General features: G+C 65.2%; 52 protein-coding genes and 2 pseudogenes (2 of these 54 only partly in view). 35 read left to right on the forward strand and 19 right to left on the reverse strand.

The features are described 5' to 3' along the window. The 3 genes from GTK09_RS14600 to GTK09_RS14610 form a co-directional block, all read left to right on the forward strand. Positions 1–378: the end of a dipeptide ABC transporter ATP-binding protein gene (locus GTK09_RS14600; protein WP_163463903.1), read on the forward strand. 1,290 nt of this gene lie to the left of the window's left edge; 378 of the gene's 1,668 nt are visible here — the last part of the coding sequence; its start codon lies beyond the left edge, outside the window; the stop codon is at positions 376–378. A gap of 88 nt (positions 379–466) precedes the next feature. After that, positions 467–1,867 (forward strand): M20 family metallopeptidase, encoded by a 1,401-nt coding sequence (locus tag GTK09_RS14605; RefSeq protein ID WP_163463904.1) that lies wholly within the window; start codon positions 467–469, stop codon positions 1,865–1,867. A gap of 47 nt (positions 1,868–1,914) precedes the next feature. Next, positions 1,915–3,405: an amidase gene (locus GTK09_RS14610; RefSeq protein WP_163463905.1), complete on the forward strand. Its 1,491-nt coding sequence runs from the start codon at positions 1,915–1,917 to the stop codon at positions 3,403–3,405. Between the two features lie 23 nt (positions 3,406–3,428). Here the strand turns inward: GTK09_RS14610 and GTK09_RS14615 are convergent, their stop codons facing one another. Continuing rightward, a complete protein-coding gene (locus GTK09_RS14615; protein WP_163463967.1) occupies positions 3,429–4,448 on the reverse strand; it encodes a 1-aminocyclopropane-1-carboxylate deaminase in 1,020 nt (339 codons plus the stop codon). A 132-nt stretch (positions 4,449–4,580) separates the two neighbouring features. Here GTK09_RS14615 and GTK09_RS14620 point away from each other — a divergent pair, with 132 nt between their 5' ends. Further along, a complete protein-coding gene (locus GTK09_RS14620; protein WP_203561044.1) occupies positions 4,581–5,057 on the forward strand; it encodes an Lrp/AsnC family transcriptional regulator in 477 nt (158 codons plus the stop codon). Positions 5,058–5,094: 37 nt separating this feature from the next. Here the strand turns inward: GTK09_RS14620 and GTK09_RS27480 are convergent. Further along, positions 5,095–5,274 (reverse strand): annotated as a pseudogene (locus GTK09_RS27480) (IS66 family transposase); the annotation flags it as partial. Positions 5,275–5,632: 358 nt separating this feature from the next. Here GTK09_RS27480 and GTK09_RS14625 point away from each other — a divergent pair. The 3 genes from GTK09_RS14625 to GTK09_RS14630 all read left to right on the forward strand — a co-directional run bounded on the left by GTK09_RS14625 (position 5,633) and on the right by GTK09_RS14630 (position 6,265). After that, positions 5,633–5,815 carry a hypothetical protein gene (locus GTK09_RS14625; RefSeq protein WP_163463907.1) on the forward strand — a complete coding sequence of 61 codons (183 nt, stop codon included), beginning with the start codon at positions 5,633–5,635 and terminating at the stop codon, positions 5,813–5,815. Positions 5,816–5,918: 103 nt separating this feature from the next. After that, positions 5,919–6,086, forward strand: coding sequence for a hypothetical protein (locus GTK09_RS27200; RefSeq protein ID WP_203561045.1), 168 nt, complete (start codon positions 5,919–5,921; stop codon positions 6,084–6,086). Then, positions 6,083–6,265, forward strand: a complete 183-nt coding sequence (locus GTK09_RS14630) for a hypothetical protein (RefSeq protein ID WP_163463908.1) — start codon at positions 6,083–6,085, stop codon at positions 6,263–6,265. Before GTK09_RS27200 ends, GTK09_RS14630 begins: the two co-directional genes overlap by 4 nt. Before the next feature lie 61 nt (positions 6,266–6,326). Here GTK09_RS14630 and GTK09_RS14635 read toward each other — a convergent pair whose 3' ends face one another. The 8 genes from GTK09_RS14635 to GTK09_RS14670 form a co-directional block, all read right to left on the reverse strand. Further along, positions 6,327–6,539, reverse strand: coding sequence for a cold-shock protein (locus tag GTK09_RS14635; RefSeq protein WP_163463909.1), 213 nt, complete (start codon positions 6,537–6,539; stop codon positions 6,327–6,329). Positions 6,540–6,639: 100 nt separating this feature from the next. Beyond that, positions 6,640–7,323, reverse strand: coding sequence for a DUF309 domain-containing protein (locus tag GTK09_RS14640; protein ID WP_246217918.1), 684 nt, complete (start codon positions 7,321–7,323; stop codon positions 6,640–6,642). After that, positions 7,320–10,670: a DEAD/DEAH box helicase gene (locus GTK09_RS14645; RefSeq protein ID WP_163463910.1), complete on the reverse strand. Its 3,351-nt coding sequence runs from the start codon at positions 10,668–10,670 to the stop codon at positions 7,320–7,322. The genes GTK09_RS14640 and GTK09_RS14645 overlap by 4 nt, the downstream gene beginning before the upstream one ends. 108 nt (positions 10,671–10,778) lie before the next feature. Then, positions 10,779–11,300, reverse strand: a complete 522-nt coding sequence (locus GTK09_RS14650; RefSeq protein ID WP_163463911.1) for a ferritin-like domain-containing protein — start codon at positions 11,298–11,300, stop codon at positions 10,779–10,781. A 561-nt stretch (positions 11,301–11,861) separates the two neighbouring features. Further along, a complete protein-coding gene (locus tag GTK09_RS14655) occupies positions 11,862–12,854 on the reverse strand; it encodes a 5-oxoprolinase subunit C family protein (RefSeq protein WP_163463912.1) in 993 nt (330 codons plus the stop codon). After that, positions 12,847–13,716 carry a 5-oxoprolinase subunit B family protein gene (locus tag GTK09_RS14660; protein ID WP_163463913.1) on the reverse strand — a complete coding sequence of 290 codons (870 nt, stop codon included), beginning with the start codon at positions 13,714–13,716 and terminating at the stop codon, positions 12,847–12,849. Before GTK09_RS14660 ends, GTK09_RS14655 begins: the two co-directional genes overlap by 8 nt. Next, the gene (locus GTK09_RS14665; RefSeq protein WP_163463914.1) at positions 13,713–15,119 is read right to left on the reverse strand and encodes an acetyl-CoA carboxylase biotin carboxylase subunit; all 1,407 of its coding nucleotides are present in this window, start codon (positions 15,117–15,119) and stop codon (positions 13,713–13,715) included. Before GTK09_RS14665 ends, GTK09_RS14660 begins: the two co-directional genes overlap by 4 nt. Positions 15,120–15,122: 3 nt before the next feature. Then, entirely contained in the window at positions 15,123–15,365 is a 243-nt protein-coding gene (locus GTK09_RS14670) for an acetyl-CoA carboxylase (protein ID WP_163463915.1), read from the reverse strand. A 224-nt stretch (positions 15,366–15,589) separates the two neighbouring features. Here GTK09_RS14670 and GTK09_RS14675 point away from each other — a divergent pair, with 224 nt between their 5' ends. The 9 genes from GTK09_RS14675 (at position 15,590) to GTK09_RS14715 (ending at position 25,468) form a co-directional block, all read left to right on the forward strand. After that, positions 15,590–16,507 carry a LysR family transcriptional regulator gene (locus GTK09_RS14675; RefSeq protein WP_163463916.1) on the forward strand — a complete coding sequence of 306 codons (918 nt, stop codon included), beginning with the start codon at positions 15,590–15,592 and terminating at the stop codon, positions 16,505–16,507. A gap of 127 nt (positions 16,508–16,634) precedes the next feature. Beyond that, positions 16,635–17,357, forward strand: a complete 723-nt coding sequence (gene pxpA, locus GTK09_RS14680; protein WP_163463917.1) for a 5-oxoprolinase subunit PxpA — start codon at positions 16,635–16,637, stop codon at positions 17,355–17,357. 662 nt (positions 17,358–18,019) lie between these two features. Beyond that, positions 18,020–19,588 carry an ABC transporter substrate-binding protein gene (locus tag GTK09_RS14685; RefSeq protein ID WP_163463918.1) on the forward strand — a complete coding sequence of 523 codons (1,569 nt, stop codon included), beginning with the start codon at positions 18,020–18,022 and terminating at the stop codon, positions 19,586–19,588. 44 nt (positions 19,589–19,632) lie between these two features. Beyond that, the gene (locus GTK09_RS14690) at positions 19,633–20,634 is read left to right on the forward strand and encodes an ABC transporter ATP-binding protein (protein ID WP_163463969.1); all 1,002 of its coding nucleotides are present in this window, start codon (positions 19,633–19,635) and stop codon (positions 20,632–20,634) included. Beyond that, on the forward strand, positions 20,631–21,464 hold the full coding sequence (locus tag GTK09_RS14695; RefSeq protein ID WP_163463919.1) for an ATP-binding cassette domain-containing protein: 834 nt from the start codon (positions 20,631–20,633) through the stop codon (positions 21,462–21,464). The genes GTK09_RS14690 and GTK09_RS14695 overlap by 4 nt, the downstream gene beginning before the upstream one ends. A gap of 8 nt (positions 21,465–21,472) precedes the next feature. Then, entirely contained in the window at positions 21,473–22,219 is a 747-nt protein-coding gene (locus tag GTK09_RS14700; protein WP_163463920.1) for a glycerophosphodiester phosphodiesterase, read from the forward strand. Continuing rightward, positions 22,216–23,643, forward strand: coding sequence for an alkaline phosphatase family protein (locus GTK09_RS14705; RefSeq protein ID WP_163463921.1), 1,428 nt, complete (start codon positions 22,216–22,218; stop codon positions 23,641–23,643). The genes GTK09_RS14700 and GTK09_RS14705 overlap by 4 nt, the downstream gene beginning before the upstream one ends. Beyond that, positions 23,640–24,578: an ABC transporter permease gene (locus GTK09_RS14710; protein WP_163463922.1), complete on the forward strand. Its 939-nt coding sequence runs from the start codon at positions 23,640–23,642 to the stop codon at positions 24,576–24,578. The genes GTK09_RS14705 and GTK09_RS14710 overlap by 4 nt, the downstream gene beginning before the upstream one ends. After that, positions 24,575–25,468 carry an ABC transporter permease gene (locus GTK09_RS14715; RefSeq protein ID WP_163463923.1) on the forward strand — a complete coding sequence of 298 codons (894 nt, stop codon included), beginning with the start codon at positions 24,575–24,577 and terminating at the stop codon, positions 25,466–25,468. Before GTK09_RS14710 ends, GTK09_RS14715 begins: the two co-directional genes overlap by 4 nt. A gap of 34 nt (positions 25,469–25,502) precedes the next feature. On the opposite strand, the gene GTK09_RS14720 is transcribed toward GTK09_RS14715, so the two are convergent. Next, positions 25,503–26,792, reverse strand: a complete 1,290-nt coding sequence (locus GTK09_RS14720) for a PQQ-dependent sugar dehydrogenase (RefSeq protein WP_163463924.1) — start codon at positions 26,790–26,792, stop codon at positions 25,503–25,505. 474 nt (positions 26,793–27,266) lie between these two features. Continuing rightward, positions 27,267–27,899, reverse strand: a complete 633-nt coding sequence (locus GTK09_RS14725; protein WP_203561046.1) for a TetR/AcrR family transcriptional regulator — start codon at positions 27,897–27,899, stop codon at positions 27,267–27,269. A gap of 91 nt (positions 27,900–27,990) precedes the next feature. On the opposite strand from GTK09_RS14725, the gene GTK09_RS14730 reads away from it, so the two are divergent. The 8 genes and pseudogenes from GTK09_RS14730 to GTK09_RS28250 all read left to right on the forward strand — a co-directional run. Further along, a complete protein-coding gene (locus tag GTK09_RS14730) occupies positions 27,991–28,998 on the forward strand; it encodes an NAD(P)-dependent oxidoreductase (protein ID WP_163463925.1) in 1,008 nt (335 codons plus the stop codon). 113 nt (positions 28,999–29,111) lie between these two features. After that, positions 29,112–30,131 carry an alpha/beta fold hydrolase gene (locus GTK09_RS14735; RefSeq protein WP_203561047.1) on the forward strand — a complete coding sequence of 340 codons (1,020 nt, stop codon included), beginning with the start codon at positions 29,112–29,114 and terminating at the stop codon, positions 30,129–30,131. 315 nt (positions 30,132–30,446) lie between these two features. Beyond that, on the forward strand, positions 30,447–31,691 hold the full coding sequence (locus GTK09_RS14740) for an efflux RND transporter periplasmic adaptor subunit (protein ID WP_312869885.1): 1,245 nt from the start codon (positions 30,447–30,449) through the stop codon (positions 31,689–31,691). Then, positions 31,688–34,774, forward strand: coding sequence for an efflux RND transporter permease subunit (locus GTK09_RS14745; RefSeq protein WP_163463927.1), 3,087 nt, complete (start codon positions 31,688–31,690; stop codon positions 34,772–34,774). Before GTK09_RS14740 ends, GTK09_RS14745 begins: the two co-directional genes overlap by 4 nt. Positions 34,775–34,823: 49 nt before the next feature. Further along, complete coding sequence (locus tag GTK09_RS14750) at positions 34,824–35,549, forward strand: response regulator (protein WP_163463928.1); 726 nt, start codon at positions 34,824–34,826, stop codon at positions 35,547–35,549. Positions 35,550–35,716: 167 nt separating this feature from the next. Beyond that, the gene (locus GTK09_RS14755; protein WP_163463929.1) at positions 35,717–36,877 is read left to right on the forward strand and encodes an ATP-binding protein; all 1,161 of its coding nucleotides are present in this window, start codon (positions 35,717–35,719) and stop codon (positions 36,875–36,877) included. Positions 36,878–37,191: 314 nt separating this feature from the next. Continuing rightward, the gene (locus GTK09_RS14760) at positions 37,192–38,031 is read left to right on the forward strand and encodes a MipA/OmpV family protein (RefSeq protein ID WP_163463930.1); all 840 of its coding nucleotides are present in this window, start codon (positions 37,192–37,194) and stop codon (positions 38,029–38,031) included. A 282-nt stretch (positions 38,032–38,313) separates the two neighbouring features. Next, a pseudogene (locus GTK09_RS28250) lies at positions 38,314–38,513 on the forward strand (IS481 family transposase); the annotation flags it as partial. Positions 38,514–39,127: 614 nt separating this feature from the next. Here GTK09_RS28250 and GTK09_RS14770 read toward each other — a convergent pair. Continuing rightward, the gene (locus tag GTK09_RS14770) at positions 39,128–40,270 is read right to left on the reverse strand and encodes an amidohydrolase family protein (RefSeq protein ID WP_163463931.1); all 1,143 of its coding nucleotides are present in this window, start codon (positions 40,268–40,270) and stop codon (positions 39,128–39,130) included. 531 nt (positions 40,271–40,801) lie between these two features. Here GTK09_RS14770 and GTK09_RS14775 point away from each other — a divergent pair. The 8 genes from GTK09_RS14775 to GTK09_RS14810 all read left to right on the forward strand — a co-directional run bounded on the left by GTK09_RS14775 (position 40,802) and on the right by GTK09_RS14810 (position 52,866). After that, on the forward strand, positions 40,802–43,408 hold the full coding sequence (locus GTK09_RS14775) for a glycosyltransferase family 39 protein (protein ID WP_163463932.1): 2,607 nt from the start codon (positions 40,802–40,804) through the stop codon (positions 43,406–43,408). Between the two features lie 507 nt (positions 43,409–43,915). Then, entirely contained in the window at positions 43,916–44,005 is a 90-nt protein-coding gene (kdpF, locus tag GTK09_RS14780; protein WP_163463933.1) for a K(+)-transporting ATPase subunit F, read from the forward strand. Between the two features lie 248 nt (positions 44,006–44,253). Continuing rightward, entirely contained in the window at positions 44,254–46,326 is a 2,073-nt protein-coding gene (kdpB, locus tag GTK09_RS14785; protein ID WP_163463934.1) for a potassium-transporting ATPase subunit KdpB, read from the forward strand. A gap of 126 nt (positions 46,327–46,452) precedes the next feature. Continuing rightward, on the forward strand, positions 46,453–48,135 hold the full coding sequence (kdpA, locus tag GTK09_RS14790; protein WP_163463935.1) for a potassium-transporting ATPase subunit KdpA: 1,683 nt from the start codon (positions 46,453–46,455) through the stop codon (positions 48,133–48,135). A gap of 16 nt (positions 48,136–48,151) precedes the next feature. Continuing rightward, positions 48,152–48,721, forward strand: a complete 570-nt coding sequence (locus GTK09_RS14795) for a potassium-transporting ATPase subunit C (protein WP_163463936.1) — start codon at positions 48,152–48,154, stop codon at positions 48,719–48,721. Between the two features lie 226 nt (positions 48,722–48,947). After that, complete coding sequence (locus GTK09_RS14800) at positions 48,948–51,701, forward strand: DUF4118 domain-containing protein (RefSeq protein ID WP_163463937.1); 2,754 nt, start codon at positions 48,948–48,950, stop codon at positions 51,699–51,701. Further along, a complete protein-coding gene (locus tag GTK09_RS14805) occupies positions 51,664–52,356 on the forward strand; it encodes a response regulator transcription factor (RefSeq protein WP_163463938.1) in 693 nt (230 codons plus the stop codon). Before GTK09_RS14800 ends, GTK09_RS14805 begins: the two co-directional genes overlap by 38 nt. A 57-nt stretch (positions 52,357–52,413) precedes the next feature. Next, positions 52,414–52,866, forward strand: a complete 453-nt coding sequence (locus tag GTK09_RS14810; RefSeq protein WP_203561048.1) for a PTS sugar transporter subunit IIA — start codon at positions 52,414–52,416, stop codon at positions 52,864–52,866. A gap of 88 nt (positions 52,867–52,954) precedes the next feature. Here the strand turns inward: GTK09_RS14810 and GTK09_RS14815 are convergent, their stop codons facing one another. The 3 genes from GTK09_RS14815 to GTK09_RS14825 all read right to left on the reverse strand — a co-directional run bounded on the left by GTK09_RS14815 (position 52,955) and on the right by GTK09_RS14825 (position 53,873). Beyond that, positions 52,955–53,119 carry an SWF/SNF helicase family protein gene (locus tag GTK09_RS14815; RefSeq protein WP_163463939.1) on the reverse strand — a complete coding sequence of 55 codons (165 nt, stop codon included), beginning with the start codon at positions 53,117–53,119 and terminating at the stop codon, positions 52,955–52,957. Beyond that, complete coding sequence (locus tag GTK09_RS14820; RefSeq protein ID WP_163463940.1) at positions 53,116–53,259, reverse strand: hypothetical protein; 144 nt, start codon at positions 53,257–53,259, stop codon at positions 53,116–53,118. Before GTK09_RS14820 ends, GTK09_RS14815 begins: the two co-directional genes overlap by 4 nt. Positions 53,260–53,441: 182 nt before the next feature. After that, positions 53,442–53,873 (reverse strand): DUF1127 domain-containing protein, encoded by a 432-nt coding sequence (locus tag GTK09_RS14825; RefSeq protein ID WP_163463941.1) that lies wholly within the window; start codon positions 53,871–53,873, stop codon positions 53,442–53,444. 398 nt (positions 53,874–54,271) lie between these two features. On the opposite strand from GTK09_RS14825, the gene GTK09_RS14830 reads away from it, so the two are divergent. Both GTK09_RS14830 and GTK09_RS14835 read left to right on the forward strand, forming a co-directional pair. After that, entirely contained in the window at positions 54,272–54,772 is a 501-nt protein-coding gene (locus tag GTK09_RS14830; RefSeq protein WP_163463942.1) for a cupin domain-containing protein, read from the forward strand. 142 nt (positions 54,773–54,914) lie between these two features. Next, positions 54,915–55,340, forward strand: a complete 426-nt coding sequence (locus GTK09_RS14835; protein ID WP_163463943.1) for a DoxX family protein — start codon at positions 54,915–54,917, stop codon at positions 55,338–55,340. A gap of 121 nt (positions 55,341–55,461) precedes the next feature. Here the strand turns inward: GTK09_RS14835 and GTK09_RS14840 are convergent, their stop codons facing one another. Both GTK09_RS14840 and GTK09_RS14845 read right to left on the reverse strand, forming a co-directional pair. After that, complete coding sequence (locus GTK09_RS14840) at positions 55,462–56,247, reverse strand: SDR family oxidoreductase (protein ID WP_163463944.1); 786 nt, start codon at positions 56,245–56,247, stop codon at positions 55,462–55,464. Further along, on the reverse strand, positions 56,247–56,570 hold the full coding sequence (locus GTK09_RS14845; protein ID WP_163463945.1) for a nuclear transport factor 2 family protein: 324 nt from the start codon (positions 56,568–56,570) through the stop codon (positions 56,247–56,249). Before GTK09_RS14845 ends, GTK09_RS14840 begins: the two co-directional genes overlap by 1 nt. Positions 56,571–56,617: 47 nt before the next feature. Between GTK09_RS14845 and GTK09_RS14850 the strand changes: the two genes are divergently transcribed. Next, positions 56,618–57,010, forward strand: coding sequence for a winged helix-turn-helix transcriptional regulator (locus GTK09_RS14850; protein WP_163463946.1), 393 nt, complete (start codon positions 56,618–56,620; stop codon positions 57,008–57,010). A gap of 186 nt (positions 57,011–57,196) precedes the next feature. Here GTK09_RS14850 and GTK09_RS14855 read toward each other — a convergent pair whose 3' ends face one another. Beyond that, positions 57,197–57,375, reverse strand: the end of a protein-coding gene (locus GTK09_RS14855; RefSeq protein WP_163463947.1) for a response regulator. 547 nt of this gene lie beyond the right edge of the window; 179 of the gene's 726 nt are visible here — the last part of the coding sequence; its start codon lies beyond the right edge, outside the window — the gene reads right to left on this strand; it ends in the stop codon at positions 57,197–57,199.

Consider the following 57,375-nt stretch of genomic DNA (forward strand, 5'->3'; position numbering starts at 1 on the left):
GTGCAGTTCTCCGGCGGCCAGCGCCAGCGCATCTGCATCGCCCGGGCCCTGGCGGTGGAACCCAAGATCCTGATCGCCGACGAAGCCGTCTCGGCCCTCGACGTCTCGGTGCAGAAGGAGGTTCTCAACCTCCTGAACGACATCAAGAAGCGCCTTGGCCTGACGCTTCTCTTCATCACTCACGATCTGCGGGTCGCAGGCGAGGTCTGCGACAACGTCCTCGTCATGGAGAAGGGCGAGATCGTCGAGCGCGGCTCGGTTGCCGAGGTCTTCGGAAATCCGCGCCATACCTATACGCGCGCGCTTCTGGACGCGATGCCCGGCAAGGGCTGGGACGTTCCGGATCTCTCCGCGATCGCAACGAGACCCACGGCATGAACAGCGCCGTGTCACGATGCCAGGCGATCCGAAAGACGGTATGCCGCTCGAAGGGCGACGCCGTCGCCGAAACGAAAGAGCAGATTTCATGAGCCGAACAGCGGCCCTTGCCGAGGCCGAAGCCTATATCGCCGATGGTGGCTTCACCGCCGATCTCGCGACCCTGGTTCGCCGGCAGTCCGTCAGCCAGGATCCGGCCTATTCGGACCAGTTGTGGGCCTATCTGCGGGACGACATGGAGCCACGTCTTCGCGCACTCGGCTTTGAAGCGCGGCTACACGACAATCCGAAATCCGGCGGCGGCCCCATCCTCACCGCGAGCCGGATCGAGGACCGCGACAAGCCAACCGTGCTCATCTACGGCCATGGCGACGTGTGCATGCCGCAGGCGAGTGGTTGGCGCGAGGGCCTTTCCCCCTTCGATCTCGTCACGAAGGGCGAACGCCTCTACGGACGGGGAACGGCCGACAACAAGGGCCAGCATCTGGTCAATCTGAAAGCGCTGGAATTCGTCCTCAGGACCCGGGGCTCGCTGGGCTTCAACGTCAAGATCCTTCTCGAGACCTCCGAAGAGACAGGCTCACGCGGCCTGAAAGCGTTTGCCGAGCAGAATGCCGACCTTCTGTCCGCCGATGTGCTCATCGCCTCGGACGGTCCGCGCCTTGCCGCCGATACGCCGACGATGTTCATGGGCTCGCGCGGCGGCCTCAGCTTCGAGCTCGTCGCCGAGTTTCGCAAGGGCGACGACCACTCGGGCAATTTCGGCGGGCTTCTCGCCGATCCCGCCATCGTGCTCGCCCATGCGCTGGCGACGATCACCGATGCCCGCGGCCAGATCCGCGTTCCCGAATGGCGGCCGACCTCGTTGACGCCGGATGTGCGGGCGGCGCTTCGCGATCTGCCGGTCGGCACAACGGGTCCCGAGATCGACACCGACTGGGGCGAGGAAGACCTGACACCGGCAGAACGGGTTTTCGGTTGGAACTCCTTTGCGGTCCTCGCGATGAAATCCGGCATTCCCGAATCGCCGCAGAACGCCATCGCCGGCAAGGCCGTTGCTCGCTGTCAGCTGCGCTACGTCGTCGGCACCGACCGGGCGGATATTCTTCCGGCCCTTCGCCGGCATCTTGATCACCATGGCTTCGAGCGGATCGAGATCCGACCCGGCCGCGACGACGAGTTCGTCGCCACGCGCTTCGGTCTCGACCACCCGTGGGTTTCCTTCGTCGCCCGATCGATCGAAACGACGACCGGCAAGCGGCCACACATGCTGCCCAATCTCGGCGGCTCGATCCCCAACGACGTCTTTGTCGAGACCCTGTCACTTCCGACGGTCTGGCTGCCCCACTCCTATGCCGGCTGCTCCCAGCACGCCCCGAACGAGCACATGCTTCTGCCGGTCGCGCGGGAGGGCCTCGACATGATGATCGGTCTGTTTTTCGACATCGGCGACGGCGAGAGCGTTCCCCGCAGGGCCGCCGGTCGCTGAGGCGCTCGTCACGAACGGTTCGAAATCGAACGTTGAAAGGCCATGCCATGAACCCCTGCGATCTGACCGCCATGGACGCGCGTCAGGCGATCGCGCGCAAAGACCTTTCGCCGGTCGAATATGCGAATGCGCTCATCCAGCGGACCGAGCAGGTCAACCACGCGGTGAACGCGGTCGTTGCCCATGACTTCGACCAACTGCTGGACGAGTCCCGAAAGGCCGAAGCGCTCGTCACGAAAGGCGGCGACCTCGGCCCGCTGCATGGCCTCGTCTTCGCCGTCAAGGATATGATCGACGTCGCCGGCTTGCCGACGACCTTCGGCTCGCCGCTGTTTGCAAAGAACATGGCGGCGAACGACGATCCGATGGTCGCGGCGATGCGCGCGGCCGGCGCCATGCCGCTCGGCAAGACCAACGTTCCCGAATGGAGCGCCGGCGGCAATACCCGCAACGCCGTCCACGGCGTCACGGCCAACCCATACGACCTGTCGAAGACCTGCGCGGGCTCGTCCGGCGGCTCGGCTGTCGCGCTCGCCTGCGGCATGGCACCGCTCGCGACCGGTTCGGATACCGGCGGCAGCCTGCGAAACCCAGCCGCCTTCTGTTCCGTCGTCGGCTTTCGCCCCTCGCCCGGCGTCGTGCCGGGAGAAAAGCGCGGCATCGCCGCACTGCCGCTGCCGACCCCGGGCCCGATGGCCCGCACCGCAGCCGATGCCGGGCTGATGCTCTCCATTCTCGCCCGCCCGGACCGGCGCGATCCCTACACGGCGGTGATCGCCGGCAGAACTCTCTGGGATCCCTCCGGCTTTGCGAAACTGAAGCGGATGGATCTGGCAAAGCTCAGGATTGCCGTTACCGAGGATTTCGGCTTTGCTCCGACCGAAAGCATCGTGCGATCGACGTTTCGCCGGGCCATTGAGACGCTGTCTCCCGCGTTTCGCCAGATCGATGAAACGACGCCGGACTGCAGCGGTGCCGATCGCATCTTCTCCGTCCTCAGAGCGCTGATGTTCCTCGGCAATCACCATAAGATGGTGATCGAGACCCCGGATCAGGTGGGCCCGAACGTCACCGCCAATGTCGCGGAGGGTCTCGCCCTCGACCCGTTGACGATCAGTGACGCCCTCACCCGGCACGGCGCCTATTACCGGGCGTGGCAGGCATTCTTCGAGACGACCGACTACATCCTCTGCCCGGCCGTCACGGTGAGCCCGCGCCCCTGGACCGAACTCTACCCGGCAGAAATCGACGGTCGGGCGACGTCGAGCTATTATCACTGGCTGGCCATGGCCTACGCCTCGACGCTGGCGGGCCATCCCTCGATCACCATTCCCTGCGGCCGGGACGACAAGGGCATGCCCTTCGGGCTGCAGATCATCGGCCGGCGTCACGACGATCATGGCGTCCTGTCGCTCGCGAGCGAACTCGAAGCCGTCATCGGCGGAACCAGCACGTTGCAGAACCCGCGGCCAAATCTCGCGGCCCTTCAGAGCGCCCCTCCGCTCAAGGAAGCGGAAGGCTTCTGGAATTTCGGCTGAGCGGATCCGAGCGTCGCCGCGGCTCAGCCGTCCTTGTAGTAGTAGCTGTAACCGTTGAGGGCCGGCGCGCCGCCGAGATGGGCGTAGAGGACCTTGGAGCCTTCCGGGAAGAACCCCTTCTTGGCAAGGTCGATCATGCCCTGCATGGATTTTCCCTCATAGACCGGATCGGTCATCATCGCTTCGGTGCGGGCCGCCAGCCGGATCGCATCGTTGGTCGCTTCGCTCGGTACGCCATAGGCCGGATAGGCATAATCGGGATTGATGACGATCTCTGAATCCTCGATCTTGCGTCCCAGCTCGACGAGTTCGGCGGTGTTGTCGACGATCTCACGAACCTGCGCACGGGTCTGATCGGGCGTTCCCGAGGCGTCGATGCCGATCACCCGGTCCGCGCGACCATCGGCGGCAAACCCGACGACCATGCCGCCGAAGGTCGAGCCGGTCACGACGCAGACGACGATATAGTCGAACTTGAAGCCGAGTTCGACTTCCTGGCTGCGCACCTCTTCGGCAAAGCCGACATAGCCGAGCCCGCCATATTTGTGGACGGACGCGCCCGCCGGAATGCCGTAGGGCTTGCCGCCGGCGTCACGAACCGACTGCATCGCATTTTCCCAGCTCTCGCGGATGCCGATGTCGAACTCGTCCTCGACGAGCCGGGAATCGGCGCCCATCAGCCGGGTCAGAAGAATATTGCCGACGCGGTCATAGACCGCATCGTAATGCGGCACCCACTTCTCCTGGACCACCACGCATTTCAGCCCGAGTTTCGCCGCCGTCGCTGCGACCATACGGGTGTGGTTCGACTGGACGCCGCCGATGGAGACCAGCGTGTCGGCGCCGGAAGCCAGGATGTCCGGAACGATATATTCGAGCTTCCTCAGCTTGTTGCCGCCGAAAGCCAAGCCGGAATTGCAGTCGTCACGCTTGGCGTAGACGTCGATCTTGCCGCCAATTGCGGCACTCAGACGCGGCAGATGCTCGATCGCCGTCGTGCCGAAGGTGAGAGGATAGCGCTCGAATTTTCCCAGCATGCCGATACTCCGTTTTGCGATACCGGAACACTAGCATCTCGCACTTGAAACGTGCTTTCGTTTTTCAAGCATAAATGCGCAGTTTGGTGATATTTCTGGCTCGATATGCCGTCTAAATCTCCAGGAAGAACGACTTGTTTGAAAGAATCTCTCACCATGGGAATTGACCGGATCGACCGCAATATCCTGCGCCATCTGCAAAGCGACGGGCGGCTCTCGAACGCCGAGATGGCGACGCTTGTGAATGTCAGCCCCGCAACCTGCCACCGGCGCACCCAGCGCTTGTTCGACGAGGGATGGGTCAAGTCGGTCCGAGCGCAAATCGACCCGGATCGTGTCGGCCTCGGCGCCGTGGTGATGGTCGGCGTGGTTCTCGACCGCTCGACCCCCGAGAGCTTTTCGGCCTTTGAGGAGGCCATCACCAAGCTCCCGGTCGTCCTCGACTGCCATTTGGTCGCCGGCGATTTCGACTATCTCTTGAAAATCCGAGTCCGCGACATGGCGGACTTCAATCGACTTCATGGTGAAACGCTGATCGCCTTGCCGGGCGTGCGACAGACGCGGACGTTCTTCGTCATGAAGGTCGTCAAGGATTCCGATCCTTTGGCGTTTTGAAAAGAGTTTCCGCCGCTGCATGCGAGGATGACGCAGCCTGCAGGGTGTCGCCAAAGCCTTTCAGATGATCGGCAGGACGCATCGCCCTGCGATCCGGCGCATGGACCATAGGCGGCCGCGGGGGCGGGTCGCCGCCGCCGAAGGGGCGACCGTCGCGAGCATAGGCGCAGATCTGCCCGGTCTTGGTCCGCCCGCCTCCCAAATCCAAAACCGGGGCGGCATCCTTCGTGACGTGCCGAAAATCACCGTTCAGAATAGAATGGCGGACCGATCGCCCCGGCAGCCCTCAGATGCTATTGTCAAAGTGATGGCGATTCACAGCCGAAAGCCGATGATCAACCTTCGTCGAGCGATCTGGTGTGGGACCACCTCTGCGAGGATCCGGAGCAGACGATCCAGACTGTGTTTCGGCGTGGAACATTGCGCGCCGATCGACAACTAGCCACGCCCTGATAGGCATCCGCCGACCCAGTGCTGCCTCTCTCAATGATCAACTGAAGACTGAAGTGAGCCGCTTCGGTCGCACCTGCGGTAAGGCGGGGCGATCTGCGGTCACTTTCGGAAAGGATATCCATATGGCTTTGGCGCGCATGACGGCCGAAAGTCGGTCGCTGCTGACCAGACTCGTCCGCGAACCCGCTGAACACCCGGACACCGGCCTCATTCCCGATCTTACGAGGCTCGGCTTCATCGAACGCCGCGACTCGAAGTGGTATGCGACACGCGCGGGAAAAGACTATCTGAAAACGCATCGATGACGCTCCATCCAAACGACTAAGCGTCGAACGGTCCGCGGCTCAACCGGCTCCGGTTGGCTAGCTCCTGCCAGGATCAGGGGGCCGCAACACCTCAGGAGACAGCATGGCCAGAAAACCGAACTTCAACATGGAGCGTCAGGAACGCGACAAAGCCAAGGCCGCTAAGAAGGCCGCAAAACTGGACGCCAGGATCGCGAAGAAGGAAGACGATAGAGCGTCCGGCCCTGATCGAGCAGCAGAGACGGTCGACACCAGGAAGGAGAGAGAATGAGCGACGGCTCAGATTCCCGGAAGAGCGCCGATAGCCATTTCAAACAGCTTCGAGACGACAAGACGACGGAGAAGTCCCAAAAGCTGGAGGCCACTCGGGTGAAAGCGGATGTGGAGAAGACGGCGCGCCTGAAGGCCGCCCGGGTGGCGAAGGCGGCCGAGACGAGCAAAGAAAAGTAGACGCCACCTTCGGAAGGTGGACCGGGCGCCCCACATGAGGCAGCCCGGTCACGGTTGGCGTTCAGGCCATCTGAATGTTGACCGCCTTCGGCCCCTTGCCACGATTGTCGGGCTCGGTGTCGAAAGACACCTTGTCGCCGTCGTTCAGGGACCTGAGGCCGGATCGTTCGAGAGCCGAAGCGTGGACGAAGATGTCACCGCCGCCGCTGTCGGGAGTGATGAAACCGAATCCCTTGTCCGCGTTGAAGAACTTTACTGTGCCTGTCTGGGCCATGTGTTTTCCGATTTTGTCCTGTCCGAACAGACCGTCGTGGCCTGCTCCGGTACCATCGACGGGCAGGAGCAATGACGCAAGTCGGCTTCATCGACTCTGTTCAATCCGGGACGATCGTGAATGCGAAGGCAGCACTCGGTACCGGCGATATCGAGGCGTGAAGACGGGCTCCCGCAAGCGCGTCGGCTTCGGCGCGATCGGCGAGTTCCTCCGGCGGCATGCCGATCGCAGCCTTGAAGGCCTGCGGGTATCGAAGCGCGCGAAGCAATCTCGCGGCCCGACTGGCGTGCCGTAAAGCAGGCACATCCTTTCCCTCCCGCAGCTTGACGCCAGCGGCGGAGAGGAGGATCAGCGCGTGCAGGAAGGTCCGCTGTTCGGGTGCCTCCCGAGAAGCCTGCCACAGGCCTTCCCACGCTTCGTGAGCTTCCCAGTAGTAGCCGAAATTGAAGAGATCGGCGCCCCATCGAAACGCCTCCGACCTCAGCACGGCATCCACACGCACCGCCGCGTCCGGCTCCGCGTCGTAGCTGTGGCCTTGCGGATGCCGCACGGGATGCGGAAATCGCCCGGGAAGATAGGCGTATGGCGGGAACGCGCGGTGAGGCAGAAGTCGCGGGCGGGGTCCGGAACTGACCATCATGGGCGTGAAACTACCGCGGCCTTCAAGGAAGACGAGTCGATGCACGATCAGGGCCAGCGCAATGCCGGTCCAGTTGGTCTCCCCAGACTGATTTCGACGACTGGGCTGCGATTCGGTCTGCGCGGCCTCGTCCTCAAGGATCAATCGGCCCCTTCCAGCGCATCGAGCAGATCGTTTGCGAGCCCCAGCCTCTCGCGCGCGTCGGTGCTTCCTTCTCTGAGGAGCAGCCGGCCGCCCGACCATTCCAGCCCCGGCGGCGGATTCGCGCGTTTCATCGTCTTGAACCGGGCGGGGCGAAAGCCAGCTGCGATCGCCTGCCGGCCGCCGTCGAGTTCGGCAATGTCCGCTCGCTGGCACCGCAGCCGGATTTCCGCCAGCGCGAGGAGGTTCGCCATCTCCGGCGGCAAAGGCCCGAATCGATCGGCAACTTCGTCTTCCAGCTCGGCGAGCGACTGCGCATTGTCGGCCGCTGCGAAGCGGGCATAGAGGTCGATCCGGGCCTCGTCCTCGGGAATGTAGCTCGCCGGGATGCGCCCGGAGATCCCGAGCCGGATGGCCGGTCGCCACTCGTCCTCGAGCGCCGCGCCCTCCGCCGCCTTTACCGCCCGGTCCAGGAGATGGCGATAGAGGCTTATGCCGATGAGGCGAATGTGCCCGGCCTGTTCCTCGCCGAGCAGGTCGCCGGCGCCGCGCAGGTCGAGATCGCGTCCGCTGATGTCGAAGCCGGCGCCGATTTGGTGCAGCTTCTCGATGGCGGAAAGGCGCTGCTGCGCCTCCTCGCCGACCGCCTGCTCCGGATCCGTGAGCAAGAGGACGGTGCCGCGCCGCGCGCCGCGCCCGACCCGCCCGCGCAGCTGATGCAGTTGGGCGAGACCGAAATAATCCGCGTGCCAGACGATCATGGTGTTGGCGTTCGGCACGTCGAGGCCGCTCTCGATGATGTTCGTCGCCAAAAGGACGTCGCCTTCGCCATCGGCAAAGCCCAGCATGACGGCATCGATGTCGCCGGCGCACATCTCGCCGTGGGCGGTCACCAGCTCCAGTTCCGGCGCGAGGGCGCGGAGCCGCTCGGCCATCGGCGCCAGATCCTCGATCCGCGGGCAGACCACGAAGCTCTGGCCGCCGCGCAGCTTCTCGCGACGGAGCGCGCTCTGCACCGCGGCTTCGTCGAAGGCGGCAACGGCCGTGCGGACGGACTGGCGTGCGACCGGCGGCGTCTCGATGACGCTCAGATCCTGCAGGCCGACGAGGCTCGCCTGCAGCGTGCGCGGGATCGGCGTCGCGGTGAGGGTCAGCACGTGCGCCGTCTCGGCGAGGCTTTTCAGCCGGCTCTTCACCCGCGCGCCGAAATGCTGTTCCTCATCCAGGACGACGAGGCCGAGATCGGCGAAGCCGACGTCCTTGGCCGCGACCGCATGCGTACCGACGACGATCCGGACAGCGCCGGACTTCAGCCCTTCCTTCACTGCCCGGGCGTCGGCCGGCTTCACCATGCGCGACAATTCGGCGACCGCAATGCCAGTCCCGGCGAATCGGCGGATGAGCGTGCGCAGATGCTGGCGCACGAGCACCGTCGTCGGCGCGACGAAGGCCACCTGCTTGCCGGCAAAGACGGTGGCAGCCGCCGCGCGCAGCGCGACTTCGGTCTTGCCGTAGCCGACATCGGCGCAGATCAGTCGGTCCATGCGCCGGCCGGAGGACAGATCCGCCAGGACGGCATCGATCGCATCCGCCTGGCCGGGGGTGAGAACATGGGCGAAGCGGGCGGCGAAGCGCTCGAAGCGAACCGTCTCCGGGACGAGCTTCGGCGCCTTGCGGGCGTGCCTTTCGCGGACCGCCTCGACCAGCTTTTCCGCAGTCGTCCGGATCGCCTCGTCGAGCCTGGCGCGTCGCTTCGCCCAGCGCTCACCCTTCAGCCGATCGAGCGTCACGGCACCCGCATCGCCGCCATAGCTCCACAGCGCCTCGATCTCGGTGACCGGAACCATCAGCGTCGCACCGCCCTCGTAACGCAGCCGCAGGGCGTCGTGGGTCGCTCCCTCCGGCAGCGCGATCTCCTCGATGCCCTCCAGCAGACCGAGGCCGTGGTCGCGGTGGATCACCGGCTCGCCGATCCGGAACATCGGGCCGGCGGCCGCATCGCGGTGCATGGCGACCTCAGGCCGCGAGACCTTCGCTCGACTGCCGAGGAGGTCGGCCGCCGCGATGACGGCAACGTCGCCGCCCGCCGTCTGAAAGCCATGGTCGAGCGGCAAAGCGAGGCTGAGAAGACTGCCGGGGTCGGAAGCCGTCGCCTCGCGCCAATCCGCGACCGGCCGAGATGCCTGGCCGAGCAGACGCTCAGCCCGCCGACGGAAACTGTCGAGACCCGGCTTCGGCCCGGCGAGAACGATGCGACCGCCGGCCGTCAGCCGATCCTCGACGAAGCGCCGGAAGGCGCGCTCGGCGTTCCGACCGGTGCAAAATCGCGGTACGCCTCGATCATCGGCCGGAGCGGCTGCTGTGGAGGACGCGCCGACGGTTGCGATCGTGCGGGCGGCCAGGGCCGCGTCCCAATCCGCCTGCCGCAGGAAGACATGATCGGGAGCGGCGGGGGGCCACCGATTGCCAGCGCCTCGGCGGAAGGCCATTTCGCTCTCGTGGCCATCACGGACCCCGTCGAGAAAGTCGGTGCCGCGCTCGCCGGCTCCCGCCTCGCAGACGAGCCGCGCATCGCCAGCGTAATCGAAGACGCTCGCAAGCTCCGGATAGAACAGCGGCAGCCAGTGCTCCCGCCCGGACGGCAGGTCCGTCCCCTCGGGCAGATCCGCAGCATCCGCCTGATCGGACAGGACGATCTCCGATGCCGGATCGACGTCCAGGCATTCGATCTCCACGATGGAGCGTTGCGTCGCCGGATCGTAGGAATGGATGGCGGTGATCCGGCCATCCTCGTGCTCGATCCGGCAAGGAAAGGCCGCCGCAGCCGGGAAGATCTCGATGACGCGGCCGCGTAAAGCGGCCTCGCCGGGCTCGTCGACGCGCTCGTCGAGGACGTATCCGATGCGGCGAAGGGCAGCCTCGGCGGCTTCGGGCACGACCGTCTCGCCGACCCGGAACGCCAGATGCGCCTTCCGCCAGATCTGCGGCGGGGGGACGCGCCGGAGCAGGGCGTCCGGTGTCATGACGACGAGAGCCGGCCGTGACGCGGGATCTGTCAGCCAACGGAGCACCGCCATCCGCTGTCCCATGCTGGCGCGGGACGGAGAGGCGCGGTCGTAAGCCGGGCAGTCCCAGGCGGGCAGCGAGGCGATCGCCAGTCGTGGCGCCAGCGCACGCAGCAGCGCTTCGAGCGCCCGGGCTCGGCCCGCGTCGCGCGCCACGTAGAAGAGCGGCGCCCGCGCGGCTTCCTCGATGAGCTGCAACAGGTCGGCGGCAATGGCCCCCAGCGGCTCCAGGGCGGCGAACAGCCGGTCTTCGGCCGCAAAGCCCGCGGCGGGCGCATCGTTCATGTCATGGCTCGGTCGGTGGTCGAAGGGCGTCTCTGCGGACGGGTGCTCCGCGCCGCCGGTTTGTTCGGCGGCAGGGGGCGGTTTTCAGCCAGTCCTGCGCAGCGGCGATCAGCGGGAGGATGTCTCGCCGGCGGCGTCGAGCTCGAGGAACCGGCGGGTCAGCGTGGGAATGTTGTCGCGCACCCAGGTCGCCATCGCCTCCTCTTCGGCGAGCGACTCCTTCAGAAGCGTGATGGTGCCGGCATGCGTCGTCGCCTCGGCCATGGTGATCACACCGATGTAGCTCGCTGCCTCGAAATTCTCGAAGGCGAGGTTGGCGAAGCTGTTCTTCAGCACCTCGTCGCCCGCGATGACATGGCCGAGCGCCGCCAGATTGCCGCTCAGGGACAGCGCCGCGTCCTTCAGGCTGGAATGGGACTCGCCGAGCGAGGCGAGGATCTCCTCGACGCGACGGATCTGCGTCTCGGTCTCGCCGCGGTGCACCCGCAGCCGCTCGGATAGGTCGGGATAGCTCTTGAGGCGGTCGAGTTGGCGGTCGATGAGGGCAAGCGCCTGATTCTCGACCGCATGGACGTCGCGCAGCCCCACGATGAAGTGGGTGGTGGCGCTTTCGCTCAGTATGGTTGCCATGTGAGCTCCTCGTTCGACAATGTGCTGACGGGCCGTGGTTCGCATGCCGGCGACAAGAACAACAATCGGCGCAGGAAGCGTTCCGTGCGCACTCTCGTTCCGGCCGCACGAGGAGAATCGTCAGCCTGCCACGAATTTGGCGGCGACAAAAGCAGCGTATGTCGACGGCAGCCTGCAAACCCGAAGAGAGAGAGAGAGCGCAGTCCTAGCTGCAATCGAGAGCCCCCGGCCCTTCGGCAGGCACGTGACAGGCACAGGCGACAGCACCGTCATAAATCCGCGGCGCCTCCATCATGTCCCCGGAAATCGAGTATGCCCACGATCCGCCTCGGATCATCGGCCGCGACGAGAAGATTGGGCGGATTGAAGCCGTTGGGGACGATCGAGGGCCTGCCCCGGCCGGAACGTCGCGGCCATCCAGCCCTGCTTGATCAGGTCTTATGTCTGCTGGTGGAGCCAGTGATCTTCGAGCTTGTCCACGCGGCCTCCTGAAGCCGCTGATATCACATCCGGGCGGAGGTCATCAGCAGGTTGAGGAGGCCGATGCGGTTCGAGCCGGCGTCAGGCGCCTATGAATTCGCCGAGACGATCAAGGCGTGCCCTCTCCTCCCGCCGCGCGGCCAGCGCCCCCTCCATGTCGATGGATTCGAAGCGCACCGGCTGGTGGGGCTGGAGCTGGCCGATCAGGTCCATGTCCGCCGAGATCACCGTGCCGACCATGAAATAGCCGCCCCCCGATACCGCGTCACGATGCAGCACGATCGGCTCGGTGCCGCCGGGCACCTGGATCGAGCCGTAGGGATAACAGCTGTCGACGATGTTCGACGGATCGGACCCGGCGCCGAAGGGCGGTTTGCGGGGAACGAAGTCGAGCGCCCGCCCGCCCTTGAAGCGATAGCCGATGCGATCGGCCTCCGGCGCGACCGTCCAGGTGTCCTCGAAGAACGAACCCTGAGACTCTTCGGTGATCCGGTGCCAGTAGAGGCCGGGCATGGCTCTCAACAGGGTCCCGGAAGCCGGAGCGGCGCGCCGGACGTCCTCGGGAATGGTGACACCCAGCTTCGACGGCCCCGTCGGAGCACCGATCTTGACCTGATCCCCAGACTGAAGCGCCCTTCCCTCGAAGCCGCCGAGACCGCCAAGCGCATAGGTCGAGCGGGAGCCATGGACCTCCGGCACGTCGACGCCGCCGGCAATGGCGATATAGGCGCGTGCGCCGGCCTTCAGATAGCCGAAGGAGAGCTCCTGCCCCGCGAAAATCTGAAAGGCCGTCCACAGCGGCTGCTCGGCGCCGTCGAGCTTCGGCGGCATCGTCGCGCCGGTGACCGCGACGACCGCGTCGGCGGAAAATTTCAGCACGGGACCGAGGAACACCGCCTCGAGACCGGCCGCGCCGTCGGGGTTGCCGACGAGACGGTTGGCGGCAATCAGGGCGAAGCGATCCATCGCGCCGGAGATCGGCAGGCCGAGATGGTAGTAGCCCGGCCGACCCAGATCCTGCACGGTCGTGGCAAGGCCCGGCTTGACGACTTCGAACATCGCAGCATCAGCCATCGAGCGCCTCCAGCAGCTTGGCGTTGTTGCCTTCGGGATCGGCGTTGAAGGCATCCAGCGAGAATTGGACGGAGGCGATCTTCGGCTCGTAACGCCCGGCTTCGACCTCGGCGAGTGTCGCGTCATAGGTCTCGCGGTCGATCGGCTTGAAGCGGATGATATCGCCGGGCCGGAACAGGAACAGATCCTTCAGATAGCTGCGCTCGCCCTTCGGATCGAAGATCGGCATCGGCGTGATGCCGAACATCTGATAGCCGCCTGCTCCGCGCACGGAATAGACGCAGCCGAAGCAGCCACCGTAGCCGACCGTCTGCTTCGGCGTATCGGTGCGCGGACGGAGGTATTTCGGCACCTCGATCTGCCGGGCGCGCTCGACCAGCTGATAGGTGAAGGGCAATCCGGCGACGAAGCCAACCATCGAGACGAACCAGGGTGCGCCGGAATGAGCCTCGATGAATTTTTCGACGCTGTCATAGCCGTTGATCCGCGCCGCATATTCCAGATCCGTACCGTCTGGATCCTGATGACGCTCGCGAAAGCGCATCAGGGTCTCGTGGGTCCACGGGTCGTTGTAGAGGACGGGCATCTCGATGATGCGCGTGTCGATCGTCTTCTCGGCGTTCTCGGCCGCAACCTCGAACGTCTTCAGCCGCTCCATGAGCACGTCGGGCGCAATCACGTCCGGATCGAACTTCACCTGGAAGGAGGCGTTGGCGGGGCAGATCTCGGTGATGCCGTCGATTTTCGCGTTGCGGACCGCCGTCGTCATCGACAGGCTCTTGAAGAATGCCTCGAGCGACATTTCCTCGTCCACCTCGACGAAGATGTGCTCGTCGCCGCCGAAAGAATAACGCGTCTTCATCGGCTCTCTTTCCCTGCTTCGGATTGCCCTGCTTCGGTTCGTTCGGCGGCGAGCGGATGGCCCTTGAGCCACGCCTCCAGCCAGTTCGTGTGAAACGTCCCTCTGCGGACGTCGTCGGCCCTGGTCAGCGCCAGATGGAGGGGCACCGTCGTCGGCAGGCCCTCGATCTTGAGTTCGCCCAGCGCCCGCGCCATCCGCGCGATCGCCGCCACGCGGGTCTCGGCATGGGCGATCAGCTTGCCGAGCAGCGAATCGTAGAACGGCGGCACCTGATAGCCGGGATAGAGCATGGTATCGAAGCGCACGCCCATGCCGCCAGGAACTTCGAGCCCGCTGACCGTGCCGGGATGCGGCCGAAAGTCGGCGGATGGATCCTCGGCGTTGATCCGCGCCTCGACGGCGTGGCCGCGCAGCCGGATGTCCTTTTGCGACAGGCCGAGCTTCTCGCCGCCCGCGATGCGGATCATCCAGGCGACGAGATCGATGCCGGTGACCATTTCCGTTACCGGGTGCTCGACCTGGATGCGGGTGTTCATCTCGATGAAGAAGAACTCGCCCGTCGTCTCGTCGAAGAGATATTCGAGGGTGCCGGCGCCGCGATAGTTCACCCGCTCGGCGAGCTTCACTGCCGACATGCAAAGGGCTTCGCGCTGTGCATCCGAAAGGCAGGCGGCAGGCGCCTCCTCCCAGACCTTCTGGCGGCGGCGCTGCAGCGAGCACTCGCGCTCGTACAGATGGATCGCCCGCTCGCCGTCGCCGAGGACCTGCACTTCGACGTGACGGGCGCGGCGAACGAAGCGTTCCAGATAGAGCCCGCCGTCGCCGAAGGCGGCTTTCGCCTCGGCGCTGGCCTGGGGAATGAGTGCCGCGAGCTCGCCGGCGTTCTCGGTGATGCGGATGCCCCGCCCGCCGCCGCCGGCGGCGGCCTTGATCATGACGGGATAGCCGACCGCCTCGGCCGCCGCCTGGGCTTCGGCGACATCCTTCACGGTCCCGTCCGATCCAGGCACCGTCGGAACGCCGGCGAGCTGCGCCTCGCGCCGAGCCACTGCCTTGTCGCCCATCCTGGCGATGGTTTCAGGCTTCGGACCGACGAAGATCATGCCAGCCGCCTCGACCTTCTGGGCGAAGGCAGCGTTTTCGGAGAGGAAGCCGTAACCCGGATGCACCGCGTCGCAGCCGGTTTCGAGCGCGGCGGCGATCAGCGCATCACCGTTGAGATAGGATTTCGAGGCATGTGGCGGGCCGATCTTCGCCGTCTCGTCCGCAAGCCGCGCCGCCAACATGGTCTCGTCGGCAGCGCTCACCGCCTGAACGGTGGCGATGCCGAGTTCCTTCGCCGCGCGGAGGATCCTCACGGCGATTTCGCCGCGATTGGCGACAAAGATCTTTTGCATCGCCATCGATCAGGCTTCGAGATCGTACAGTGGCTGGCCGGCCATCACCGCATCCTCGTTCTCGACGTGAAAGGCAACGAGCGTTCCCGCGGCCTCGGCGACGACCGGAGTGAAGGACTTCATCACCTCGATTAGCCCGAGGGTATCGCCGATCGCCACCGGGTCGCCCTCTTTTTTGAAGACCGGCTCCTCTGGTGAGGGCGAGCGGTAGAAGGTTCCGGGGATCGGGGCCTCGATGGTGGTCTTGGTCATGGCATCGCCCGCCTGTCGCTTGAGAAAAACTCCGCCGAGCCTTGCAAAACTTCGCCCCGGCGTAAAATTGCAAAACAGAAAGCTCCATATCAAGAAATCAGATACCCCTGCCAGGCGCGTCCGGCGGCGGATGGGGATTTTGGGAAGGCCTACCGGCTGGGCATCCCGTGCCATTCCACCGGGGCCGTCGCGTCAAGAAGTCCCCATTGAGGAGAGTCCGCCTCTTGTCGATATCGCTGAAGCAGATCCGCTATTTCGTCGCGGCGGCCGAGAGCGGGCGGATCAGCCGCGCAGCCGTCGAACTGAACGTGTCCCAGTCGGCCGTGACGACCGCGATCCAGCAACTGGAGGGCCTGCTGGGCGCCCTGCTGCTCGAGCGCACGCCGCAGGGCGTGAGGGTGACGATCGAGGGCGGACGCTTCCTGCCCCAGGCCAAGCAGATCCTCTCTTCCGTCGCCGAGGCGATCCGCAGCCCGCACATGACCGGCGACCAGATCGCCGGCCGGGTGCGGGTCGGTGTGACCTATACCGTCGCGGGCTATTTCCTGCCGCCGCATCTGATCCGGTTCTACGCCAGTTTTCCGGGTGTGACGCTGGAACTTTTCGAGGCACCCCGGACGGTGCTCGAACAGGCGATCGTCGACGGCGCGCTCGACGTCGCGGTCATGTTGGTCTCCAATCTCGACAACCGAAAGGACATCGCCAGCGAAATCCTCAAGCGCTCGCCGCGCCGCCTCTGGCTCGCCCCCGGCCATCCTCTGACCCGCACCGAACGCGTCGCCCTCGCCGACATCGAGCCGCATCCCTATCTCATGCTGACCGTCGACGAGGCGAAGGTCACGTCGATGCGTTACTGGACCGTCGCCGGTCTCGAACCGAAAGTGACCTTCCGCACGGCATCGGTCGAAGCGGTCCGTTCCATGGTCGCGGCCGGCATCGGCGTGACCATCCTGTCCGAAATGGTCTACCGGCCCTGGTCCCTCGACGGCCAGCGCATCGAGACGCGGGTGATCGACGAAGGGGTCCCGAGCATGGATGTCGGCCTCGCCTGGAAGCGGGAGACGGCTTTCGACGCCCCCTGCAACGCCTTCTGCAACTTCATGCGCTATGCGACCGCAAGCAGCGGCAACAGCGAGCAATGACCGCGCCGGCAACGCCATCAATTTTGCCGATGCCAGCCCGCAATTTATTCGATTTGACCCGGCAGCCGGATCACGTCCACGCTCCTAACCACTGCAAAAGCGGCAGTTCGAGCGAAGGACGAGCACCTTGGGCGTCACCATCAATTGCGATATGGGCGAAGGCTTTGGCCTTTATGAATGTGGCGACGATACCGGGCTGATGCCCTTCGTCGACATCGCCAATGTCGCCTGCGGCTTTCACGCGTCGGATCCCTCGGTGATGCGGGCGACGGTGGCGCTCGCCGCCCGCCACGGGGTCGCGGTGGGGGCGCATCCCTCCTTCCCGGATCTTCAGGGGTTCGGGCGCCGCGAGATGAAGATGGACCGGGACGAGCTGGCTGCCTGCCTGATTTACCAGATCGGGGCGCTCAAAGGCTTCCTCGACGAGAAGCGGCTGACACTCAACCACATCAAGCCTCATGGCGCCCTCTACGGGGCTGCCATGCGGCACGAGCACGTCGCAAACGCCATCGCCGACGCGGCGCAGATTTTCGACGTTCCTCTGCTTTGCATGCGCGGCACGCTGCAGGAGGACGTCTATGCCGCACGCGGCGTGCCCTTCCTCGCCGAATATTATGCCGACCTCGACTACGATGCAGCCGGCGGCCTGATCATCACACGCAAGCACGAGGCCAAGGATCCGGAAGAAGCCGCACGGCGGGTCAAGCGGGTGCTGCTCGACAACAAGGCGACCACCATCGAGGGCACGCTGATCGACATGCAGGCGGATACGATCTGCGTTCATTCCGATACGCCGGGGGCAGTCGACCTGGCCCGCGCCGTGCGCCAGGCACTGGATGAGATCGCCTGACTTTCGACCGATCGCGTGACCTTGCCGCAGGCGTCAAGTCCACTGCGACGAGGGGCCGGGACGGCGCCTGCAGCGCATCTGCAAGCGCAACGAAAGGGATGCAGACGCCGCACACGGCACGTTCGACGACGGTCGGAGTGAGGGAAGTGCACACGGGGTTTTCGACCCACGACCTCGCCCCGCCGCAGCGCCGGCTGGCGTGGCAGAAGGCCGTCTCCGACATCTCCTTCCCGCTCGATCTGGCCTTTCACGGCACACGGCTCTTCGGCAGCTCGCTCGATGCCTGGACGCTCGGTGCCGGGTCGATCTCGCGAAACCGCTCGAACGGCATGCTGTATCGCCGCGATCCGCACCACCTCCTCGAAGAACGCCGTGGAAGGCGATTTCCTCCGTCGCGACCAAGACCGGCTTCTGAGCGAAGTCGAAGGGTCGGGCGAAACGCCGCGAAAGTGGGTGCAGCAGGCCGAACCTGATCAGGCCGCTCGTGCTGGACAGGCGAGCGAAACGCGCGATCGCATCAAAGCTCTCGAACGCCAGATCCGCAAACGCCGCCCATCGATCGCACGCAGAACGACGTTCATCAGATCGTTGCCCGATTGTCATCCTGCCTTGTTGTTCGCTCGGTAACCGTCCGCCGTTCCGAGACGAAACGAGGGGTAGACATGATTTCGCGCGCACTCATGGCGATGCTGACGGGCGGGCTTTTGGCGCTGGGAGCGGCAACGCCCGCCGCGGCTGATGCAGACGGACGGCCAGACATCGTCGTTGCCGTCGCCGACAATCCGCCGACACTGGAACCCGCCAAGGAGCTTTCCAACGTCGGCACCCGCATCACCTATTCGGTCTTCGACACGCTGATCCGCAGAGACTTTCTGTCGGAGACGGGCGGCGGCGGGTCCAAACTCGTTCCTTCGCTCGCCACGAGCTGGAAGCGGCTCGATGACAGGACGCTCGAAGTCAAACTGCGTGAAGGCGTGAAATTCCAGAACGGCACCGACTTCACCGCCGACGACGTGGTCTTCACCTTTTCGCCCGAGCGCCTGATCGGCGAGGACTCGCCGCTGCCGCAGGGTCGCGCCTATTTCGGGGTTCTCGATCATGTCGAGAAGATCGACCCCTACACCGTGCGGTTCGTCACCAAGGCGCCGGACCCGCTGCTCGAGCAGCGCCTCGCCTCCTGGGCGTCGTGGATCGTCAACAAGAACGATTGGCTGGAAAAGGCCAAGGGCAAGGCCTTCGCCCAGTTCCCGGTCGGCACCGGCCCCTACATGCTGGAAGACTACCGCGCCGATCAGCATGTGAAGCTCAAGGCGTTCGACGGCTATTGGGGCGGCAAGCCGACCGCCAGAACCGTCACCTTCAAAAAGGTCCCGGAGCCCGCAGCTCGCGTTGCCGGCCTCGTCAGCGGCGAATTCGACATCATCGCCAATGTCGCACCGGACCAGATCGCCCAGATCGACGGCTATGACGACATCGAGACCCGCAGCGTCGTCCTCGCGAACTCTCACGTGCTCGTCTACAACACCGACAATGCCGTCCTGAAGGACAAGCGGGTGCGACAGGCGATGAACCTCGCCATCGACCGCCAGTTGCTCGTCGATGCGCTTTGGGACGGCAAGGCGGTCGTCCCGAACGGCCACCAGTATCCCGAATACGGCGACATGTATCAGGCTGACCGTCCAGGCTTCGAATACAACCCGGACAAGGCCAGGAAGCTTCTGGACGAGGCCGGCTACAAGGGCGAGGAAATCGCCTATTCGACCGAGCCGCAATATTACCTCAACGCCCTTCCCGCGGCCCAGGCGATGCTGGAGATGTGGAAGGCCGTCGGGCTCAACGTGAGGCTCGACGTGCGCGAGGACGTCGACACGATCCCGAACGATCAACTGATGGTCCGCAACTGGTCGAACTCGACCCGCTATCCCGATCCGGTCGGCGGCCTGTGGAACACCTGGGGACCGTTCGGCTCGGCCCAGAAGAGCTGGCAGACTTGGGCTCCCAAGGAGTTCAACAAGGTCGGCCACGAACTCGAGACGACGCTCGATCACGACAAGCGGTTCAAACTCGCCGTCAAGCTGATGGACATCTGGGAGGACGACGCCCCCGGCACCATCCTCTACCAGCCGCTGGAAACCTACGGCGTGCGCAAGTCCCTGAAATGGCAGCCATACACCTTCTACTACATGGATCTGCGGCCGTATAACCTGACGGACGAGGCGAACGGCTCGTGACGGTCGACGTCCTCGAAAGGCAAGGCGTCGGCTCCGCCGGCGCCTTGCCCGCCACTCGCACGCCCCCTGCCGATACTGCCCCCGCCGTCGAGCCGGTCCTCTCGATAGACGGACTGTCCGTCGGCACCGGAAACGTCGACATCGTCATCGACGTCTCGCTGGCGGTCGCGCCCGGCGAGACGCTCTGTCTCGTCGGCGAGAGCGGCTGCGGCAAGAGCCTCACCTGTCTGGCAGCCATGGGGCTTCTCGCCGACCCTGTCCGACTGAAGGCCGGCAGCGTCAGCCTGCAAGGCCGGGAGCTGACCGGGCTTGACGAAAAACACCTGCGCCAGATCCGCGGCCGGGACATGGCGATGATCTTCCAGGATCCTGCCGCTTCGCTCAATCCCGTGCAGCGCGTCGGCCGGCAGGTCGCCGAGGCGCTCGTCGTCCATGAGGGCCTCGGCATGCGCGCGGCGATGCACCGGGCCGTCGAGCTCCTCGACCGGGTCGGCATCGTCAATGCCACCAGCCGCGCCGAAGCCTATCCGCATCAGCTCTCCGGTGGCATGTGCCAACGGGTGATGATCGCCATGGCGCTCGCCTGCCGGCCGCGACTGATCATCGCCGACGAGTCGACGACGGCGCTCGACGTGACCACGCAGGCCCAGATCCTGAAGCTGATGAAGACGCTGCAGCAGGAGACCGGGACGGCGATGATCTTCGTCACCCATGATCTCAGCGTGGTCGCAGAGATCGCCGACCGCGTCGCGGTGATGTATTCCGGCCGCATCGTCGAAACCGGGCTCGTCGACGACATTTTCGACCACCCCGGCCACCCCTACACGCGCGGCCTGATGGACTGCCGCCTGCATGCGCTGTCGGCGACGAGCGAACGGCTCGCGGCGATCGCGGGAACCGTGCCTCGGCCGGCGGCGCGGCCGAGCGGCTGTGCATTCCGAACCCGCTGCCCGAAAGCCGCCGAGCGCTGCGAAACGCTTCCCTTGCCGCGCGGTTTTGCAGCCGGCCAGACAGTTGCCTGCCATTTTTCGGGACCGGCGCAATGACCGTTGCGGCCATCGAACTGCGCGATGTCAGCCGGCACTATCGCGGCAAAGGCAGTTGGTTCCTCAAGGCTGAGCCCGTGCGCGCCGTCGACGGTGTCGACATCGCGCTCAACGAAGGCGAGACCCTCGGCATCGTCGGCGAGAGCGGCAGCGGCAAGTCGACGCTGGGCCGCATTGCCGCCGGCATCGAAGCACCGAGCAGCGGTCACGTGTCGTTTCGTGGTGCGCCCTATGCCCCCATCGGTTCGGCCCTCTGGCGACGCCAGCGCCGCAACGTGCAGGTGGTCTTCCAGAACCCGTCGCAGGCCCTCGATCCGCGACTGTCCATCGCCGCCCAGATCCGCCAGCCGATGACGGCTCACGGCATCGAGGCCGGCGACGACACCGTCGCGGAGATGCTCGCGCGCGTCGGTCTTGCCGGCCTCGGCAACCGATTCCCGCACCAGCTATCCGGCGGTCAGTTGCAGCGGGCGGTCATCGCCAGGGCGCTCGCCTTGTCCCCCGACGTGATCGTCTGCGACGAGGCGGTGAGCGCACTCGACGTCTCCGTGCAGGCGCAGATCCTCAACCTCCTGCAGGATCTGCAGGCCGAGTTCGGCGTCGCCTACCTGTTCATTTCCCACGACCTCGGCGTCGTCCGCCATGTCAGCCATCGCATCGCGGTGATGCGTCACGGGCGGATCGTCGAGACCGGTCCCGCTGCTGTCGTCTTCGCCCAGCCGCAAGATCACTACACACGCTCGCTCATCGCCGCCCTCCCCGCGGCGTCGCCCGCTGCGCGGCGGGCTCGCGATGGCCGCCAAAGCGCTTCACTCTCGAAAGTCCGATGATGCGTGCCATGGTCACACCGACCTCTCTGCCCCTGATCGTTGCCCATCGCGGGTTTTCCGCCGCCCATCGCGAGAATTCGCCCGCCGCCTGGCTTGCCGCGGTCGAAGCGGGTGCCGACCTCGTCGAAGTCGACATCCGCATGACCCGGGACGGCACGCTCGTCTGCTGCCACGACGCCGATCTCCAGCGCTTGGCGGGCCAGCCGGCAGCAATCGCCGAGATCGACGCGGCGGCGCTGGCCGAAATCCGCGTGGCCGGAGTTCCCGCCGCACCGAGCCTCGATGAGTTGTTCGCGGCGCTGCCGGACGGGCTGGCCATTCTGTTCGACGTCAAGGACGAGCGTGCCGATGTGCTTGACCGCCTCGTCGCGGCGGGAGCGGCCTCCGGGCGCCGCGGGCTGACCTTCGGTCTTCATCGACTTGCATCGGTGACGCATGTCAGGGCGCGGACGGATGCCACCATCCTCGGCCTCATCTCCTCCCTCGTAGAAGCGGACGCCTTCTTCGTTGCCGGCGGCACTATCCTGCGGCTGTGGGAAAGCGAAGCGACGGCCGCGCGGATCGGCGAAGTGACCGGTCGCGGCCGGCCGGTCTGGGTCACCACCGGCGAAGGCGAGACAGGCCGCAAGGTCGGCGATTTCGACGCCCGGGAACTGCAGCGGATGATGACCGACGGCGTCACCGGATTTCTCGTCAACGACCCGCTCGCCTCGCGCGAGGCGCTTCTGTCGGCCCTACGGGAGACAGGCGCATGACCGCCGGCTCGACCCTTCTCGTCTGTTTCGATGGCCTGCGCCGTGACCGCGCGAGAGCAGAGCGAATGCCCCACCTCGCCCGGTTCATGGCCGCGGGCGCCGACATGATCAACGCTCGCAGCGTCTTTCCAAGCGAGACCCGGGTCGCCTCGACGAGCACCGTCACCGGCTGTCCGCCCGGCCTGCACGGCCTCGTCGCCAACCAGTTCATCCACCGGCAGGTCGCTCCGGACGGCCTGTTCAACACCGCCAGCCATGAGGCCCTTGCCCGCGCCGATGCGCTCGGCGTCCTTCTCGATCGCGAGAGCCTCGGCCAGCGTCTGGCACGAGCTGGGAAGAGCTTTGCCGTCGTCAGCACCGCGACGCCCGGCGCCACCTATATGATGAGCTACGGCGCGGCGAAGCTCGGCCAGCCGCTCTTCTCGGTCCATGAGGGCGTCGGCACGCCGGCGCTGATGGAAAGAGCCGCCGCCGGCTTCGGCCCGGTACCAGCCGCTGCGACGCCCAACACCAACCGGATCGACTACGCGGCGAGGGTTCTGACGGACATCGTCTATCCCGAGCATCGACCGGATCTTGCGATCTTCTGGATGTCCGATCCCGACATCACCTCCCATGGCTTCGGCATCGATGCCCCGGAGACGATCGCGGCGCAGCGCGGCTGCGACGAGGCTTTCGGGCGCATCCTCGACTTCTGGCAGTCGGGCGACGGCCCCGAGAACATCATCGTCATGTCGGACCACGGCCATATCACCGGCTCGGCCCGGTTCGACATCGCCGCAGCGCTGCCCGACTATGCCGGCCTGATTTCGCCCGGCACATTTTCCGGCCTTTACCTGCCAGATCCGTCGCGGCAGACGATCGCGGCCGCCGTCGAGAGGCTGGCCGCAGAGCCCTTCTGCGGCCTGATCTTCGTCAACATGCCGGGCGATCCCGAGGCAAGCGTCCCGGGCGCGATACCCGCCTCCGTGATGGGCGGCGGTCATTCCCGCTCGGCACCGGTTTCGTTCACGCTGCGCGCGTCGCCTGCTGCGACCGCCGGCGAGCCGGAAACCTGCCTCTTCGCTGGCGGCATAGAGCCTGGCGGCGGGATGCATGGCGGGTTGACACGAGGCGAGCTCTCGACCGTCCTTGCCGGCGCCGGTCCTGCCTTCCGCACCGGTTTCGTCTCGCATACGCCGTGCTGGCTGCCGGACATCGCTCCGACACTTCTCGCCATCCTCGGCCTTCCCGCCGACGGCACCAGCGGCCGCGCGCTGGCCGAGACGCTGACCTGTCGCGACCATCCTGCGCCTGCCGTCACGCGCCGGACCCTGCACGCGTCGATTGGCGATCACCAACAACACGTCGAGCAATGGCTGGTGGACGGGCGGCCGATCACCGATTTCGGCTGGTCCGCCGCGCGGGGCGAGGCTCCGGCATGAACCTCCGCTTCATCTTGACGAAACTCTTTCGGGCATTCCTGACGCTCGTCCTTGCGGTCACCTTCGTATTCGTCGTCCTCAGGATGTCCGGCGATCCGGTAACGCAGATGCTGCCCGACGACGCACCGCCTTCGGTCATTGCCCAGTACCGGGAGATGTGGGGCCTCGATCGGCCGCTGCCGGAGCAGTATGTCCACTACGTCGTGGGGATCCTGCACGGCGATTTCGGCTTCTCGTTCCGCGACGACCGCCCGGCGCTGGACGTCGTTCTGGAGCGCGTGCCCCTGACGCTCGAACTCGGCTTGACCGCGTTCGGCTTGACGCTGATCCTCGGCCTCGGCGCGGGCTTGCTCGCGGCGCTGAACCGCGGCACCGGCGTCGACCATGCGACCATGGCCTTCACCATCTTCGGCCATTCGATGCCGAACTTCTTTCTCGGCATCCTCCTGATCTTGCTGTTCGCGATGACATGGCGGATTCTGCCGAGTTCGGGCACCGGCACTTGGGCGCATCTCGTCCTGCCGGCCGTCACTCTCGGCACCAGCTACGCTGCGACCGTTGCCCGCTTCACCCGCTCCTCGCTGCTGGAGGTTCTGCACCAGCCCTTCATGCGCACGGCGCGGGCAAAGGGTGTACCGTTCAGACGCAGCATTCTCGGCCATGCCCTGCCGAACGCCGGAATACCGATCGTCACCGTGGTCGGCCTCAGGATCGGGGCTCTCGTCGGCGGCGCCGTCGTGGTCGAGCCCGTTTTTGCCTGGCCGGGTATCGGCCAACTTCTGGTCAACGCGGTCGCCGCCCGCGATCTCGCTATCGTCCAGGCCGTCGTTCTCCTCATCGCCTTCACCATGGTCGTCGTGAATTTCCTCGTCGACATCACCTATGGCTGGCTCGATCCCCGCATCGGCGTCGTTCGGGGAGAGGCAAACGCATGAGCCAGGCAACCGCCCCCGCCGTTTCCGACGCCCCGGCCAAGACGTCACATCGTCGCCGGCGACTGCCCGTCGTCATGGCACTGTGCGTCGCCTGGCTCGCACTTGCCTTCATCCTGGCCGTCGGCGCAGACTGGATCGCTCCCTATGGCTATGCCGAGCAGAGCCTGCTTCACCGGCTGAAGCCGCCGTCGTTTCTGGGCGGCGATCCGGCTTACTTCCTGGGCACCGACGGCCTCGGCCGCGACGTCCTCTCGCGCCTGATATTCGCCATGCGCACCAGCATCCTGATCGCCTTTTGCGGCACGCTGATCGGCTCCGCGGTCGGCACCTTTCTCGGATTCGTAGCGGCGCATTTTCGCGGCTGGGTCGAGGAAGCGATCATGCTGATGATCGATTTCCAGGCCTCGATGCCTTTCCTGATCATCGCGCTGGCGATCCTCGCCTTCTTCGGCAACAGCTTCGAACTGTTCCTCTTCGTCGTCGGCTTCTACGGCTGGGAGGTCTATGCCCGGCTGACGCGCGGCCTCGTCCTGCAGGCGAACGCGCAAGGCTATGCCTTCGCGATCCGCACATTGGGCGTCCATCCCATGCGCATCTACATCCGCCACGTCCTGCCGAACATCCTCAGCGTCCTCGTCGTGCAGGTGACGCTGAACTTTCCCGAACTGATCCTGCTCGAGACCTCGCTGAGCTTCCTCGGCCTCGGCGTCCAGCCTCCCCAGACCAGCCTTGGCCTGATGCTCGGCGAAGGCCGCAACTACATCTCCACGGCCTGGTGGATGGCAATTCCGGCAGGCATGGCGATCTTCGTGACGACCCTGTCGGTCAGCCTCCTCGGCGACTGGCTGCGCGACCGCCTCGATCCCACACTGCGATCGGCGGAGCAGTAGAGGGGCGATTACCGCTACGGTGCGACCGACCGCGTCACGCGGCGGTCACGCGCCAGATGACGTCTCCGACATCGTCGGCCATCAGCAGCGATCTGCCGTCCGGGCCGACCGCCACGCCGACGGGACGCCCATAGGCAAGTTTCTCGTCCTTTGACAGGAAGCCGGAGAGGATGTCGCGAGGCGGTCCGTTCGGCGCGCCATTCTCGAACGGGACGAAGATCAGCTTGTAGCCGCTGAGCGTCGCGCGATTCCACGATCCGTGCTGGCCGATCACCATGCCCTCGCCGAACCCCGGCAAGGTGCCGGCCGGCATCCAGCACAGGCCGAGCGATGCCGTGTGGCCGCCGAGAGCATAATCCGGCTGGATGGCACGGGCGACGAGGTCCGGCGCCTGCGGGACGCGATCGTCCACGGTCCTGCCCCAGTAGCAGTAGGGCCAGCCGTAGAACCCACCGTCTTGAACGGACGTGAGGTAGTCGGGCGGCGTTTCGTCGCCGAGCCCGTCGCGCTCGTTGACGACGGTCCAGAGCTTTCCCGTCACCGGCTCGAAGGCCATGCCGACCGGGTTTCGCAGCCCGGAGGCAAAAATCCGCGCCTTTCCGGTGGCAACCTCCAGTTCCCAGATCGCCGCGCGACCCTCTTCGGCCGCCATCCCCTTGTCGCCGATGTTGGACAGCGATCCGACGCCAGCGTAGATCTTCGTCCGGTCCGGCGAGACGATCAGGCTGCGGGTCCAGTGCCCATGCGGCTTGAAGTCGACGAGCTTTTCACCACCGCCCGTGAGGCCCGTATCGCCTGGCTTGTAGTCGAAACGCCGAATGCCGTCGGTGTTGCCGAGGTAGAATTTGTCGCCGACCAGCGCCATGCCGAAGGGCTGGTTCTGGTTTTCCACGAAGACCTCGCGGCGCTCGGCGACGCCGTCCCCATCCGCATCCCGCCAAAGCGTGACACGATTGGCGCTCTTTCCGATCGCCTTGACGCGGCGCATCGTGGCCTGCTGCGCGTGGTCCATGAAGGTGCGCGGCGTCTCCGGCTGTTCCTTCGATTCCGCCACCAGGACGTCGCCGTTCGGCAGGACCTCGATCCAGCGGGGATGATCGAGGTTCGACGCAAAGACATTGACCTGAAGCCCCGGCGCGCAGGTGGGCAGGCGCCCATCCTTCCAGCCTTCTGCGGCGGGAAGTTTGAGGGTCATGATCCCCTGTTTTCGCGCCTCAGGAATCTGGGGTGTCAGCCCGACGGCTTGATGCGACGGAGAACCAAAGCGCCTGACGAAGGCGACAGCGCCGCCCACGACTTCAGTCGCCTTCGAGACAATTCCCATAGTCGACCGCCTTGTGCTGAGGAGCATGTCTTAGAGCACCAACACCTGCAGGGCATTGGCATCGATATGCGGTTTTCACCATGACATGAGGCTACGTCAAGGTGTCTCGGGCTGCGCACCGGCCCGAGCCATCCGAAACCTCGGGCGACCGCGTCGAAGCTCCTTTGTCAGAACGGTTCATAAACCGTCTCGGAGTGCGCCAGCCACGAACATGACCGCTTTCAACGCTATGTGGTTGAAAGGAAATGATTGTAACGGGTCGAGGCGGAACGTCGGCTTTTCGAAATCAGTGCCTTAGAGCTGCTAGTCTCGTTCCGGCTCACCCTGACCGATCACAAATGCCCCGTCAGGTGGACGCTGGCGGTCTGCATTCGGCGCATGCCCAGCCATAGCAGACGACGTGTCCGAACTCGTTGGGAAATCGGGGTCTTCGAAACACCAGCCTTGGATGGCTGTCCCCCCGTTTGTGCGGGTTCAGGCTTTACGCTCGTCAAGACCGCCCATTATCAAGGGCGCAAAGACCCCGGCGGCTTCGACCCTGTCGAGTTTGCCGCGCACCACCGCCGCCGAGAGCGCCTCGCCCGCACCGACGAGGCCGACGCAACGCCGCTCCAACTCCTCTGCCGGCAAGGCGGCATGGGGCTTCAGGACTGCCGCGAACATCTGGACGGAATGGTCGAGCAGTTCCTGAAACACCGCCGCCTTTTCCTCGCTGCCGGCGAGGGCAGCGCCGACGGAATGAAACTCGTCGGTCATGTCGGCAGCACAGTCGATATAGGCAGAGGCGAGCATGGCGGCCGTTTCCTCGAAACTCCGGTTTCCCGTGGCCATGGCGTCGCGGAACGCATTCACCCGCTCCGTGTCGATCCAACGGTAGAGTTCGATGAGCAGGCCCGATCGGGTGCCGAAATGATCGTAGGCGACCGGCTTGGAGACGCCCGCGGACGCGGCGAGATGGCCCAGCGTCAGTCGATCCGCTCCCTCCGTCCTGACGATACGGAGCGCCGTATCAAGCAGTTGACGTCGACGCGCGGTCTTGGACAGCCTGCGCGAACCCGTTTCTCCTGCTTCCTTTCCCCCCGTCCGCTTTCCGATCGCAGCTGGCATTCGGTCGCCCCATTTGCATAACCTACCAAAAGTAGGTTATGCATCCCTCACCTACCTTTCGTAGGTTATATGTCGGGAAAGGAATATTGCCATGTCACCGGATCCGATCCTTCTGATGGGAGGCTACGGCGCGATCGGGCGCCTTGCCGCACGAGAGTTGCGGTCCCGCCATCCAGATCTCCCGCTGCTGATCGGCGGTCGCGATCTCGCCAGGGCCCGAGAAGCGGCCGCCGAGTTGGGAAAGGCGGAGGGCGTCGTTCTCGACCCGACCGCCGGCGATCTCGGCCTCGGCGAGCGCCCGGTTCGCGCCGTCGCCGTCTTCTATTCGGACGATCGCCTTGCCGGACTTAGGTTCGCGTTGGCACGGGGCGTACCGCATCTCGGCATCTCCTCGGGCATCTACGAGATCGCCCCCGAAATCGGCAACTTCATGCTCAAGCCGACGGCGGCACCCGTCGTTCTCGGCTACGAGTGGCTGGTCGGCGCGACGACGGTATCGACACTTCACGCCGCCGAGGCCTTCGGTGAAATCGACGACATCGTCATCGGAGCGCTCGTCGACGAAGAGGACGGCGGAGGCCCTGCCGTGGCCGAGGACTTCGAGCGCCTGCACAGGATGATGCCGGCCGCGCTGACGCGGCAGGGCGGCGCCTATATCTGGCGCAGCGAGGACGATGCCAAGACCGCGTTCCACGCCATCGACGGCACCCGAATGGAAGCGTCCGGCTTCTCGTCCATCGACGTCGTCGGCCTGGCGACCGCGACCGGCGCGCCCAACGTCCAGTTCAACATCGCGACCGGCGTCAGTTCCAGCCGTCGCCGCGGCGAGCCGAAATCGACGGAGATCATCATCGAACTCAGTGGGCGGGATCATGCGGGCCAGACGCTCCGCACCCGTCATGCGGTCTTCCATCCGCAGGGAGCGGCACCGCTGACGGTGCTGGGCGTGTCGATGCTCCTCGAGCGATTGACGGGGCTCGACGGCAATCCGCCGACACCTGCTGGGCTGTATTTTCCGTTCCAGGTGCTCGACCCGGCCGTCTACATGACGCGGCTGGAGGCGGCAGGCGGCGGTGTTCGGACGTTGGAGATGCGTTGATGGGCCAACGTATTGCTTCGCTCGCTTCGGCGCTTTCTCGCCGAGCCCTTCTCGTCGGCGCAGGCGCTGCCGCAGCGGCCTCCATCATGCCGGCTTTCGGGCAGGCGGCTGTCATGCCGCCCGTCCGCTTCATCGAGACCAATGGGATCCGAATGGCCGTCCACGAGGCAGGCTCCGGTCCGGCCGTCGTTCTGCTGCACGGTTTCCCCGGACTGGCCTTCACCTGGCGCCACCAGATCCCGGCTCTGGTTGCAGCCGGTTACCATGTCATCGCTCCCGACCTGCGCGGCTACGGTCTCACCGACGCGCCGCCCCGCGTCGAGGACTACGACATCGCCCATCTGACCGGCGACCTCGTCGGGCTCCTGGACGCTCTCGGGATCGAGAAGGCCGTGTTCATGGGACACGACTGGGGCGGACTGCTGGCGTGGCAGATGCCTCTGCTCCACGAGGAGCGCGTGATGGGCGTCATCGGGGTCAACACGCCGTTCATCCCCCACTGGATGCTCTGGCTCCATCCGGATCTCGTCGATGCCGCCATGCCCGCAGGCCCGACCTTCGTCGCGAACCCGCAGGTCGATCCGATCACGCAGATGCGGAACGTCTACAGCCCGGACATGTACGTCCTTCTCTTCCAGGACGGGCAGGTAGCGGACAGGGCGATGGCACGCGATCCCCGCGGTTCGATCCGGAACGCGTACCGGAAGGACCTGATGTCGTCCGCGGAGTGGGGTTCCATGCCGGCGGAAGTCGCCAACATGGAGTACTATGGAAAGCCCTTTCCGGATCCACTTCCCGGCAGTGACGTTCTCAATGCCGGCGAACTGGACTTCTACGCGCAGCGCTTCGAGCGTACCGGCTTCACGCCCGCCATCAACTGGTATCGCAACCTGTCGTCCAACTGGCAGTCCGGCTTCGAAGTCGACCAGACCGTCCGCGTCCCGTCGATGATGGTCTCGGGCGAGCACGACGTCGTCCTGCGGCCGAGCATGGCGGACGGCATGCATGCTTATGTGAAAGATCTCGAGCGACATGTCGTGCCGGATTGCTGGCACTGGACGCCCGAGGAGCGCCCGGAGCACTTGAACCGCCTGGCCGTTTCCTGGCTGCGACGACGCTTTCCGCCCGGCTGATGGTGCGTTTGCGCCAGCATGGCCGCCGGACTGATGACCGACCAGGAAAAGCGGTGATCGAGCTGTAACATAAGTTAACTGTTCATCATCCCGACCCGTCGTTGTCCAGGGTAGCTCTGTGGTTCTCGGAGCGGCCGTCATGCGTTGCGCGCCGCTCCGATCTCCTCGGAGTCCATCATGCACCCAGTCTCACTCAGGCACGTCTTTTCGGGCGATAGGTCCCCGAATATCGTGAGGAGGCCGCCTCAAAAGCGAGTGGCCGGGGTGGTACGTCAGCGGCATTTGAAGGGTCTGCGGGTTCCAGATTTGACGATCGTGTCCTGGCTCATGCTGTGCCGCCTTGCAGCCGGATGCGTCGGGCCCCTGCGTCCAATAAGAGCAACCTTCCTGGGCCTCGCCTCGCTCGTCATCGGTTGCACCGTGGCCATGGCCGAGGAACGCCCTCCCGCCGTCAGTGTCGTCACGGCGCGCGCGAGTGTCATGACCGACCGCGTCCGCGTCGTCGGCTCGCTGGTGGCGCGCGAGGAGAGCGTCGTGAAGGTGGATCTTGCCGATGTGCCCATCGTCGCCGTCGAGGCAGAGGCGGGCGACATCGTGCAGCGGGGCGACGTGCTGGCCCGGCTCGACGCGACGCTGATCAGCATCGAACGGAGTGCCAACGCTGCCCGTCTGGCCCGCGCCGACGCGGCGATAAAACAGGTGGAAAGCCGGATCGAGGACGCCGCCCTGGCGCATGTCCAGGCCCGTGCGGACATGGAACGCAGCAAGCAGCTGAGCGCCAAGGGCTTCGCCACGGAGGAGACGCTCGAACTGCGCCAGACCACGCTGAAGCGGGCGGCTTCGGCACTGGCACTTGCAGGGCAATCGCTCGGGGTGGCGCAGGCGGATCGCCAGGTGATCGTCGCCGAAGGCCAGGAGATCGCAGCCCGGCTGGCGCGCACGGTGATAACCGCGCCGACCGACGGGCGCATCCTGCGGCGAGCTGCCAAGCTGGGCGCACTCACGTCCGCGAACGCAGAGCCGCTGTTCGTGATTGCCGAGAACGGCGAGATCGAGCTCGATGCGGAAATTCCGGAAGCCGATTTCGCGCGGCTGGCGGTGGGCCAGGCCGCAGGCATCCTGGTGCACGGTCGCGGCACGCCGCTCGAAGGCCGCGTACGCTTGCTGGCGCCGGAGTTGCAAGCGGGCAGCCGTCTCGGCCGCGCCCGCATCAGCCTCCCGCAGGCCGGCAATCTCAGTGTCGGTTCGTTTGCGCGCGGCGAGGTGGACATCGAGCGCCGCGGCGGCGTGTTCCTGCCGGCGACGGCGCTGGACGATCGGGCGGGCAAAGTCACAGCACAGGTCATCGAGGATGGAACCGTCGTGGTCCGTGTCCTGAAAACCGGCCTTCGGACCGCCGGCCTCGTCGAAATCCGTTCGGGGGTAGAGGCGGGCGAGACGGTCGTGCTGCGCGCCGGAAACTTCCTCGCCGAGGGCGACCATGTGACCCCTGTCGACGTGGACTATCCGATGGCGACCGCGTCCGAACGCCCGATCCTGACGTCGGACGCTGCACGATGAACGTCTCCGCCTGGGCGATCCGCAACCCGATCCCGTCCATCCTCCTGTTCGTGGTGCTGACGGCGCTTGGCCTCTACAGCTTCCAGAAGCTGCCGATCACCTTCTTCCCGACGATCGACGTGCCGCTGGTCAGTCTGGCGATCACTGATTCCGGCGTGGCGCCGACCGAGATGGAAACGAGCGTTACGCGTCTCGTCGAGGATGCCATCTCGGCGCTCTCCGGCGTCGACGAACTGAGCTCGACGATCAGCGACGGCGTCTCGACGAGTTCCGTCGAATTCGAACTGGGCGTGCCCATCGACCGGGCGGTGGCGGACGTGCGCGATGCGGTCGCGAAGATCCGCAGCGACCTTCCGGCGACGATCGACGAACCGGTCATCGAACGAGTCGATGTCGAGAGCGAAGTCGTGGTGACATACGCTGTCGCCGACAAGGCCATGACGGCGGAAGGGCTCTCCTGGTTCGTCGACGACGTCGTCATTCGACGGTTGCGCGGCGTACCGGGTGTCGGCCGGATCGACCGGGTCGGCGGCGTGACGCGCGAAATCCAGGTCCAGCTCGATCCCGATCGCCTGCTGGCGCTCGGGATAACCGCAAGCCAGGTCAATACCCAACTATCCGCAACGCATCTGGACCTTTCCGGCGGTCGCAGCGAAGTGGATGGGCGCGAGCGGGCGGTCACGGTGTTGGCGACGACCGACACCGTCGAGGAACTGGCAGGGCTGGCCATCGCGCTTCCCGATGGTGCGACGGCGAGGCTCGGCGAGTTCGCCACCGTCGTCGACGGCTTTACCGAGCCGCGAAGCTTCGCGACGCTGGATGGCGGCGACGTCGTCAGCTTCTCGGTCTACCGGGCCCGCGGGGCGAGCGACGTCAGCGTGGCCGAAGAGGTCGCGGCGGCTTTAGAGCAGCTTTCCGCCGAACACGGCAATGCCCGCTTCACGCGCATCGACGACAGCATCACCCAGACGCTCGGCAATTACCACGCCGCACTGAGCACCCTGGCCGAAGGCGCGATCCTCGCCGTCGTCGTCGTCTTCCTGTTCCTGCGCGACTGGCGTGCGACGCTGATCGCGGCGGTCGCCTTGCCGCTGTCGGCGATCCCGACCTTCTGGGCGATGGACCTCCTCGGCTTCTCGCTGAACATATTGAGCCTTCTGGCGATCACCCTGGTGACCGGCATTCTCGTCGACGACGCCATCGTCGAGATCGAGAACATCGTCCGGCACGGCCAGAGCGGCAAGAAGCCGTACCGGGCCGCCATCGACGCATCGGACGAGATCGGCCTTGCCGTCATGGCCATCTCCGCCACGATCATCGCCGTCTTCGTGCCGGTCGGCTTCATGAGCGGCGTGGTCGGTCAGTACTTCCGCGAGTTCGGCCTCACGGTGGCGATCGCCGTCTTCTTCTCGCTGCTGGTCGCCCGGCTGATCACGCCGCTGATGGCGGCCTATTTGTTGCGCGCGCATCCGGCGAGACAGGCTCCGCCGGGACGCGCCATGCGGGGCTATCTCAGGCTCCTGCGCCTCTCGATGGCATGGCGGTGGGTGACGCTCGGTACGGCGTTCGCGCTGTTCGCCGCGTCGATCTGGTCGGCGCAATTCCTGCCGAGCGAGTTCATTCCGCCGGAGGACAACGGCCGGATGTCGGTTTCGATCGAGCTGCCTCCGGGCGCGACGCTTGCCGAGACGCGGGAAACCGCCGGCCTCATCGCATCGCGCATCGGCGCGATCGACGAGGCGCGGCTGGTCTTCATCCAGGGCGGGGCCAATGCCGCCGGCCTGAGGGAGGTCCGGCGCGCGGCCGTGCGCATCGACTTCGGTCCGGCGGCGGAGCGGGCGCGTTCGACGGATGTGCTCGAACCTATCGTGGCCGACATCCTGCGGACCGTACCGGACATAAGGTTCGAGATTCTCAACGATCGGGGTGGCCGCGACGTGTCCTTCGCCGTCCTCGGCAAGGATGGCGAGGTCGCCGGAGACGCCGCTGCCGCCATTCTCGAGGAGCTGGCGGCCAGCAGCTTTGCCGTTGGAGCAAGCTCCACTGCGGCGGCGGCCCGACCCGAGCTCCAGATCCGGCCGCTGGCGGAGCGGGCGGCGGATGCCGGCATTTCCCCGCAGGTCATCGCCGACACGATCCGCGTTTCCACCGTCGGAGCCAGCGACGGCGACCTGCCGGAATTCGTCGAGGACGGGCGCCGGATCCCGATCCGGCTGCAGCTCGCCGATTGGGCGCGCAATGACATCGACACGCTTCGAGCGTTGCGCATTCCCAGCCTCGAGGGGACAGCGGCCCCGCTAGCGGACGTCGCGACTATCACGCTCGGCACCAGTGTCGCCAATATCGATCGTTTCGACCGCGAGCGGCGCATCGAGATCAGCTTCGACACCCCGGCGGGAATGACCGCGGGAGAGGGTCTCGATGCCATCCAGTCGCTGGCGACGGTGCGGGCGCTGCCGGACGGCGTAAGGCTCCAGCCGACCGGCGATTCCGACGACGAAGGCGATGTCTTCGCCGGCTTTGCCACCGCGATGACCGCCGGGCTCGGCCTGGTGATGATCGTCCTGATCCTGCTGTTCGGCAGCGTGCTGACGCCGCTGACGATCCTCGTCACGCTGCCGCTGTCGGTGGGCGGCGTGGTCGCGGCGCTGATGGCGACGGCGACGCCGATCTCGCTCCCGGTGGTCATCGGCATCCTGATGCTGATGGGGATCGTCACCAAGAACGCCATCATGCTGGTCGACTTCGCGGTCGAGCGCGAAAAGGCGGGAGTGGCGCGGCGCGCGGCGATGGTCGAGGCGGCGGCGGAGCGGGTGCGGCCGATCCTGATGACGACGCTCGCCATGGTCGCCGGCATGATTCCGGCAGCAATGGCGTCCGGCGACGGCGGCGAATTCCGCGCGCCGATGGCGATTGCCGTGATAGGCGGCCTCGTCGCGTCGACCATTCTGTCGCTGGTGGTGGTGCCGACGCTCCACTGCCTCGTCGGCGATGTCGGCGCGTCACTCCATCGGCTATGGTCGCGCCTCGGTCCGGCGGTTGATACCGTCGAGACAACAGAAGAGCTGGAGGGATCGGCCTGATGACCGCCCGGAAGAGTTCGTCCGACCCCTTCGCCCCATCGGGAATGCCATGAGCCAGAGCCCACCGACCAAACGACCCTGCATTCTCATCGTCGAGGACGATTTCGAGATAGCCCGCATGCTGGCGGCGACCCTCGCCGATGCCGGCCTGTCGGTGGAAATCGCCGGCGACGGCGTCGAGATGGATGCGCTGCTGCGGCGATCGGTGTTCGACCTGATCGTGCTCGACGTGATGCTGCCGGGCGAGGACGGTCTCAGCCTATGCCGCCGGCTGCGGGCCGAGCTGACCATTCCGATCATCATGCTGACGGCCCAGGGCGAGGAGATCGACCGCATCGTCGGGCTGGAGATCGGCGCCGACGACTATGTCACCAAGCCGTTCAGCGCCCGGGAGGTCACCGCGCGCATCCGGGCGCTGCTGCGCCGTGCGTCCTATGCGCCGGCCGAGCGCGACAGCCTCAAGCCGCTGCGCTTCGACGGCTGGACCCTCGACCCGCAGCGCCGTCAGGTGCGCGACCCGAGCGGTGCACGCGTCACCATGACAACGGCCGAGTTCGACCTGCTCCTGGTGTTCTGCCGAAATCCGGGAAAGGTGCTTTCGCGGGAGCAACTGCTGGCCAACACCCATGCCGGGCTCGCCGGACCGATCGACCGCAGCATCGACGTGCATGTGCGGCGCCTGCGGCAGAAGATCGAGGTGGATCCGAGCGAGCCCGTCCTGCTGAAGACGGTGCGGCTCGGTGGCTACATGTTCACCGCGACGGTGGAACCGTGACCAAGCTGTTGCGATGGGCGGCCCCCCGCACCATCCGCGGCCAGATCACCGTCGTCATCGTCATTGCGGTCGTGGCAGTTGTCATCACCGGACGGGGCATCGAGAGCCTGCGGAAAAGCGACTATTTCGGCATCCAGGATTTCGACGTCATCATGGAGCGGGCGTCGATGGTCGCGCTCCTGCTGCAACAGGCGGACCCCGTCGAGCGCCGACCTATCCTCAGATTGTCGGCGGCAGCGACCCATCTGAACCTGACGCTCAGCGATAATGCCGCGCTGAAGCCGATGATCGCTGCCTCGCCGCCACCCGGCTGGCTTGAAACGGTCACCCGCTGGCTGTTTCCGCCGGACGTGGAACTGCCGGCCGGCGGGCGCAGATTCGTCATCGACGGGCGCCCGGCGATGTCGCTACCCGTCGACGGCGAAACCGTGCTTCTGGTGCGTGACCTTCCAAGCGCGTTCATAACCGATGATTTCATCAGCCCCCTCAGCTACTACGTCTCCGCATTCGTGACGCTGATGCTGCTTTTTTCCATCTATGCCGTGCGCAGCATGACGGCGCCGCTGGCACGGATCTCGGCGGAGCTGAACCGCTCCGATGGCGTCAGCGAAGATACGGTGTTCGACGAAAGCGGTTCCGAGGAGGTCACCAGCCTCGCGCGCGCGCTCAACGGCATGCGCACCCGCATCAGGGAAATGGTCGACACGCGCACCCGCATGCTGCGCAGCGTCAGCCATGACCTGCGCACGCCTTTGACCCGGCTGCGGCTGCGAACGGAGCGACTGGACGATGGCGAAATGCGCGAGATGATGATCGCCGACATCGACCACATCAACGCGCTGGTCAATGAAACGCTGGACTATCTGAGGACGGATGCCTCCGGTGAAGACGCAGAGCGGACCGATATCGCCAGCCTGATCCAGACCATCCAGGCGAATTTCGCCGATGTCGGCTTCGCTGTGACCTATGAAGGCCCGGATCGTCTTACCGGCGTCTGCAAGCCGAACGGACTGACCCGAGCGGTGACAAATCTCTGTGACAACGCGCTCAAATTCGCGGGTAGCGCCGCAATCACGCTGGCACGGGCCGGCCCGATGATCCGTATCGACGTCGCCGACGACGGGCCGGGCATCGCCGCCAACCAGCGCGCCCGGGTGATCGAGCCCTTCTTCAAGTTGGATCCCGCACGGGGCACCGGCCGCAGTTCCAGCTTCGGCCTCGGCCTGTCCATCGTCACCGATATCGTGCGCGCCCATGGCGGCCGACTGGAGTTCCACGACAACCACCCCCGCGGTCTGATCGCCCGGATATTGCTGCCCGGGCTCTAGCGGCGCCTCGAAGCATGCCGCCCGTCGCTTCCGGTAACATCTCTTCATAAAACGACGCTCACGGCCGCCATCGCAGAGGCTACTGATCTCGGACGAGAACGACATCCATTTCGTTCCTTTCTCGACGAGACGGCGATGACTGACATAGCGACCACAGGCCGCGACCTCGATGCACGCCAGTTGCACCGCACGACGACGATCTGGGTCGTCGGCGCAGCGTCTCGCGGGGTCCCGCCGGCGCGTGATCCTGCCGGCAGCGACTTCCGCAACCCACCACCGGTTTCGACCAATCTCCACTTCCAAGGGGCTGAAATATGAACTTCCGTCTGTGCCTGCTCGCCACGACCGCGCTCGTCTCCGTCTCCGCCGCTGCCCTGGCGGCAGATCCGGGGGAGTACGACCCGATGATTCCAGAAGCACCGGTTGTGGAAGCGCCGTCAGTTGCGTCCGGTGTCGACCTGATCATCGAGCTCGGCATCGGCGGGGATGTCTCGCCGGAATACGAGGGCTCCGACAAATATTCCATCTCGCCATCGCCGATCGTGGGCTTCGGCTACCTTCGGATTCCAGGCCTGTTCGATATCGGCGACACCGGCCCTGAAGAGGGCGGCCTCTCGATCGGCCCCGCCTTCGAGTACAAGGGCGAGCGGAAAGCCGATGACTTCGACGCTCTCCGCGGCCTCAACGATATCGACGCGACCTATGAGGTCGGCATCAGCGTCGGTTACGAATGGGAGTTCGCGGAGATCTACGGCGAGGCGCGCTATGCCTTCGGCGGCGCCGAAGGCGTGGTCGGAGAGGTTGGTGCCAATGCCATCTATCGGCCGACGCCGCAGCTCGTGCTGAAGGCCGGTCCCTTCGCGACCCTGGCTTCTGAGGGTTACACCGAGACCTATTTCGGCGTTACCGCTGCGGAATCGGCGAATACCGGCTTTCGTCTCGACGCCTACGATCCGAAGGGCGGCCTGAAGAGCGTCGGCGTGTCGGGCTCCGCCCGCTACGAGTTCCGGCAGGACTGGTTCCTCAACGCCGATGCCTCCTACAGCCGGCTGGTCGGCGATGCTGCGGACTCCCCGATCGTGAAGGCCGGCGACGAAAACCAGTTCACCTTCGGGCTGGGCATCTCGAAGCGCTTCACGCTTGACTTGTTCTAGGGATAGGGCCGTCGCCATGGCGTCACCGGTATCCGGCGACGATGTCCAGAAAAAGAGTCGGCGATGGGACCAAAGAAGATTTCCGGGCGCACGGAAACGCGCGGATTTCGGCGAGCCGTGCCGAGCCGCGCTGGGATTGCGGAATGGTCGACACGCCCTCGCCGCGCGAGGCGAAGGTCGCGCGAGGCCACGGTTCCGTCGTGGCGCTCGAGCGTGGCCGCCGGCTGATCCCGGCGACGACCTGGCTCGAGAATGTTCGACGTCCGCCCGCACACACGCTTCCGACAGTCCCCGGTCGCTGACCTTCCGACCAGGCGGAAGGCACCGAGCTCCAGCGTTCTCGCACCGGAGGAAGAGACGATCATCGTCGCCGCCCGCACGCACACAGTGTTGCCGCTCGACGACTGCCTCTACGCCCTGCAGGCGACGATCCCCGCCGGACCCGCTCGTTGCTTCACCATATTCATGGCATCGACCCACTGCTGTCCGGTCGAGGAACTGCGTTGACGATCTCAACGCTTTGAATTCACTGTCAAAATTCGGACGAATTGGCAGAGGGGACTTGGGGTTGCCGACCTCAGTGATTTTAATCATTTACATACATCAACCGGACAGCAGTGGCATCGACCACAGGCTGACAAAGCCAAAGCATCCCGGGAGCCGATGGGCAGGTCGAGCGAATGGAACCGTGTGATCGAGGAGGCGGCCGTCAGGCGCTTCCACGATGACGGCCACGGTCGCGTCCGAGCCCGACGCGAAGCGTCGTCGTCGCTCAGAAACTCGTAGCGCCTCAAGACCCTGAAGGGCCTTGAGGCGCTACGAATTCAGCTGCAGATGATGGACTTCAGAGCCAGGACGATCCACGCTCGATCCACGCCCCCACATCCGCGGACCAAACACCTGGAACGCGGCATGAGGCGGAGCGTAGTCCGGCGACCTTCCCTCCACGTCAGCGGCCGAGCCCGATCGGCAAAAAGGCACCGGGGCTCGATCCGGCATCCTTTGGCTGCACCATCACGATACAGCCAAACTGATCTCCGTCTGTGCCCACCGCTGAACGAGAACGCGCCGGATCCTTAGATCCGGCGCGGATGCGTCAGACCTTTATGCCGAACAGTTTTTCCGCATTTCGGTACGCGATCTTTTCCTTGGCCTCGCGTGGCAGATCGACGGCCCGAAACCAGTCGGTTCCGGCCTTCATGTCTGCGAACGGGTAGTCGATTGCAAACATCACCCGATCGACGCTGATATATCTCAGCAGAAGATGGAGGAGCTCATCCTGAAAGAAGGCGCTGGTCGTGTACCAGAAATTGTCACTGAAGTATTGACCGATGGGCTTATTCAACGAATCTTCGGTTACATCACCCATGTCTCCAACGATACGCTGATAGTAAAACGGGAGGCCCTCGCCCATGTGGCCGACTATCATCTGCAGTTTGGGGAATCGATCGAACGCCCCCGTCATGATCAGTCGGAGGCATTGAGTCAGGACTTCCTGGTGCCAGCCATATCCTGAACCGCTGAAAATGTAGTCCTGGTACTCTTCGTTATATTCTGGCCGATTGATGCGGTAGTAAATGTCGAAGACTTCTTGAGGCGGGAAGCCTGGATGCAGATAGATCGGCACACCGAGTGCCTCGGCGCGCGCCAGAACGGGCTCGAAGTCGGGGTGGTCGAGAAATTTGCTGCCGACAAACCCGTTGGTCATGGCTCCCACGAAGCCATCTTCCCGAACCGCGCGTTCCAGCTCTTCTGCCGATGCCTCCGGATCCTGCAGCGGCAAGGTCGCATAGGCCTGGAACCGCCCCGGATAGGCAGCCATCGGGCCATCGGCAATCATCTTGTTGAGACGAACGGCAAAGTCGATGCCTTCCTGACCGGGAAGATCCTGCACGCCTGGCGTATGTGCGGAGAGGATTTGAACGTTGATCCCCGCCGCATTCATCGCAGCGATGCGGCGCGGGCCGATCTCGGCAAGACCAGTCCCCTCGAGATACTCCCTGTGATCATCGTTGATGGTGTTCAGCGCCATCAGTTCGTCGGTGGTATAGGTCTCTTCCGTCGCGATAAATGCCAGGTCCTGGTCTCGCAACGCGATGTCCGCAGTCTCTGCCGCGGCGGCACGTGAGACAATGGCAGGCGCGGACAATCCGGCACCAACACCCAGTGCAGCCGCGCCACGCAGAAAGCTACGGCGTCCCATCGCCAGGCTGTTCACAGGTTTTCCGATCAGTTTCATCTGAGGTTTGCTCCAATATTCTTTTCGTGACGTATGGGCGCGGCTTTCGCTTGGCGAAGACTGCAACTCGGCCCCTAGAAGCCGAGATGGATCCTGCTGCGTCCCGGAGGTCTGGCGACAGATCAATGAGCCTGGTGATTATCCAGCAGATCGCTGCGGACGCAGGGCGCGCCGTGAAGCCGATGCGCCCGGCATCGCAAGCGCATGGTCAGTGTCAGGTCATTCACAGCCAGTTCCCTCCGAGGTTGGATCTGGCGGCACTAATTCGGATTCTGTCGTTGGCTTGTGTTTTCTATTGTTGAGAATTGTTTCTTCGCATGCGGGCGGAGCAAAGCGACCGGGGATACTCTCTCCTGATCCGCGGCGATCCGCGCCGCCGTCAGGCAGAAAATCAGCTTATCTCGCTGGCCGAATATCCCGATTTAAACTTAACAACACTTAACACCCTCCGGCTGGGAAGCCGGCTAGCTCCAGGCGGCAGCGCACCCCGATCACCGATCGCGCGCCGGCCAATTCCGCCTGGAGTCTTGCATGTATTCTTATCCGAGACTGTCGCTTGACGTTGAGACCCACCAGCCATCCGTCTCGATCATCGTCCCTACATTGAACGAGGTGGAGAACATCGACTGGACCTTGCAGGCCATCATCGAGAACATCGGCGAACGCTTCGAGTTTGAAATCATCGTCACAGATGGTGGGTCGACCGATGGTACGCGGGAAAGGGTGGCCTGCTGGGAGAAGCATCGACCCGTTCGCCTCCTTGGAAACATTGGCGGCGGCGGGTTGGCGAAAGATGTCCGCGCCGCGGCGTTGAGTGCCAGATTTCCGATTGTCGTTGTGCTCGATGCGGATGGAAGCCATCCGGCTTCAGCGATTACTTCCCTCGTGGACGCCGTAGCTTCAGGCGAATACGACATAGCGATCGGCAGCCGGTACGTCGCCGGTGGTGCGACGGTCGACTGGCCCTTCACGCGCCAGGCGCTTTCGCGCCTCGGCGCTGCGCTCGCGGCGCCCTTTACCGACATCCAGGATCCGCTGTCGGGCTTTTTCGCCATACGACGGACACGTCTCCTGGCTGCGGGCGCGGATGCGGAAGGATTTAAGATCGCACTGGAGGCGATCGTCGCCGGCGGCGACGGCGTCAGGGTATGCGAGGTCCCGATCTCGTTTTCCGACAGGGTTCATGGAACGTCGAAAATCGGCGCCAGTCAGACGATCGCCTACCTCAACCAGCTGCTGCGGTTTTCCAGAGGCAGCAATTCAGCGGTCGCCATGCATCGCTTTGCGCTGGTCGGCATGGCCGGGTTCCTCCTGGACTTTCTCGTGGTCACGGTTCTGCAGTCTCTCGGCACCAGCATCGCCGTCGCTCATGTCTCCGGCTTCTGCCTCTCGGCCGCGTTCAACTATATCGGCCACTTGAAATGGTCGTTCCACGGTCGTCCTCGGGCGAGATCGCAGTTCGCGCGGTTCGTTCTCGTGTCGGCCATGGCCATTGCCTTGCGCGGCGGCTTCATCGCGGCGGCGACCGATCTCGGTTTTCCCTTCTTCGCCGTGGTGATTGCGGGCATCGCGGGCGGCGGGGTCGTCAGCTACATCGGCAACGAGTTCTATGTGTTCAGAGATGACCGGTTCCTGTCTTCAGCGGCCCGATGGAGACTGGCGGCTCTCGCCATCGCCGTCTACGCCCTGGCCCTCAGGGTCGTCTATCAGGGCAGCATCGACCTCATTCCTCAGGAGGCTTACTACTGGAACTACGCCCAGCATCCCGCATTGGGCTACCTCGACCATCCGCCGATGGTCGCGTGGCTGATATGGCTGGGAACCTCCGTTTTCGGCGATAATGAATTCGGCGTTCGCATCGTGGCAGCCCTCGCCTGGCTGACGACCGCCTGTTTCACGTTTCGGCTGACGAAGAATCTCTTCGGACAGACTGCCGCGTTTCTGGCCCTGATGCTGGTTTCGGTCTTCCCGTTCCATTTCCTCATCGGAATCCTCGCCACGCCTGATGCACCGCTTACGGCCGCCTGGGCGGGAGCATTGTATTTCCTGGAGCGTGCGTTGCGGGCGAAACATCCCAAGGCCTGGCTTGGCGCCGGACTGTGCGTCGGACTGGGAATGCTGTCGAAATACACGATTGCATTGCTGGGCCCTGCGACGCTGGTCTATCTGCTCGTCGATCCGCAGTCTCGACGGTGGCTCCTCACAAGATGGCCGTATCTCTGCGCGGGCGTGGTGGCGCTCGTGTTCACCCCGGTGATTGCATGGAACGCGAACAACGACTGGGCTTCCTTTCACTTCCAGGGAAGCAGGCGATGGTTGCAGGACGACCTGAAATTTTCGACGCCCGCTTTGGTGCTGTGCATAGCGGCGCTGCTGGGCCCGATCGGGATTTCCCTTGCCGGACATGCCGCCAGCCGGATGGTCAGGTTCCCGGCGAGGACTTTTCTGCGGGAAGCCGGCATGTTCGTCATCGTCTTCACGTTGGTGCCGCTTTCGGTTTTCGTCTTCTACAGCCTGTTCCACTCGGTCAAGCTCAACTGGACAGGGCCGGTCTGGCTGGCATTGGTGCCTGCCATGGCCAATGTGGTCGTCAAAGCGATCAAGAAGGGCGACAGACCCCGCTTCATGGGTTCCCTGCAGATCACCACGGCGGTCAGCGTCGTGGCGCTCGCGCTGCTGTTTCACTACGTCGCTCTGGGCCTGCCCTTTATCGGCCATGCCGGCGAGCTGCGCGACTTGCCGGTGGCCTGGGAAGAGTTCGGCGCGGAAGCGGAGCGGATCAAAGCGAGCGTGGAATTCGAAACCGGTCAACCGCCGCTGCTTGTCGGCATGGACCCCTACAACATCGCGAGCGAGCTCGGCTTTTACGGCACAGGGCCGACCGCGTTGGAAAACGTCACAAGTGAGAACCTTTTCGGCCGCAACGGCCTCATGTTCGGCACCTGGTTCTCCGACCGCTCCTCCGACGGACGGGACGTGATCATGATCGGCCTGGAGAAAGCCCAGGTTTCCGATGACCGATTGGACGCATGGTTCGAGACCATCGGCCCGGTCGTGCGGCAGGCGGTGCGAAAGAATGGCGCCGTTGTGGGACGCTTCTTTTACAGGATCGGCTACGGGTTCCGGCATCCCGATTGACGCCCGCTCCCGGCTCATCGGCTCATCGGCTCATGCCGCCGGGTCTCCTTGTCTCGTGCCTGCACGCTGCTGTCGCCTGGCCCCGCCAGTAGGGACGCGAGGGGTTCGCCAGATGGTGCCCCGGCGACACTCAGGACGGTCGCGCAAGACCAATGCAGCACGGATCTTCCATGCCTTCGGCGCTGTTCTCTTCGCGCTCGAGATCCTGATCCTGGCCGCTTCCCGCGGCCAGGCGGCCAGCGGGGCGCGGGCAAATTACGGGCAGCGGTCTGACGAGACGGGCCCGGCGGGCCGGCCGAATCCCTATGAGTTTTTTATATCTTTGCACTTCGGCTCCTCGCGAAACCCTATGCAGGTTGCCTCCATATAGCCCGGAGCATCGGCCACCGGGCGACCGCACCTGGGCGATGCGAAGGCGGCCGACGTGAGTCCCATCGGTCGGCTGATCGTCAGTGCAGCAAGGACGGCGCCTGCCTTGGCGCCTTCCGTCGAAACAGAGATGAGACGATGACCATCGATTATGTGCTGGCCGGCGCAGTGACGGCGCTCGTGACGTTCTATCTGGTCTATGCCCTGCTTCGGCCAGAGCGCTTCTGAGCTTCCGGAAGCGACGTCCAGGCCATGGCGGCACGGACCATAGGCGAATGGCTTCGCCGTTTCCGCAAATCCCTCAATCCACGGTCCCAGATCCTCGATGGGCGCAAACCGCTCCGAGCGTCGGACATCGTCCTCGCCATGGCCGCCGTGATGCTGCTCGCCCTGCTGTCCGCGCGGCTTCTGACGCAGCTTTTCGGGCAGGGCCGAATCGGCGCTCCGTCATCGATAACCACTCGCTGGAGTCACGCATGAGCCAGTCTAAATCTGCGATTATCCTCGATACCCGCATTCTCGTCCCCGCGCTCGGGGGAGCATTCACGAAACTCGATCCCCGGACATTGGCGAAGAACCCGGTGATGTTCGTCGTCGGCGCCGTCTCGGTTCTTACGACGCTGCTGTTCGTCAGGGACCTCGCCGTCGGCGCGGCGGATCTCGGCTTCTCCTTCCAGATCGTCCTGTGGCTCTGGTTCACGCTGCTGTTCGCGAATTTCGCGGAAGCCGTTGCGGAAGGACGCGGCAAGGCCCAGGCCGACTCGCTTCGCCGCTCGCGGACCGAGACGCAGGCCAAGCGGCTGGCCAATGCCGAGACGCGCGAGGTCAAGCTCGTGCCCGGGACGAGCCTGAAGGCCGGCGACATCGTCCTGGTCGAGGCCGGCGACATCATCCCCTCCGACGGCGAGATCATCGAGGGTATCGCGTCGGTCAACGAGGCGGCGATCACCGGCGAATCCGCGCCGGTGATCCGCGAGTCGGGCGGCGACCGCTCGGCGGTCACCGGCGGCACGCAGGTCCTGTCCGACTGGATCAAGGTCCGGATCACGGCGGAGGCCGGTTCCACCTTCATCGACCGGATGATCGCCCTCGTCGAGGGTGCCGAGCGCCAGAAGACGCCGAACGAGATCGCGCTCAACGTGCTTCTGGCTGGCCTCACGCTGATCTTCGTGCTCGCCACCGCGACCATCCCCGCCTTCGCCGCCTATGCCGGCGGGGCCATCCCGGTCATCGTGCTCGTGGCGTTGTTCGTGACGCTCATCCCGACCACCATCGGCGCGCTGCTGTCGGCGATCGGCATCGCCGGCATGGACCGCCTCGTGCGTTTCAACGTGCTGGCCATGTCCGGCCGTGCCGTGGAGGCGGCGGGCGACGTCGACACGCTGCTGCTCGACAAGACCGGGACGATCACCCTCGGCAATCGCCAGGCGACCGAGTTTCGCCCCGTCAAGGGCGTCAGCGAACAGGAACTGGCCGACGCAGCGCAACTGGCCTCGCTCGCCGACGAGACCCCCGAGGGTCGCTCCATCGTCGTGCTCGCCAAGGACAAGTACGGCATCCGCGGCCGGGACATGCAGTCGCTTCACGCCACCTTCGTGCCGTTCACCGCGCAGAGCCGCATGAGCGGCGTCGATCTCGAAGGCTCGTCGATCCGCAAGGGCGCGGTGGATGCGGTCCTCAGGCAGATCGAGCAGGCATCGGCCGCGAACGGGGCCACGCGCGCCAGCGCCGAGAGCAAGCGAGAGCTGGAAACCATCGCCAACGACATCGCGACCACCGGCGGCACGCCGCTGGCCGTCGTCAAGGACGGCCGGCTGCTCGGCGTCGTGCATCTCAAGGACATCGTCAAGGGCGGCATCCGCGAGCGCTTCGCCGAACTTCGCCGCATGGGTATCCGCACGGTGATGATCACCGGCGACAATCCGATGACGGCAGCGGCGATCGCGGCGGAAGCCGGCGTCGACGACTTCCTCGCCGAGGCGACGCCGGAGAACAAGCTGACGCTGATCCGCGAAGAGCAGGCCAAGGGCAAGCTCGTCGCCATGTGCGGCGACGGCACGAACGATGCTCCGGCGCTTGCCCAGGCCGACGTCGGCGTCGCGATGAATACCGGCACGGTCGCCGCCCGCGAGGCCGGCAACATGGTCGACCTGGATTCCGATCCGACCAAGCTCATCGAAATCGTCGAGATCGGCAAGCAGCTGCTGATGACCCGCGGGGCGCTGACCACCTTCTCGATCGCCAACGACGTGGCGAAGTATTTCGCCATCGTTCCGGCGATGTTCATCGTCCTCTACCCGCAACTGAGCGCGCTCAACGTCATGGGGCTGGAGACGCCGCAGAGCGCCATTCTGTCGGCGATCATCTTCAACGCGCTGATCATCATCGCGCTGATCCCGCTGTCGCTGAAAGGCGTCGCCTACAAGGCGATCGGCGCCGACCGGCTGCTGCGCCGCAACCTCTTCATCTACGGGCTCGGCGGCCTGATCGCGCCCTTCATCGGCATCAAGGCGATCGACCTCGCGATCACCGCCGTCGGCCTCGCCTGACCCAGGGAATCCCCATCATGACCGTTCTTTATCTTCTTCTCGGCCTGGCCGTCTTTGGTCTCCTCTTGGTGATGACCAACGCCGTCGACCGGGCCTGACTTTCCAGCGATGTCGGAGACATTTTCGATGCTGATACAATCCATTCTCTTCGTCGTCCTCGTCGTTGGAGGCACGGCGCTCATCTCCTGGCCGCTCGGCCGTTACATGAAATGGGCCATGGATCCCGGCGACCCTTCGTCCGGCCCGGCCGGATGGAAGGACCGCGCGTTCCGGGCCGTCGGCGGTCCCCTGACCGCCCAGGACCAGACTTGGAAGCGCTACATGGTCGCCATGCTGGCCTTCAACGTCGTCATGTTCGTTGTCGTCTACGGCTTCCTCGCCCTGCAGCAGTATCTGCCGCTCAATCCGGACGGCAAGGAAGGGCTCGAAGCCAGCCTGATCTTCAACACGGCGGCTTCGTTCACGACCAACACCAACCTGCAGCATTATTCCGGCGAGGTGTCGCTGAGCTACCTGTCGCAGCTCGGCGGCCTGATGTGGCTGCAGTTCGTCTCGGCCGCCACCGGCATCGCCGCGCTCGCCGCGCTCGCCCGCGGGCTGGCGGGCCGGCCCCTCGGCAACTTCTTCCTCGACGTGCAGCGTGCTTCGTTCCTCGTGCTGCTGCCGCTGGCCTTCGTCGTGGCGATCCTGCTGGTCGTCGGTGGGGTGCCGATGACCTTCGACGGCGCCGCCGTCGCGACGACCCTGGAAGGCGTGCAGCAGACCATCGCACGCGGCCCGGTCGCGGCCTTCGTCGCGATCAAGCAGCTCGGCACCAACGGCGGCGGCTTCTTCGGCCCCAACTCGACGCATCCGCTGGAGAATCCCGGCTTCTGGACCAACATCCTCGAAATGGTCGCGATCATCATCATTCCGATGGCCTGCGTCTGGATGTTCGGCCGGATCATCGGCCGCATGCGTCATGCCGGCGTGATCTTCGCGGTGATGCTGGCCTTCCTGCTGGTCAAGACCACCGGTGCCGTCTGGTTCGAGGCCGCGCCCACCCAGGCCTTCGCCAACCTGCCAATCGAGCAGACGGTCGGCAATCTCGAGGGCAAGGAACTGCGCTTCGGCCCGACGGGCGGCCCGCTCTGGTCGGTGCTGACCAGCTCGACCTCGAACGGCTCCGTCGGCGCCATGCATGACAGCCTCAACCCGATGACCGGGCTGATGCCGATGATCGGCATGTGGCTCAACGCCACCTTCGGCGGCGTCGGCGTCGGCATGGTCAACATGTTCCTCTACATCGTCGTCGGCGTCTTCATCGCCGGCATGATGATCGGCCGCACGCCGGAATATCTCGGCTGGCGCGTCGAGGCGCGAGAGGTCAAGTTCGCGCTGTTCGCACTGCTCGCCCACGGCCTGTTCATCCTGGGAGGCACCGCGCTCTTCTCGGCGACGCCATGGGGAGCGGAGACGCTCAACAATGTCGGGCCGCATGGCTTCAGTGAAATCCTCTACGAGTTCACGTCTGCCAGTGCGAACAACGGCTCGGGTTTCGAGGGACTGGGCGACAACACGGGGCCGTGGAACCTTGCCACCGGCATCGTGATGTTGCTCGCCCGCTTCATCCCGATCATCCTGCCGCTGGCCATCGTCGGCTCGCTGTCGGCCAAGCGCCGCAGCGCGGAATCGAGCGGCACGCTCAGCGTCGAGGGCGGTGTGTTCGCCACGATGCTCGCTGCCACCATCGTCGTCGTCGGCGCGCTCACCTTCTTCCCGGCGGCAACGCTGGGGCCGATCGCCGAACACGTCATCTACATGAACTGAGCTGGAGAACACGACCATGCAGGCTCTTCTAGCAAGCATCCGCATTGCCGCGGCGACCATGCTGATCTGTGTCGCCGGCTACGCCACCGCGGTCTGGGCCGTGGCCCAGGCGGTGGCCCCGGACGGCGCGAACGGCTCGCTGATCACGCGTGCGGACGGCACGATCATCGGCAGTCGCCAGGTGGCACAAGCCTTCACGCAGCCGGGCTATTTCTGGCCGCGCCCTTCGGCGGTGGACTACAACGCCACTGCCGCCGGCGGCAGCAACAAGTCTCCGACCAGCACCGACCTGACAGACAGGGGGCAGGAACTGGTGGAGCGCTACGGCGCGGCGCCGCAGAACCCGCTTCCGGCCGATCTGGCGGCAGCCTCGGGCGCCGGCCTCGACCCGCATATCTCAGAGGCGGGGGCGCTCTATCAGGCGGCCCGGGTTGCCGAGGCGCGGGGTCTGGACCTGGCTCGGGTCGAAGGCCTGATCCGCAACGCCGCCGTCTCGCCGGGCGGCTTCCTCACCGGGGACCGGATCGTCAACGTCCTGGAACTCAATCTGGCGCTCGACGAGATGAGCCGGGCGCAGGTGGGATAGGGCGGACGGCGCTCGCCTTCGTCGCTCCGGCGGGACCACGCGTCTGCCGTGGTCAGGTCGGCCTGACGACCATCCCTGCCTCGGAACCTGTTGCTGCGGGGTTCCGAGGCACCTCGGTGCCGGCCCGTTCCTGCCGGCGGGCCCGATCTCGGGCGGCGCAAGACCCGATGCGTTATATGGGTCGGTCTCGGCGGGAAGATCCTTCCGCTGCACACGGAAGCGGACGATGAGTTCGGATAAAATGTCCTACGACACGAAGCGGCCGTCGCCCGAGGCTCTGCTGGAAAAGGCGCAGCAGGAGACCCGCGGTCGCCTGAAGATCTTCCTGGGCGCATCTCCCGGCGTCGGCAAGACCTACGAGATGCTGATGTCCGGGCGCGCCCGCAAGTCCGACGGCGAGGATGTGGTCATCGGCGTCGTGGAAACCCATGGTCGAGCGGAAACCGAAGCGCTGGTTCAGGGCCTCGAAATCGTTCCACGCAGCCGGATCGAATACAAGGGCCGGGTGCTCGAGGAAATGGACCTTGATGCCGTGCTGGAACGTCGGCCGTCGCTGGTTCTGGTGGATGAGCTGGCGCACACCAATGCGCCCGGCAGTCGACACCCCAAGCGATATTTCGATGTCCTCGAACTCCTCGACCGAGGCATCGACGTCTACACCACCCTCAACATTCAGCACCTGGAAAGCCTCAACGACGTGGTCACCCAGATCACGCGCATCCGCGTCCGCGAGACCCTTCCCGATTCCATCGTCGACAAAGCCGACGACGTCGAAATCATCGACATCACCCCCGACGATCTCATCCGGCGGCTGAACGAAGGAAAGGTCTATGTCCCAAAGACCGCCAAACGCGCCATCGAGAACTATTTCTCCCCCCGCAACCTGACCGCGTTGCGCGAATTGGCGTTGCGCAGGACGGCTCAGCGTGTCGACCAGCAATTGCTGACCCAGATGCGCCAGAGCGCGATCGAGGGGCCTTGGCCAGCCGGCGAACGCATTCTCGTCTGCATCAGCGAAGATCCCCGGTCGGCGGGGCTCGTACGCTACGGCAAGCGCCTCGCCGATCGCCTGCACGCCACGTGGTTGGCGCTGTATGTCGAAGGGCGGCGTGCACAGGACATTGGCGAGGACGAGCGCGACCGCGTGGCCGAAGCGCTGCGGCTGGCTCAGAGCCTCGAAGGCGAGGCCGTCACCATTCCCGGCGGCGACGGGAGGATTTCCGCCGACGTCGTGGCTTATGCGCGTGCAAACAACATCACGCACATCGTCATCGGCAAGAGCAGCCGGTCGCGATGGTTCGAAATCCTGCACGGGTCGGTGGTGCATGAGCTCGTTCGCAGTGCGGGCGACATCAGCGTCCATGTGGTGGCGGGCAGCCAGCACACCGATGTCAGGGCGTCCAGAGCGTCGGTCGAGACGGCCGCCCCGCGTCGGCGCCCGGACTGGGCTGCCTTTGCCAAGTCGACCGCCGTCGTCGCCGCCGCGATCGGGACGGGCATGCTGCTCTGGCCGTGGGTCGGCGTCGAGCACATCGCGTTGATCTTCCTGACCGGGATCGTGGCGGTTGCCGTCTGGTTCGGTCTCCTGCCCTCGCTCTATGCCAGCGTCATATCGGCGGCCTGCTATAATTTCTTCTTCACCGACCCGTATCATACCTTCCTGATCTCGCGGCCGCGCGAGATCGTGTCCGTCGTCTTCTTCACGATCGTCGCCATCATCGTCTCGAACGTCGCCGCCCGGGCGCGCGCGCAGACGGTCGCTGCCAAGGCGAGGGCCCGCACGACCGAGTCCCTCTATTCCTTCAGCCGCAAGCTGGCTGGGGCCGGGACGCTCGACGACGTCCTGTGGGCCTCTGCGCATCAGATGGCGTCGATGCTGAAGCTGCGCGTGGTGATCCTTCTGCCCGAGGGGGAAACCATAACCGTCCGTGCGGGCTATCCCCCGGACGACACCCTGGTCGATGCCGACATCGCCGCTGCCCGCTGGGCCTGGGAGCACAACCGTCCCGCGGGCCGGGGCGCCGACACGCTTCCAGGTGCCCGGCGCCTCTATCTGCCGCTCATAACCGGCAAGACCCCCGTCGGCATCGTCGGGCTCGACAGCGACAAGGAAGGGCCGCTGCTCAATCCGGAGCAGCAGAGATTGCTCGATGCCCTGGCGGACCAGGCGGCCGTCGCCATCGAGCGGATCCAGCTCGTGGCCGATGTGGACAGGGCGCGGCTGGCGGCCGAGGCGGACAAGCTGCGCTCGGCGCTGCTTGCGTCGATCTCCCACGATCTGAAGACGCCGCTTGCGGCAATCATGGGCGCCGCGGGCACGCTGCGGGAATATTCGCAGGCCCTGCCGCAGGCCGATCGAGCCGACATGCTGTCGACCATCGTGGACGAAGCGGAACGGCTGAACCGCTTCATCGTCAATCTCCTCGACATGTCGCGGCTCGAGACGGGAGCCATGGAGCCGAATGCGTCCCTGCAATATCTGGACGACATGGTGGGATCCACACTGCGGCGTGCGAACAAGATCCTGTCGCATCACATGACCCGCATCGACATCCCGGCCAGCCTGCCGATGATCAGGGTCGATCCCGTCCTGTTCGATCAGGTGTTGTTCAATCTCCTCGACAATGCGTCGAAATACGCGCCGCCGGACACCACGATCCGCATACGCGCCTGGGAGGACGGCCGCTGGGCGATGATCCAGATCCTGGACGAGGGCCCGGGTATTCCGCCCGACGATCTGGACAAGATCTTCGACAGTTTCTACCGCGTTCGCAAACGCGACCACGTGCTCGCCGGAACGGGCCTCGGCCTGTCCATCTGCAAAGGGTTCGTCGAGGCGATGGGCGGAACGATCATCGCCGGCAACAGGACCGATCGCAGCGGCGCAGTCTTCACGATCCGCATGCCGATCCCCGCCGATCTGCCGAGAATGGGAGAGATGGATGACGAATCCGAGCGTGAAAATCCTCGTCGTCGATGACGAGCCCCCCATCCGGAAATTGCTGCGCGTCGGGCTCACCGCCGAAGGCTATGCCATCGTGGATGCGACCAACGCTGCCGGCGCCATGGCCAGGCTCGAGGCCGAAAAGCCCGACCTGATCCTTCTCGACCTGGGGCTGCCCGACATGCAGGGCCACGATCTCCTGGCGAAATGGCGTCACGACCTGATCGAGTTGCCGATCATCATCCTGTCGAGCCGAACCGACGAAGCCGGTATCGTGAAAGCCCTTGAACTCGGCGCCGACGACTATGTGACCAAGCCGTTCGGAACGAAGGAACTGGTTGCGCGCATACGCGTCGCCCTGCGGCACCGGCTCCAGCAGCAAGGCGAGCGTCCGATCTTTCAGACCGGCGCGCTGTCCGTCGACCTCGTGAAGCGCATCGTCAAGGTCGCCGGCAAGGAGGTGAAGCTGTCGCCCAAGGAATACGACATCCTGCGGGTGTTCGTGCAGCACGCCGGCAAGGTCATTACGCATCAGCACCTGCTCAAGGAGGTGTGGGGCGGCTCGACCGACGTGCAGTATCTGCGTGTCTACGTGCGCCAGCTTCGCCAGAAGCTCGAGCTCGGCTCCAACGACCCGCAATACATCACCACGGAAACGGGGGTCGGCTATCGGCTGCGCGAAGCCGAATGAGGGTGCCTGCCGAGTGCAGCAGCCTCAATCGCCATAGCAAAAGACGTGAGTGGATGCATGCATATCTCTGAAGTCATCAAGCGCACCGATGTGCTTCTTGGCGTATCGGCCTCGTCGAAGCCGAAACTCCTGCAATTCCTGGCGCAGACGACAGCCAAGGCACTGGATGTTGGTGAGGATGAGATTCTGAACGCCCTCGCCTGTCGGGAAGAGTTGGGTTCGACCGGCATCGGTGAGGGGATTGCGCTCCCCCATGCACAGGTGAGGTGCGTCGTTGCCCCCTTCGTGCTTCTCGTGCGTCTGGTGAGGCCGATCGAATTCGAAGCCATCGACGACCGGCCAGTCGACCTCATTTGCCTGATCCTGACGCCTCCGGCGAACAACTCCTCCCACTTGCAACTTCTCTCCAACGCTGCGCGGCAGTTGCGCTGTCCGAATGTCATCATGAGCGTCCGATCGGCCTCCGACCCCGACCAAGTCTACGAGGCGCTGACAGTCTCTCGGGAGTAGACGGTTCGTGTCATGAAGGTAGCCCGAGCCCCCAGATGGCGAAGAGGATTGGAAGGAAATGACAGGCGCCGTGGAAGACGATGTTTCCCTATGCGTCCAGACCGGCCGCCGTGATGGTGAGGCCGACGCCGGCGGCCTTCGGCGACAGCACCAGGAGATCGAAGCCGGGCGGACCGGCCTGGAAGGCGTCGACGATGACAAGCCGCTTCTCGCCCGGTACCTTGCCGTTGATGATGCCCGGCTCCCGCTTCAAGCCGAACCCAAGGCGTCGGTCGTCTCGCCCAGCACGCCCGCCTGGAGATGCCGCTCGGTCTCCTCGATCCAGTTGCGCGGCAACGCCGTCGGGCCGATGACGAAAATGGGCCGATGGGACGCACCTTCGATCTGTCGCAAGGCGATGTGCGTCTTGCGAATCCAGGCCAGAAAGACCGGGGAGTGGACGGCCTGCCAAGCCGCAAAGATCGAGCCAGCAGGGATTGCCCCGGAATGGCACCGGCCAGTCGCTGCATTCGCGCGACGATAGGCGAAGTCGGCATCTTTCGATCACTCGGCAGAGCAGCGCGGCTCTGGCAACGTCATTCCCGCCGAAGAGAAACCCGTTTCTCGTCTACCCCAGCACCGACGCCAGCAGGCGCCGTTCCAAATGACCCGGGACATTTGGAAAAAAGCATGCGTTTGCCATCATCCGTCGGGCTGGAGGGCTGTCTCGTCCAAGGATCTGGCAGGATGCGGCCGAAATGGCCGCCCGGCAGGTGATGCAACCCGATGTCGCGAAGCTCATGGTCGGACATCTGCCGCAAGCGTTCCTCGTCGCGGCGGATCCGCAGACGCTCCCTGTGCGCATTCAGGAAACGCCACGCCCAAGCCACGAGGTGCCGCCCCAGCCGCACCACCGGGTGGCGCTTCGCGCCGTCGGTGTCGGCGCCCCGCCACCGCGGCCCGCTGCAGGCACGCCAGACCGTTTGAACGAAATCCCCTTGTCCATCTTTCCGATCCTCGACTTTCAAACGCCGCACAACCTTCGAACGGCTGCGGGACGGGTTGCTTCGGACCGAGTTTTCGGGGGCTCGCGTTGCGTTCCTGTTTCGAACCCGGCTGGGATGTTTACAACCGCAATGCGGATGTCGCGGAGGGCCGCCGCCGGATTCCCGGGCGCCAGCGTCGGCGTCCTGGTAGGGCCGGCCCCGCCGCGGACACGCCCTCGCCCCACGACGACATCCGCTTCTGCGCCGCGCCGGCGACCGGCGCAGCACTCGCACGCGACGGAGGCTTGCCGTTCGCCCCGCCTCGCGCCCTCTGCAAGAAGTGAGCTTCGATTGAAACGTCAAATGCGTGCGTCGAAGCGGAGATGTAACGCGGCTCTTTCAAGTCTCGCGTCATTCAGACACGAGACAGAAAGACTGGCATGCTCATCCCTGAGAAACGTCTGCCCGCCGCTCCGGACGCCGGCCCTGAATGGCGTGAGGTCACGCCCGGCGAGCGGTTCATCATCCGCGTCCCTGCCGCCGCGACGCGGGGGATCTACACGATGCTCGAGATCCTCGCCGAACCTCGTAACGGCGTCCCCATGCATGTCCACGCGAACGAGGAGGAACACTTCGTCATTCTCGAAGGCACCGTTAATTTCGTCCGTGGTGACGACATATCAGAATTGTCGGCGGGAGATTCCGTGACGGTGACGAGGGGGACGCCCCACGCATGGTGCAATCTCTCGGACGGCCCGGTTCGGGTGCTGATCATCTTCTCGCCCGGCCATCTCGGGCGGACGTTCAGGCTCATCGGGTCGTTGCAGGGCAATGATCTGGCGGCCGTGCTGGAGTCGAACGAAAGCGATGGCTCCACGGTTCTCGGCCCGCCGCCTTTCGAGAACATCTATTCAGTCTTGACACCTCGGGCGAGGCCGTAGGGGAGCCTCAGCGCAGGGCGGGCTGATGGCCTCGGTGCAGTGTCCCCAGGCCCGTCGCTTTCGGCCCACTCGCGTCGCTCCAGCGCCGCGGGCCCTCCCCTTTTCGCCGACGCTTCCCACTGGAAACAAAGGATACCCTGAAATGCGTGCTTCCATCGCTGGTCGCTCGATCGTGACCGTCGTCGCCGTTCTCCTGCTTCTCGACGGCTCGCTTCAGCTTGCCTCGGCGCCGATGATCGCCGAAGCCATGACGCATGCCGGATACACGGCCGACAGCGGACCGCGCGTCGCGGTCTTCACACTGACCTGCGCGTTCCTTTTGCTCATCCCTCGCTTGGCGCCGCTCGGCGCGGTGCTGTCCACCGGCTTTCTGGGAGGCGCGATCGCCACCCACTTCCGCATCGACGGCTTCGGCTCGCCGCTGCAGTTGATCTGTCTCGCTCTCGGGATGGTCATGTGGCTCGGAATGGCCCTCGCCGATCCTCGCCTCCGCTCCTTCCTGCCGGCGGGCCTCGGCCGTCGTTCGCCGGCCGGATGGGCCGCCGGCGACCGAACGCGGTATCGATGAATGTGGGCGTCGAAGCAAAGCGCCGCCGCCTGCCGACAGGGAATCCTCCATGTCGGCAGGCGGCTTGCCGTGGAGGCGAGTCGATGCCTGCGCACCGGGCGGCAAGCGGCCCGAGGACGCATCAGACCGTCGGCACGGTTCCTCCGTCGATCACGTACTCCGTTCCGGTGATCGCGGCGGCTCTCGGCGAGACGAGGAAGGCGACGAGATCGGCGACCTCCCGGGGCTTGGCCGGACGACCGAAAGGAATGCCGCCGAGGCTGTCCATGATGATCCGCTTGCCCCCCTCGTAGTCGGTCCCGGCCTGCTCGGCGAGACGCTCCGCAAGCCGAACGGCCGCAGCAGTCTCCACCCAGCCGGGCGAGACGCGCACCACGCGCACGCCATCCGGCGCAACCTGCTTCGACAGCGCCTTGCTGTAGGTGGCGAGAGCGGCCTTGGCGGCAGCGTAGGCGGTAGTCGATTCCGGCAGGGGCAACTCGTGCTGGATGGACGTCACATGGATCACGACACCGGAGCCGCGCGCGATCATTCCAGGCACGAGAGCCCGGTCGATGCGCACGGCCGCCATCAGGTTCTGGTTGATTTCGTTCATCCAGATTTCGTCATCGAGCGCCGCGAAGCCGCCCCCGGGAGCGCCGGATCCGCCCAGCACGTTCACGAGGATGTCGACGCCCCCGAGTTCGGCCTCAGCAAAGCGGGCGAAGGCGTTGCAGCCCTCGAGCGACATCAGGTCCGCCGCCACGAATCGGACCGCCTCCGGCAGCGTGCCGGGTCTGGACCGGGCGCCCGTCACGACGCTGGCACCGGCATCGAGCAGAGCCGCAACGACGGCCTCGCCCACACCCTTCGTTCCCCCCGTGACGACGGCGCGGCGACCGCCGAGGTCGATCCAACCGCCACCCATCACCCGATCTCCAGCGCGGCGATGCGGCCATCGCGCAGTGCGAAGCGATGGGTCAGCGTCAGGGGGCTACCGGGGAACGATCCCGTCACCTCGGTCGGAACGACGAGAACGTCGTCAAGCCGTTCGACCGCAAGGGGCCGCGCCGTGAACGGCGTGCGTTCCATGGTCTCGACACGCCAGTCGCGGATCGCCGGGATGCCCCGGTGGCGCCTTGCCTCGTCGTGGACGACGGCGTCGTCCGTGAAAACGGCACCGAGTTCTGCTACCGTGGCATCCGGAGCGAGGTCGAAGTAGATGGCGAGTGGCTCGGGCATGTTCAGCATGTCGTTTCCTTCGATGTTGTCGTGCTGTTGCAAAGAGATCTGACGAAATGTCGCAATTAACAAGTACGCACGAAAAAGTTGGGTACTTACCTGGAAGTAAGCCCTCCACCCATACGGCGTTTACGGCCGCGTCCGGCATCGAGAACGCCGTGCGGATGCTGGAGGGGCGCTGGAAGCTGGTGATCCTGTTCAATCTCTTCGGCGGCCGGCTCATGCGCTTCTCGGATCTGGAGCGAGCGATCCCCGACATCTCGCAGAAGATGCTGATCCAGCAGCTCCGCCAGATGGAGGCCGACGGGATCGTCACCCGCCTCGTGCACCATCAGGTCCCGCCGAAGGTCGAATACGGGCTGACGGCATGGGGCCAGTCGCTCTGCCCGGCGCTCGACGCGCTCCTGACATGGGCGGAAGCCCGGCCGGCAAGCCCCGACGCTCAGTGAGGGACCGCCTCAGCCGCGGCGAGGCCCGCCCCGCAGCCGCCGTCTGGCAAGGCCGAGCTGGGTCACGGCGACCATGGCGGCGCCCAACGCCCAGCCGGACATTTCGCAAACGGCTCGTCGTGCCGTGCCGGGGCGGCTCCGCCTCGTTCGAGCGGCGACCGCCTCGATCCTGGGCGGGATTCGACGCTACCGCACGACCTCGACGTCGGCGTTAAACAGGTATCCGACGCCGCGCTCCGTCCGGATGAGCTGCGGGTTGCTCGGGTCGGTCTCCAGCTTGCGCCGCAGCCGCAGGATCAAGACGTCGATGCTGCGGTCGAAGACTTCCTCGTCGTGCAGCCGCGTCGCAGCGATCAGCTGTTCCC

This window comes from Jiella pacifica (genome assembly GCF_010500815.1).
GTDB lineage: Bacteria > Pseudomonadota > Alphaproteobacteria > Rhizobiales > Rhizobiaceae > Jiella > Jiella pacifica.

Bases quoted from the DNA above. Each gene is read 5' to 3' on its own strand.
- GTK09_RS14830 (WP_163463942.1), top strand. From the start codon at position 54,272: ATGCTCATCCCTGAGAAACGTCTGCCCGCCGCTCCGGACGCCGGCCCT.
- GTK09_RS14795 (WP_163463936.1), top strand. From the start codon at position 48,152: ATGCAGGCTCTTCTAGCAAGCATCCGCATTGCCGCGGCGACCATGCTG.
- GTK09_RS14670 (WP_163463915.1), bottom strand. From the start codon at position 15,365: ATGACCAAGACCACCATCGAGGCCCCGATCCCCGGAACCTTCTACCGC.
- GTK09_RS14735 (WP_203561047.1), top strand. From the start codon at position 29,112: ATGCCGCCCGTCCGCTTCATCGAGACCAATGGGATCCGAATGGCCGTC.
- GTK09_RS14610 (WP_163463905.1), top strand. From the start codon at position 1,915: ATGAACCCCTGCGATCTGACCGCCATGGACGCGCGTCAGGCGATCGCG.
- GTK09_RS14685 (WP_163463918.1), top strand. From the start codon at position 18,020: ATGATTTCGCGCGCACTCATGGCGATGCTGACGGGCGGGCTTTTGGCG.
- GTK09_RS14770 (WP_163463931.1), bottom strand. From the start codon at position 40,270: ATGAAACTGATCGGAAAACCTGTGAACAGCCTGGCGATGGGACGCCGT.
- GTK09_RS14760 (WP_163463930.1), top strand. From the start codon at position 37,192: ATGAACTTCCGTCTGTGCCTGCTCGCCACGACCGCGCTCGTCTCCGTC.
- GTK09_RS27200 (WP_203561045.1), top strand. From the start codon at position 5,919: ATGGCCAGAAAACCGAACTTCAACATGGAGCGTCAGGAACGCGACAAA.
- GTK09_RS14840 (WP_163463944.1), bottom strand. From the start codon at position 56,247: ATGGGTGGCGGTTGGATCGACCTCGGCGGTCGCCGCGCCGTCGTCACG.
- GTK09_RS14630 (WP_163463908.1), top strand. From the start codon at position 6,083: ATGAGCGACGGCTCAGATTCCCGGAAGAGCGCCGATAGCCATTTCAAA.
- GTK09_RS14800 (WP_163463937.1), top strand. From the start codon at position 48,948: ATGAGTTCGGATAAAATGTCCTACGACACGAAGCGGCCGTCGCCCGAG.
- GTK09_RS14850 (WP_163463946.1), top strand. From the start codon at position 56,618: ATGTCGCAATTAACAAGTACGCACGAAAAAGTTGGGTACTTACCTGGA.
- GTK09_RS14605 (WP_163463904.1), top strand. From the start codon at position 467: ATGAGCCGAACAGCGGCCCTTGCCGAGGCCGAAGCCTATATCGCCGAT.
- GTK09_RS14645 (WP_163463910.1), bottom strand. From the start codon at position 10,670: ATGAACGATGCGCCCGCCGCGGGCTTTGCGGCCGAAGACCGGCTGTTC.
- GTK09_RS14660 (WP_163463913.1), bottom strand. From the start codon at position 13,716: ATGAAGACGCGTTATTCTTTCGGCGGCGACGAGCACATCTTCGTCGAG.
- GTK09_RS14700 (WP_163463920.1), top strand. From the start codon at position 21,473: ATGGTCACACCGACCTCTCTGCCCCTGATCGTTGCCCATCGCGGGTTT.
- GTK09_RS14810 (WP_203561048.1), top strand. From the start codon at position 52,414: ATGCATATCTCTGAAGTCATCAAGCGCACCGATGTGCTTCTTGGCGTA.
- GTK09_RS14720 (WP_163463924.1), bottom strand. From the start codon at position 26,792: ATGGGAATTGTCTCGAAGGCGACTGAAGTCGTGGGCGGCGCTGTCGCC.
- kdpA (WP_163463935.1), top strand. From the start codon at position 46,453: ATGCTGATACAATCCATTCTCTTCGTCGTCCTCGTCGTTGGAGGCACG.
- GTK09_RS14725 (WP_203561046.1), bottom strand. From the start codon at position 27,899: ATGCCAGCTGCGATCGGAAAGCGGACGGGGGGAAAGGAAGCAGGAGAA.
- GTK09_RS14775 (WP_163463932.1), top strand. From the start codon at position 40,802: ATGTATTCTTATCCGAGACTGTCGCTTGACGTTGAGACCCACCAGCCA.
- GTK09_RS14715 (WP_163463923.1), top strand. From the start codon at position 24,575: ATGAGCCAGGCAACCGCCCCCGCCGTTTCCGACGCCCCGGCCAAGACG.
- GTK09_RS14665 (WP_163463914.1), bottom strand. From the start codon at position 15,119: ATGGCGATGCAAAAGATCTTTGTCGCCAATCGCGGCGAAATCGCCGTG.
- GTK09_RS14745 (WP_163463927.1), top strand. From the start codon at position 31,688: ATGAACGTCTCCGCCTGGGCGATCCGCAACCCGATCCCGTCCATCCTC.
- kdpF (WP_163463933.1), top strand. From the start codon at position 43,916: ATGACCATCGATTATGTGCTGGCCGGCGCAGTGACGGCGCTCGTGACG.
- GTK09_RS14635 (WP_163463909.1), bottom strand. From the start codon at position 6,539: ATGGCCCAGACAGGCACAGTAAAGTTCTTCAACGCGGACAAGGGATTC.
- GTK09_RS14705 (WP_163463921.1), top strand. From the start codon at position 22,216: ATGACCGCCGGCTCGACCCTTCTCGTCTGTTTCGATGGCCTGCGCCGT.
- GTK09_RS14750 (WP_163463928.1), top strand. From the start codon at position 34,824: ATGAGCCAGAGCCCACCGACCAAACGACCCTGCATTCTCATCGTCGAG.
- GTK09_RS14655 (WP_163463912.1), bottom strand. From the start codon at position 12,854: ATGGCTGATGCTGCGATGTTCGAAGTCGTCAAGCCGGGCCTTGCCACG.
- GTK09_RS14650 (WP_163463911.1), bottom strand. From the start codon at position 11,300: ATGGCAACCATACTGAGCGAAAGCGCCACCACCCACTTCATCGTGGGG.
- GTK09_RS14805 (WP_163463938.1), top strand. From the start codon at position 51,664: ATGACGAATCCGAGCGTGAAAATCCTCGTCGTCGATGACGAGCCCCCC.
- GTK09_RS14845 (WP_163463945.1), bottom strand. From the start codon at position 56,570: ATGCTGAACATGCCCGAGCCACTCGCCATCTACTTCGACCTCGCTCCG.
- kdpB (WP_163463934.1), top strand. From the start codon at position 44,254: ATGAGCCAGTCTAAATCTGCGATTATCCTCGATACCCGCATTCTCGTC.
- GTK09_RS14835 (WP_163463943.1), top strand. From the start codon at position 54,915: ATGCGTGCTTCCATCGCTGGTCGCTCGATCGTGACCGTCGTCGCCGTT.
- GTK09_RS14695 (WP_163463919.1), top strand. From the start codon at position 20,631: ATGACCGTTGCGGCCATCGAACTGCGCGATGTCAGCCGGCACTATCGC.
- GTK09_RS14730 (WP_163463925.1), top strand. From the start codon at position 27,991: ATGTCACCGGATCCGATCCTTCTGATGGGAGGCTACGGCGCGATCGGG.
- GTK09_RS14625 (WP_163463907.1), top strand. From the start codon at position 5,633: ATGGCTTTGGCGCGCATGACGGCCGAAAGTCGGTCGCTGCTGACCAGA.
- GTK09_RS14755 (WP_163463929.1), top strand. From the start codon at position 35,717: ATGGTCGCGCTCCTGCTGCAACAGGCGGACCCCGTCGAGCGCCGACCT.
- GTK09_RS14710 (WP_163463922.1), top strand. From the start codon at position 23,640: ATGAACCTCCGCTTCATCTTGACGAAACTCTTTCGGGCATTCCTGACG.